The sequence below is a fragment of the Amphritea pacifica genome (genome assembly GCF_016924145.1).
Classification (GTDB): domain Bacteria; phylum Pseudomonadota; class Gammaproteobacteria; order Pseudomonadales; family Balneatricaceae; genus Amphritea; species Amphritea pacifica.
This window is the reverse complement of sequence record NZ_JAFFZO010000035.1, coordinates 7927-54238: the sequence shown is the minus strand read 5'-3', so window position 1 is coordinate 54238 and position 46312 is coordinate 7927. Positions and strand designations below refer to the sequence as shown.

General features: G+C 52.5%; 44 protein-coding genes, 1 tRNA gene and 1 rRNA gene. 29 read left to right on the top strand and 17 right to left on the bottom strand.

The window, feature by feature from the left end; all coding sequences use genetic code 11:
* The 3 genes from rrf to JW499_RS22875 form a co-directional block, all read left to right on the top strand.
* Nucleotides 1-98: ribosomal RNA gene (gene rrf, locus JW499_RS17910) — 5S ribosomal RNA — on the top strand; the annotation flags it as partial.
* A gap of 612 nt (nt 99-710) precedes the next feature.
* Nucleotides 711-971 (top strand): FAD assembly factor SdhE, encoded by a 261-nt coding sequence (locus JW499_RS17905; RefSeq protein ID WP_205211869.1) that lies wholly within the window; start codon nt 711-713, stop codon nt 969-971.
* The gene (locus JW499_RS22875) at nt 949-1401 is read left to right on the top strand and encodes a protein YgfX (protein WP_332874032.1); all 453 of its coding nucleotides are present in this window, start codon (nt 949-951) and stop codon (nt 1399-1401) included. The genes JW499_RS17905 and JW499_RS22875 overlap by 23 nt, the downstream gene beginning before the upstream one ends.
* Here JW499_RS22875 and nadB read toward each other — a convergent pair.
* Nucleotides 1382-2977 (bottom strand): L-aspartate oxidase, encoded by a 1596-nt coding sequence (gene nadB, locus JW499_RS17895; RefSeq protein ID WP_205211867.1) that lies wholly within the window; start codon nt 2975-2977, stop codon nt 1382-1384. The genes JW499_RS22875 and nadB overlap by 20 nt on opposite strands.
* 251 nt (nt 2978-3228) lie before the next feature.
* Between nadB and rpoE the strand changes: the two genes are divergently transcribed.
* The 14 genes from rpoE to JW499_RS17825 all read left to right on the top strand — a co-directional run bounded on the left by rpoE (nt 3229) and on the right by JW499_RS17825 (nt 15242).
* Nucleotides 3229-3813, top strand: a complete 585-nt coding sequence (gene rpoE / locus JW499_RS17890; RefSeq protein WP_205211866.1) for an RNA polymerase sigma factor RpoE — start codon at nt 3229-3231, stop codon at nt 3811-3813.
* 119 nt (nt 3814-3932) lie between these two features.
* Complete coding sequence (locus JW499_RS17885) at nt 3933-4784, top strand: MucB/RseB C-terminal domain-containing protein (RefSeq protein ID WP_205211865.1); 852 nt, start codon at nt 3933-3935, stop codon at nt 4782-4784.
* A gap of 6 nt (nt 4785-4790) precedes the next feature.
* Nucleotides 4791-5225, top strand: coding sequence for a SoxR reducing system RseC family protein (locus JW499_RS17880; protein WP_205211864.1), 435 nt, complete (start codon nt 4791-4793; stop codon nt 5223-5225).
* 38 nt (nt 5226-5263) lie between these two features.
* Nucleotides 5264-6667, top strand: coding sequence for a DegQ family serine endoprotease (locus JW499_RS17875; RefSeq protein ID WP_205211863.1), 1404 nt, complete (start codon nt 5264-5266; stop codon nt 6665-6667).
* A gap of 159 nt (nt 6668-6826) precedes the next feature.
* On the top strand, nt 6827-8626 hold the full coding sequence (gene lepA / locus JW499_RS17870; RefSeq protein WP_205211862.1) for a translation elongation factor 4: 1800 nt from the start codon (nt 6827-6829) through the stop codon (nt 8624-8626).
* Nucleotides 8627-8637: 11 nt separating this feature from the next.
* Entirely contained in the window at nt 8638-9447 is an 810-nt protein-coding gene (gene lepB, locus JW499_RS17865; protein ID WP_205211861.1) for a signal peptidase I, read from the top strand.
* Nucleotides 9448-9468: 21 nt separating this feature from the next.
* Nucleotides 9469-9843, top strand: a complete 375-nt coding sequence (locus JW499_RS17860) for a DUF4845 domain-containing protein (RefSeq protein WP_205211860.1) — start codon at nt 9469-9471, stop codon at nt 9841-9843.
* On the top strand, nt 9843-10526 hold the full coding sequence (gene rnc, locus JW499_RS17855) for a ribonuclease III (RefSeq protein ID WP_205211870.1): 684 nt from the start codon (nt 9843-9845) through the stop codon (nt 10524-10526). The genes JW499_RS17860 and rnc overlap by 1 nt, the downstream gene beginning before the upstream one ends.
* Nucleotides 10523-11458 (top strand): GTPase Era, encoded by a 936-nt coding sequence (gene era, locus JW499_RS17850; protein ID WP_205211859.1) that lies wholly within the window; start codon nt 10523-10525, stop codon nt 11456-11458. The genes rnc and era overlap by 4 nt, the downstream gene beginning before the upstream one ends.
* Before the next feature lie 13 nt (nt 11459-11471).
* Nucleotides 11472-12188: a DNA repair protein RecO gene (gene recO / locus JW499_RS17845; protein ID WP_205211858.1), complete on the top strand. Its 717-nt coding sequence runs from the start codon at nt 11472-11474 to the stop codon at nt 12186-12188.
* Nucleotides 12189-12302: 114 nt separating this feature from the next.
* Nucleotides 12303-13076 carry a pyridoxine 5'-phosphate synthase gene (gene pdxJ / locus JW499_RS17840; RefSeq protein ID WP_205211857.1) on the top strand — a complete coding sequence of 258 codons (774 nt, stop codon included), beginning with the start codon at nt 12303-12305 and terminating at the stop codon, nt 13074-13076.
* Entirely contained in the window at nt 13073-13447 is a 375-nt protein-coding gene (gene acpS / locus JW499_RS17835) for a holo-ACP synthase (protein WP_205211856.1), read from the top strand. Before pdxJ ends, acpS begins: the two co-directional genes overlap by 4 nt.
* 151 nt (nt 13448-13598) lie before the next feature.
* Nucleotides 13599-14495, top strand: a complete 897-nt coding sequence (gene cysM / locus JW499_RS17830) for a cysteine synthase CysM (protein WP_205211855.1) — start codon at nt 13599-13601, stop codon at nt 14493-14495.
* Nucleotides 14496-14648: 153 nt separating this feature from the next.
* Complete coding sequence (locus tag JW499_RS17825; protein ID WP_091357828.1) at nt 14649-15242, top strand: hypothetical protein; 594 nt, start codon at nt 14649-14651, stop codon at nt 15240-15242.
* 64 nt (nt 15243-15306) lie between these two features.
* Here the strand turns inward: JW499_RS17825 and bioA are convergent, their stop codons facing one another.
* From bioA to JW499_RS17800, 5 genes are all read right to left on the bottom strand, one after another.
* Nucleotides 15307-16599, bottom strand: a complete 1293-nt coding sequence (gene bioA, locus JW499_RS17820; protein ID WP_205211854.1) for an adenosylmethionine--8-amino-7-oxononanoate transaminase — start codon at nt 16597-16599, stop codon at nt 15307-15309.
* Between the two features lie 87 nt (nt 16600-16686).
* Entirely contained in the window at nt 16687-17661 is a 975-nt protein-coding gene (locus JW499_RS17815) for an SLAC1 anion channel family protein (RefSeq protein WP_205211853.1), read from the bottom strand.
* Nucleotides 17662-17881: 220 nt separating this feature from the next.
* The gene (gene tsaA, locus JW499_RS17810) at nt 17882-18601 is read right to left on the bottom strand and encodes a tRNA (N6-threonylcarbamoyladenosine(37)-N6)-methyltransferase TrmO (protein WP_205211852.1); all 720 of its coding nucleotides are present in this window, start codon (nt 18599-18601) and stop codon (nt 17882-17884) included.
* A gap of 88 nt (nt 18602-18689) precedes the next feature.
* Nucleotides 18690-20426: a Na/Pi cotransporter family protein gene (locus JW499_RS17805; RefSeq protein ID WP_205211851.1), complete on the bottom strand. Its 1737-nt coding sequence runs from the start codon at nt 20424-20426 to the stop codon at nt 18690-18692.
* A gap of 108 nt (nt 20427-20534) precedes the next feature.
* Nucleotides 20535-21251, bottom strand: coding sequence for a ComF family protein (locus tag JW499_RS17800; RefSeq protein ID WP_269814587.1), 717 nt, complete (start codon nt 21249-21251; stop codon nt 20535-20537).
* Between the two features lie 88 nt (nt 21252-21339).
* Here JW499_RS17800 and bioB point away from each other — a divergent pair, with 88 nt between their 5' ends.
* From bioB to JW499_RS17760, 8 genes are all read left to right on the top strand, one after another.
* A complete protein-coding gene (bioB, locus tag JW499_RS17795) occupies nt 21340-22386 on the top strand; it encodes a biotin synthase BioB (protein ID WP_205211849.1) in 1047 nt (348 codons plus the stop codon).
* Between the two features lie 49 nt (nt 22387-22435).
* A complete protein-coding gene (bioF, locus tag JW499_RS17790; protein WP_205211848.1) occupies nt 22436-23605 on the top strand; it encodes an 8-amino-7-oxononanoate synthase in 1170 nt (389 codons plus the stop codon).
* A complete protein-coding gene (locus JW499_RS17785) occupies nt 23605-24369 on the top strand; it encodes an alpha/beta fold hydrolase (protein ID WP_232846499.1) in 765 nt (254 codons plus the stop codon). Before bioF ends, JW499_RS17785 begins: the two co-directional genes overlap by 1 nt.
* The gene (bioC, locus tag JW499_RS17780; protein ID WP_205211846.1) at nt 24366-25151 is read left to right on the top strand and encodes a malonyl-ACP O-methyltransferase BioC; all 786 of its coding nucleotides are present in this window, start codon (nt 24366-24368) and stop codon (nt 25149-25151) included. The genes JW499_RS17785 and bioC overlap by 4 nt, the downstream gene beginning before the upstream one ends.
* A 5-nt stretch (nt 25152-25156) precedes the next feature.
* The gene (bioD, locus tag JW499_RS17775) at nt 25157-25849 is read left to right on the top strand and encodes a dethiobiotin synthase (protein WP_091357796.1); all 693 of its coding nucleotides are present in this window, start codon (nt 25157-25159) and stop codon (nt 25847-25849) included.
* Between the two features lie 117 nt (nt 25850-25966).
* Nucleotides 25967-26212, top strand: a complete 246-nt coding sequence (locus JW499_RS17770) for a hypothetical protein (protein WP_091357793.1) — start codon at nt 25967-25969, stop codon at nt 26210-26212.
* Nucleotides 26213-26303: 91 nt separating this feature from the next.
* On the top strand, nt 26304-27170 hold the full coding sequence (locus JW499_RS17765; protein WP_205211845.1) for a putative metalloprotease CJM1_0395 family protein: 867 nt from the start codon (nt 26304-26306) through the stop codon (nt 27168-27170).
* Nucleotides 27171-27377: 207 nt separating this feature from the next.
* Nucleotides 27378-27983 (top strand): glutathione S-transferase family protein, encoded by a 606-nt coding sequence (locus JW499_RS17760; RefSeq protein WP_205211844.1) that lies wholly within the window; start codon nt 27378-27380, stop codon nt 27981-27983.
* Nucleotides 27984-28141: 158 nt separating this feature from the next.
* Here JW499_RS17760 and JW499_RS17755 read toward each other — a convergent pair whose 3' ends face one another.
* Complete coding sequence (locus JW499_RS17755) at nt 28142-30295, bottom strand: glutamine synthetase III family protein (RefSeq protein ID WP_205211843.1); 2154 nt, start codon at nt 30293-30295, stop codon at nt 28142-28144.
* The gene (locus tag JW499_RS17750; RefSeq protein ID WP_205211842.1) at nt 30282-30587 is read right to left on the bottom strand and encodes a hypothetical protein; all 306 of its coding nucleotides are present in this window, start codon (nt 30585-30587) and stop codon (nt 30282-30284) included. Before JW499_RS17750 ends, JW499_RS17755 begins: the two co-directional genes overlap by 14 nt.
* A 16-nt stretch (nt 30588-30603) precedes the next feature.
* Here JW499_RS17750 and JW499_RS17745 point away from each other — a divergent pair, with 16 nt between their 5' ends.
* Complete coding sequence (locus tag JW499_RS17745) at nt 30604-31215, top strand: EF-hand domain-containing protein (RefSeq protein WP_205211841.1); 612 nt, start codon at nt 30604-30606, stop codon at nt 31213-31215.
* Nucleotides 31216-31438: 223 nt separating this feature from the next.
* Here the strand turns inward: JW499_RS17745 and JW499_RS17740 are convergent, their stop codons facing one another.
* Nucleotides 31439-32215, bottom strand: a complete 777-nt coding sequence (locus JW499_RS17740; protein ID WP_205211840.1) for a hypothetical protein — start codon at nt 32213-32215, stop codon at nt 31439-31441.
* Between the two features lie 350 nt (nt 32216-32565).
* Here JW499_RS17740 and JW499_RS17735 point away from each other — a divergent pair, with 350 nt between their 5' ends.
* The gene (locus JW499_RS17735; protein WP_205211839.1) at nt 32566-33222 is read left to right on the top strand and encodes a response regulator; all 657 of its coding nucleotides are present in this window, start codon (nt 32566-32568) and stop codon (nt 33220-33222) included.
* A 4-nt stretch (nt 33223-33226) separates the two neighbouring features.
* Nucleotides 33227-34564, top strand: a complete 1338-nt coding sequence (locus JW499_RS17730; RefSeq protein WP_205211838.1) for an ATP-binding protein — start codon at nt 33227-33229, stop codon at nt 34562-34564.
* Nucleotides 34565-34713: 149 nt separating this feature from the next.
* Here JW499_RS17730 and JW499_RS17725 read toward each other — a convergent pair whose 3' ends face one another.
* The 8 genes from JW499_RS17725 to JW499_RS17690 form a co-directional block, all read right to left on the bottom strand.
* Nucleotides 34714-35382: a tetratricopeptide repeat protein gene (locus JW499_RS17725; protein WP_205211837.1), complete on the bottom strand. Its 669-nt coding sequence runs from the start codon at nt 35380-35382 to the stop codon at nt 34714-34716.
* A gap of 72 nt (nt 35383-35454) precedes the next feature.
* Nucleotides 35455-36222, bottom strand: a complete 768-nt coding sequence (locus JW499_RS17720) for an SDR family NAD(P)-dependent oxidoreductase (protein ID WP_205211836.1) — start codon at nt 36220-36222, stop codon at nt 35455-35457.
* Nucleotides 36212-36880, bottom strand: coding sequence for a TenA family transcriptional regulator (locus JW499_RS17715; RefSeq protein ID WP_091357773.1), 669 nt, complete (start codon nt 36878-36880; stop codon nt 36212-36214). Before JW499_RS17715 ends, JW499_RS17720 begins: the two co-directional genes overlap by 11 nt.
* An 80-nt stretch (nt 36881-36960) precedes the next feature.
* Entirely contained in the window at nt 36961-38289 is a 1329-nt protein-coding gene (locus JW499_RS17710) for an AMP-binding protein (RefSeq protein WP_205211835.1), read from the bottom strand.
* A gap of 3 nt (nt 38290-38292) precedes the next feature.
* Entirely contained in the window at nt 38293-38991 is a 699-nt protein-coding gene (locus JW499_RS17705) for a thermostable hemolysin (protein WP_091357768.1), read from the bottom strand.
* Between the two features lie 200 nt (nt 38992-39191).
* Nucleotides 39192-40604, bottom strand: coding sequence for a sodium-dependent transporter (locus JW499_RS17700; RefSeq protein WP_205211834.1), 1413 nt, complete (start codon nt 40602-40604; stop codon nt 39192-39194).
* Between the two features lie 76 nt (nt 40605-40680).
* The gene (locus JW499_RS17695; protein ID WP_205211833.1) at nt 40681-41748 is read right to left on the bottom strand and encodes a Glu/Leu/Phe/Val dehydrogenase dimerization domain-containing protein; all 1068 of its coding nucleotides are present in this window, start codon (nt 41746-41748) and stop codon (nt 40681-40683) included.
* 33 nt (nt 41749-41781) lie between these two features.
* The gene (locus JW499_RS17690) at nt 41782-45258 is read right to left on the bottom strand and encodes an indolepyruvate ferredoxin oxidoreductase family protein (protein ID WP_205211832.1); all 3477 of its coding nucleotides are present in this window, start codon (nt 45256-45258) and stop codon (nt 41782-41784) included.
* Nucleotides 45259-46000: 742 nt separating this feature from the next.
* Between JW499_RS17690 and JW499_RS17685 the strand changes: the two genes are divergently transcribed.
* A tRNA-Met gene (locus JW499_RS17685) sits at nt 46001-46077 on the top strand.
* The last annotated feature ends 235 nt before the right edge of the window (nt 46078-46312 follow it).

Genomic DNA, 46312 nt, shown 5'->3' with positions numbered 1-46312 from the left:
ATGGAACCACCCGATCCCTTCCCGAACTCGGAAGTGAAACGTCTTAGCGCCGATGGTAGTGTGGAGCTTCTCCATGCGAGAGTAGGTCATCGCCAAGCACCTAATACGAAACAGCCCCGATCATTGAGATGATCGGGGCTTTTTTCGTTCAGACGCCGCTACGCGGCTTGCCTCCCATAATCCCACAAGGGTGGATGATTGTTGTAGGAACTGCTCCAGCCGCGAGTGCTTATCGCCCCTGGAAGGGGCTCCTGCACTATCTGAAGACGCTAAGGCCCTGTGGGAGCGACGCCCCCGTCGCGATGAACCCCTGGGTATCGCCGCGAGGTACCCAAAGGGCATACCCGCGCGCCTCCCACAATCCCACAAGGTAGGTGGTTTTGTAGGAGCTGCTTCCTGCAGCGAGTGCTTATCGCCCCTGGAAGAGGCTCCTATACTATCTGAAGAAGCTAAGCCCCTGTGGGAGCGACGCCCCCGTCGCGATAGCTTTTTCTGGCAGGAGCCGAAGGTTCCGTTCTGGCAAGTGGTGCAGCCACGTCTAGCAACAGCTTTTATGCTACTGCTCTTATATGACTCTCGTCATTATTTATCTGCCCCATTTGCTGTTTGGCTTGCTAGGTGGGGGGATTGTTTTATATATTGCGTACCTCGCAATTCAGGCTTGGTGCGATAACCGCGAGAACTACTCTCCATAAATAAGCAGGTAGATAATGTACACCGAAGAAGATATTCGCCGTTTACGCTGGCAAAGCCGAAGAGGTATGCTGGAACTTGATGTGTTGTTTGTTCCTTTTGTTGACGAAGCTTTTCAGGATCTGGACCCTGAAGATCAGGATCGTTTTGTTAAGTTGCTTGCCTGTGAGGACACTGAGCTGTTTGTCTGGCTGATGGAGCGGGAAGAGGCAGAAGATCCCGATATTCAACGTATCGTGCGGATTATTCTGGATCGTGTTCAGCCCCCTGCAAGTTGAAATACATCCTTCCGTTACTGCGCGGTATCTGTTTCTGCTGCTTGCTGCGCTATCGGTTTTTTCGGTATGGCTCTCAGGTCTTAGTTTTACCTTTAAGCTCGTTCTATCTCTGGCCTGTTGCTGTTATCTGATCTATTGTTGGCCTCGTATAATTATGCTGACAGATGCAGGTTCAGTATCCGGTATTCGCTGGCTTGCGGAACGCAAAGCAGTGGTTGTCTGTTTGCGGGGAAGTGGCTGGGTGGAGGTTGAAGCAATACAGCAGCGACTGATTTCGCCTCTGCTGTTGGGGCTTAAGCTCAAAGTTCGCGACCAGCAGGGCTCAGTATCAGTGCTAATCTGGCGGGACAGCGTTACTGCAGCTCAATTCAGAAAACTGCAGGTTTTACTCAGGTTTGCACCGCCACCGGTCAGCGCCAGTCATAGTTAACCGGTGTCAGGATGGTATCTCTTGCTTCAGCCCCGCTCTTCGGATAATCAAGTGTATAGTGCAGGCCCCGACTCTCCTGGCGTTGCATCGCTGAACGTATAATCAGATCGGCAACGACAGCCAGGTTTCGCAGCTCCAGCAGATCCCGGCTAACCTTATAGTTACTGTAATATTCACTGATCTCCTGTTGTAACAGGTCAACCCGGTGTTTAGCGCGCTGCAGGCGTTTGTTTGTTCGTACAATGCCGACGTAATCCCACATAAAGCGACGCAGCTCGTCCCAGTTGTGGGCGATAATGACGTCTTCATCGGAGTTGGTTACCTGACTTTCATCCCAGGCGGGAATCTCTGGCAACTCTCCAAGAGGGTGGTTGTGACTGGTGATATGCCGGGCAGCGGATGAGGCGTAAACGATGCATTCAAGCAGTGAGTTGCTGGCGAGCCGGTTGGCGCCATGCAGGCCGGTAAATGAGGTCTCTCCGATAGCGTATAACCCTTCTACATCACTCATACCGTGCTGATTGGTCATGATGCCACCGCAGGTATAGTGGGCCGCCGGAACCACTGGAATCGCTTCCCGGGTGATATCGATGCCATACTTGAGGCAGCGCTCATAGATTGTTGGGAAATGCTGTTTAATAAACTCGGCCGGTTTATGAGATATATCGAGAAAAACGCAGTCACAACCCAGGCGTTTCATCTCGTGGTCGATCGCTCTGGCGACGATATCGCGGGGGGCAAGTTCGCCGCGTTCGTCAAACTTATCCATAAAACGGCTACCATCCGGTAGTCGCAGTTTGCCGCCTTCGCCTCGCACTGCCTCAGAGATCAGAAACGATTTTGCTTGTGGGTGATAGAGGCAGGTCGGGTGAAACTGATTAAACTCAAGATTACCAACCCGGCAACCTGCCCGCCAGGCCATCGCAATACCGTCTCCTGAGGCACCGTCGGGGTTGCTGGTATAGAGATAGGCTTTGCTCACACCTCCGGTCGCCAAAACGGTTGAGCCTGCTTTAAACACATCTACATGGCCGGTGTTGTGGTTAAGGACGTATGCGCCGATACAGCGATTATCAGGCAGGTTAAGTTTATGTCGGGTGATGAGGTCTACTGCAATGCGGTCTTCAAACAGGTCGATGTTGCTGCAGGCCTTCGCCCGTTCAATCAGCGTCTGCTGAATGGCCTGACCTGTGGCGTCGGCAGAGTGAATGATGCGGCGGTGACTGTGTCCACCCTCTTTGGTCAGGTGGTATTCATTACCTTCCTGGGTAAATGGAACACCTTGCTGGATCAGCCAGTCGATACTTTCTTTGCCATGCTCGACGGTAAATTTAACGGCGTCTTTGCGGCTGAGGTTTGCCCCGGCAGTGATGGTATCCTGGATATGTGCCTGAGTACTGTCAGTATCATCCAGTACCGCGGCGACCCCCCCCTGAGCCTGATAGGTAGAGCCGCTGGTCAGGCTGGCCTTGCTGAGTACAGCAATTCTGAAGGTGTCAGGCAGTTGGAGGGCAAGTCCGAGTCCGGAAGCGCCACTACCAATTATCAGGACATCATACTGAAACTCATCACTCATTGCTGACTCTCTACTGCTATCGATATAAGTGGCTAATTATTGCCCGAACCGGTGACGGGGGCCAGTGTGGGGGTGAAAATATTGAATTTTTTTTCAACATAATGGAACTTAGTTACGCTACAGGGCTCTTACGATATAACTTAAGTTCAGCTCTGGTAAAGGGTTGCATAAAACAGGGGGTGGCATTCATACTTCCTTGAGGCTGTAAGCAGCTACATTAGTTTGGAACTGTTCATACAATAAGGAATCGAATGTCCAGCGAAAGCCAAACATCGATAGATCATAAGCTGGTCAGGCGTGTTCAGGAAGGTGATAAAACCGCCTTTGATCTGTTGGTAAAAAAATACCAGCATAAAATTATTGGCCTGATTGGGCGGTATGTGTACGACCATCATGAAGCGATGGATGTGTCACAGGAAGCGTTTATTAAAGCCTACCGGGCGCTGCCGAATTTTCGTGGTGACAGTGCTTTCTATACATGGCTTTACCGGATTGCGATCAATACCGCTAAAAATCATCTGGTGGCAAAGGGGCGGAGACCGCCGGATATGGATGTCGATGTTGATGATGCGCACCATATAGAAGGTGATAGCGGGCTAAAAGATATTGAGACCCCGGAGAACAGTTTGTATCGGGATGAACTGGCCAGAGTGGTCAGGGATGCGATGGATAAACTTCCACAGGATCTCAGAGCGGCGTTGTCACTGCGCGAGTTTGACGGGCTGAGTTATGAAGATATTGCTCAGATTATGGATTGTCCGGTGGGTACCGTGCGCTCACGAATCTTCCGGGCCCGGGAGGCGATTGATAAGGAGATCGCCCCCTTATTGAATTAAAGCAATGGTTTTTATTGTAGTACCGGACCGTTGAATTGAATTGTTTAACAGAGTGAACTGGGTGTAATGACCTCACCGGACACTGTTAAGCAGATACTTAATCCGTTAGGAGTTGGCTAATGAGCGAACAACCCAGAGAAGCGCTTTCTGCATTGATGGACAATGAAGTGGGTGACTTTGAGTTACGCAGCCTGTTAAAGCAGAGTGCTGACAATAAAGAGTTGTCCGGACAGTGGCAGCGTTATCATCTGGCCAGTTCACTACTGAAGAATGAACAGTTGGGTGCCGGTGATATCAGTGCCGCAGTAATGGATGCTGTTGAGTCTGAGCCCACGTTTAGTAAGACAACGGCTGACTCTCCGGTGAACACTGGTATTTCGGGTAAGAGCTTCTTTAAACCGCTGATTAGTATGGCTGTTGCCGCATCGGTTACTGCGGTGGTTATTCTGGGAGGGCAGAATTTCGGTGTTAATTCGCCATCTCCTGTGGACAGCGGCCTGGCTCAGGCGCCTGAGCCCAGTACGGCTACTGTGAAGCCGAGCTTTGCTCCCTCCCGCGATCTGATGCGTGCTCAGTTTGGAGCCCCTCGCCTATCGCATCAGAGTGGTAACAGTGATGACAATATCATCCGTTTTAATGCCGGGTTAAACAGTTATATCCGCCAGCATAATGTGTTGCGCGAGGGAAAACTGGTGAGCTCTTCTCCAGGCTGGATTCCGGAGGGGTATACCCCGGTTAAAAATGCCATGGCTCCGGGGGCTGAACTGACCGTATTCAGTAATGGGGTTAACTCTTTTACCCTGAGTATTGAAAGGACGGGTGATGCGGCTGTTCCTGAAGGCGCGACACAGCTGGGTAATATGGTTGCGATCGGGAAGAAAGTGGATGATCAGTTCTTCGTCACCGTCGTGGGCGATGTGCCTCTGATGGTTGCCGACCGTGTGGTTAACTCTATTGAGAAGATACAGTAATTCACCATGCTTGAAGAAAATGGCCGTGTAGTGCGTCTTGAAGACGGGACGGTATGGGTTGAAACGATTAAGCAAAGTGCCTGTTCCAGCTGTAGCGCTCAGAAGGGGTGTGGGCAGAGTTTATTAGCCAGAATAGGTGATGGTAAACGGCTGGAGATTCAGGTTGATAACCCTCAGCATCTCGAGGTCTGCGTGAATGATGAAGTGACCTTGGGCGTGGGGGAACGATCTTTTCTCACCGCATCCTTGCTGGTTTATCTGCTGCCCCTGTTGGCGATGTTTATCACAGCAGTGGCAGCGCAGCGTTACGGCCTTTCCGAACCCGGTGTTATTTTAAGCGCTGGCTTCGGTCTGGCGGGTGGATTTGTCATAACACGATTTATCTCCGGCCGAATAAGCCGGAACTGCAGTTACCGGCCGGTGCTGCTTCGCAGAGTCTGATTTACATAGAGTAATAACTGATATACAGGATAAACGATATGAAACTAGTCAGAGCGACTTTTAGTCTGGTTCTTTTCTGTTTGTGTGTGAGCAGTGTGCATGCTGCGCTGCCAGAATTTAAGGATCTGGTTAAGCAGGCTTCCCCTGCTGTAGTTAATATTAGTACGGTCCAGCAGATCTCCAGCCAGGTTCAGGGGATGCCGGATATGCAGCTCCCGGATGGTCAGGATATTCCGGATATCTTCCGTCATTTCTTCCGCATCCCTGAGGGCTATGGCAATGCGCCGCGGCATAAAGCTCCTCAGTCTCTCGGGTCGGGCTTTATCATCTCTGAGGATGGTTACATTCTGACCAATCACCATGTGGTGGCAGATGCGGATAAAGTGATCGTTCGTCTGAGCGACCGGCGGGAACTCGAAGCTAAGATAATCGGTTCTGATAAGCGTTCAGATGTGGCGCTGTTGAAGATTGATGCAACGGATCTTCCAGTGGTAAAAATTGGTGATTCAGACAAAGCTGAAGTAGGTGAGTGGGTACTTGCTATCGGTTCGCCATTTGGGTTTGACCACTCCGTTACCGCAGGCATTATCAGCGCTACAGACCGCAGTCTGGCAAATGAAACCTATGTGCCATTTATACAGACTGATGTTGCGATTAATCCGGGTAACTCCGGTGGTCCCCTGTTTAATATGCAGGGCGAGGTGATCGGCATCAACTCTCAGATCTATACCCGTTCTGGCGGCTTTATGGGGCTGTCTTTCTCCATCCCGATGAATGTTGCGATGGAGGTGGTCGATCAGCTCAAAGATAAAGGTAAGGTAAGCCGGGGCTGGCTGGGTGTTATCATTCAGGAGGTGAATCGCGATCTGGCTGAGTCTTTTGGACTGGATAAGCCCGGTGGTGCGCTGGTTGCCAAAGTTCTGCCCGACAGCCCGGCAGAAGCTGCAGGTATTCAGGAAGGCGATATTATCTACAGTTTCAATGGCAACATGATCGATCGTTCCGGTGATCTGCCACACCAGGTTGGACGCATTCCACCTGAGACTGATGCCCGGGTTGGGGTTGTCCGGGATGGTAAGAAACAGACTATTACTGTGACCATCGGTCTGTTGCCCTCACAGGGTGAGGAGCTGAAAACAGCAGGTCAGATGGAAGAAAAAGCATCGGCCAACCGTTTGAATATTCAGGTCAGTGAGCTGGATGATCAACTGCGCGAACGCCTTAGTGTGACAGAGGGGGTTGTGGTTCGTCAGGTCGCGAATGGCGCCGGTGCAGATTCTGGTCTGATGGTGGGTGATGTGATCACCATGCTCAATGGTGAAGAGATCGATTCAGTCGATACCTTTGCCGGTGTTGTTGAAGCATTGCCGGATAATAAAGCGGTGCCGATGCGCATAGTACGCCGTGGCAGTCCCATGTTTATCCCCCTGAAACTCAAATAGACCACAGTGATTCAGAGGGGCTTCAGGCCCCTCTGTTTATTTTCCGATCTGTTTCTCTTTGATGGTCGTTACAGCTGAAATACGGTACACTTGCCCGCTTCAGAATTGCGCCCTGACGATGGGGTTGCATGGTTAAATTTATTAGCTGGTGATTCCGTAGTGAGTAAGCTCGAACACATCCGTAACTTTTCCATTATTGCCCATATTGACCATGGTAAATCTACCCTGGCCGATCGCTTTATTCAGACCTGTGGCGGGCTGTCAGAGCGTGAGATGGCGCAGCAGGTCCTTGACTCTATGGACCTGGAACGTGAGCGCGGAATCACGATTAAAGCCCAGAGTGTAACGCTAAACTACACCGCTGAGGATGGCAAAATCTATCAGCTCAACTTTATCGACACCCCCGGACACGTTGACTTCAGCTACGAGGTGTCCCGTTCTCTGGCCGCCTGTGAAGGGGCATTGCTGGTTGTGGATGCAGCGCAGGGGGTTGAAGCTCAATCGGTTGCCAACTGTTACACCGCCCTCGAGCAGGGACTGGAGGTATTGCCCATTCTGAATAAGATGGACCTCCCCCAGGCAGAACCTGAGCGGGTACGGACAGAGATTGAGGAAGTGATCGGTATTGAGGCCGACAATGCGGTTGCCTGTAGCGCCAAAAGTGGCATGGGTATCAATGATGTTCTCGAAGCTCTGGTCAAGTACATCCCTGCGCCGGAAGGTGACCCTGAAGCGCCTTTGCAGGCACTGATTATCGACTCATGGTTTGATAACTACCTGGGCGTGGTCTCGCTGGTGCGGGTAAAGCAGGGCACTCTGCGTAAGAAAGATAAAATTCTGATTAAATCCAACCGCCAGGTTCAACCGGTCGATGGCGTAGGTATCTTTACCCCCAAGCGCACCGAAACCGGTGTACTCCGGGCCGGTGAAGTGGGGTATGTGGTTGCGGGCATCAAAGATATTCACGGTGCGCCGGTGGGCGATACCATCACCCATGCCAAAACCCCCGATGTTGCATCCCTGCCGGGCTTTAAACGGGTTCAGCCGCAGGTATACGCGGGGCTTTTCCCAACCAGTTCCGATGATTATGAAGATTTCCGTGAGGCGCTGGATAAACTGACGCTGAATGATGCTTCATTATTCTTCGAACCCGAATCCTCCGATGCGCTGGGCTTTGGTTTTCGCTGTGGTTTCCTGGGCATGCTGCATATGGAGATTATTCAGGAACGACTGGAACGGGAATACGACCTGGATCTGGTCACCACTGCCCCAACGGTAGTGTATGAACTGCTTCTGACCAATGGTGACGTGGTTAAGATTGATAGCCCCTCCAAATTACCGGATCCGGGCTCAATCAAAGAGATGCGTGAGCCTATTGTTGAAGCCAATATTCTGGTACCACAGGAATACCTGGGACAGGTTATCGGTCTCTGCGTGGAAAAGCGTGGCATACAGAAAAATATGAATTTTGTTGGCAATCAGGTTCAGGTCTCTTATGAACTGCCGATGGCAGAAGTGGTGCTGGACTTTTTTGACCGGCTGAAGTCTGTCAGTCGGGGGTATGCGTCACTGGAGTATAACTTTGTTCGCTTTGAGGCAGCCCAACTGGTACGCCTGGATATTCTGATCAATGGCGAAAAAGTCGATGCTCTGGCAGTTATTCTGCATAAAGATAATGCGCCTTACCGTGGGCGTCTGCTGTGTGAAAAGATGAAAGAGCTGATCCCCCGGCAGATGTTCGATGTTGCCATACAGGCAGCTATCGGCGGCAAGATTATCTCCCGCACCAACGTCAAGGCGTTGCGCAAGAACGTTATCGCCAAGTGTTACGGTGGTGACGTGAGCCGTAAGAAAAAGCTGTTGCAGAAACAGAAAGAAGGTAAGAAACGAATGAAGCAGGTGGGCAGGGTTGAGATTCCTCAGGATGCCTTCCTTGCAGTTTTGAAAGTTGATAGCTAGGACGTAATTGCATGGATTTTGATTTTGCACTGATATTGGTCGTACTGACCTTTCTGGCCGCATTGGGGTGGGTGTATGACCGGGTGGCGCTGGCCGGGCCGCGTAAAGCCCGTATCTCCGCTGCTCAAAGTGCCGGAGGGGGCATACCTGAGGCGACATTGGAGCAACTGAGTAAAGAGAATGGTGTAGTCGATCTGTGTCGTTCACTGTTTCCTGTGCTACTGGTTGTTCTGATTCTTCGCTCATTCATTGTTGAACCGTTTCAGATCCCTTCCGGATCGATGAAACCGACGCTTAAAATTGGTGACTTCATTCTGGTTAACAAGTGGCATTATGGTTTCCGTCTGCCGGTGCTGGGTACTAAGGTGATACCGATGAACACACCACAGCGGGGTGATGTGGTGGTATTTAAGTATCCCAATGACCCGAGTGTGAACTATATCAAACGGGTGGTAGGATTACCGGGTGATCGGGTTGGATATCAGAACAAAACGGTTTATATCAATGGTCAGCCACAATCTCAGACACTTCTGGAGCAACTGCCACCGCAGAACCCGCAATTGCTGCTGATGGATGAGACGCTGGGGAAGGTTTCTCATCAGATCTACCGTGATGTTGCTCCGCCCCGCAGGCCTGCTGAGTGGGTCGTGCCTGAAGGGCAGTACTTTGTGATGGGGGATAACCGGGATAACAGTAACGATAGCCGTTTCTGGGGCTTCGTCCCTGACGAGTTACTGGTCGGTAAGGCATTCGCCGTGTGGATGCACTGGCAGGGCTTCTTTACTCTGCCGGATTTCAGTGATGTACGAACTATCCATTAAAAAGGAAAATTGGGGTCAGTTATGTCAATGCGAAATAAACAGCGAGGCGTGTCATTTTTCTCTCTGATGATCATTCTGATCGTGGCGGGAATCTTTTTTGCAGTAGGGATGAAGCTGTTCCCGGTCTATTGGGATCACAGCCTGGTGACCTCGATGATGGAGGAGCTGGTTGACGAGCCGGAAACGAAGAAAGACTCTCCTACCGAGACCCGTATGAAAATTTCGAAGCGGTTACGTATCAATCAGGTTCATCTGCCGGTGCAGGATGCGATTACCATCGATGTGAAAGAGGGCATAAAGACGCTGACCCTGCAATACAGTGTAACAGTGCCTATGTTTTATAATGTAGATGCTGTGGTGAAATTTCATGAGCAATATGAAGTGATTGTCCGTTGATTATCAAGCCCGCTACCGACCTGGCTAAAAAGCTGGGTTATCAGTTTAAAGATGAGAGTATGATCGAACTGGCTCTCACCCACCGCAGTCACGGGAAACGCAATAATGAACGGCTGGAGTTCCTTGGCGACTCGATCCTTAATTTCGTGATTGCCGAGGCGCTGTATCGGCGTTTTCCCGAAGCCAAAGAGGGGCAGCTCAGCAGGCTGCGGGCGCAGCTGGTTAAAGGGGAAACCCTGGCCGAGCTGGCCCGCGAGATGAAGCTGGGTGATTATCTGCGGCTGGGTTCCGGAGAGCTGAAAAGCGGTGGATACCGACGGGATTCCATTCTTGCCGATGCTGTTGAAGCGATCATCGGTGCGATCTATCTGGACAGTGATATGGAGTGTTGCCGGCCCTATATTCTCAACTGGTATCAGTCACGTCTGGAGCAGACATCCCTGCTGGACACACAAAAAGATTCCAAAACCCGGTTGCAGGAGTTTCTGCAATCACGTCGTGCGCCATTGCCAGACTATGAGCTGTTATCTGTGAGCGGTGAAGCCCATAAACAGACTTTTGAAATTCGCTGTGCTGTGTCTCTGCTGGATCAGCCCACTGAGGGCAAGGGCAGCAGTCGCCGCCAGGCTGAACAGAACGCTGCTAAGAAGGCGCTCGATAAACTGAAGGTAGTGAAAGCATGAGTCGCGATCTGAGTTATCTGTTAGATCAGCCCAACGACAATCAGCGCTGCGGTTTTGTCGCCATTGTCGGTCGCCCGAATGTGGGCAAGTCGACGTTGATGAATAAAATTCTCGGTCAGAAACTGAGTATCACGTCGCGTAAACCTCAGACCACCCGGCATCAGATTGTGGGTATCAAAACCGAAGGTGACATGCAGGCGGTTTATGTCGATACCCCGGGGCTGCATAAAGATCAGGACAAAGCGATCAACCGTTATATGAACAAAGCAGCCAGCTCGGCGCTGCGCGATGTGGATGTCGTGGTGTTTATTATCGACCGGACCGCCTGGACAGATGAGGATGAGATCGTCTTCGAAAAGCTGGGCGGGATTAAGTGCCCGGTGATTCTGGTGATTAACAAAATCGATCAGCTGGATGATAAAGAGTCGCTGTTACCCCATCTGGAAGAGTTGTCCAGAAAGATGGAGTTTCTGGAGATCATTCCGATATCCGCAAGGAACGGCACCAGTGTTGATCGCCTCGAAGCAGTCATCAATGAACAACTGCCGAAAAGTATGCATTTTTACCCGGATGATCAGGTGACTGACCGTAGCTCCCGTTTTCTGGCTGCTGAGCTGGTGCGTGAGAAACTGATGCGCAATCTTGGCGATGAGGTGCCCTACGGAACGACGGTTGAGATTGAAGAGTTTAAGCGCAACGAGCGGGGAATTCTGATTATCAGTGCGTTGATTCTGGTCGAGCGGGAAGGTCAGAAACGGATCGTTATTGGTGATAAAGGCGATAAGATCAAAGGGATCGGCCGGGATGCCCGTTTGGATATGGAAAAGATGTTTGATTCCAGGGTGATGCTCAACCTCTGGGTAAAAGTGCGCAGCAACTGGTCCGATGACGAGCGGGCGCTGCGCAGCCTGGGATATAACGATATAGAGTGATTAAAGGCAGCCGATGAGTTATCAGGTTGAAGCTCAGGCTGCTTATGTCCTGCATACCCGCCCCTACCGCGAAACCAGCCTGCTGGTTGATCTTTTCACCCTGGAACAGGGCCGGGTCAGCGCGGTCGTCAAAGGTGGCCGTAGCCCCCGTTCCCGGATGCGGGCGATGATGCAGCCGTTTACGCCTTTACAGGTCAGCTGGCGTGGTCGCCATGAGCTGAAAACCCTGATTCAGGCAGAAGCGGTGGCGTCTCCCATGTTTCTTAAAGGCAGTGCGCTGATCTGCGGACTCTATGTCAATGAGTTGCTGGAGCGCCTTTTACAACCCTCCGATCCCCACCCCCGGCTCTATGTCTATTATCAGTATGTGTTGAACGAACTGCTGGCAGCCAGCGATATCGAGCTGGCGCTGCGTACGTTTGAACAACAACTGTTGCAACAGCTGGGGTATCAGTTCGATGTTCAGCAATGTATGCCTGAAGTGGTCTATCGCTATGAACCCTCTCAGGGGTTTATCGCTGTGGCTCAGATAACTGAAACACTCAAACCTTTCTGCTTTAGTGGTGAACAGCTGCTTGGCATTGTCGCTGAGCAGTACCATCGCCCAGAGATCCGCCGGGCAGCGAAACGATTGATGCGTCTGGCCCTGGAAACCCTGCTGGGACACAGGCCGTTGCGCAGCCGGGAACTGTTACAGGGATATACGCCAAAGAATCGAGAGCCCGAATGATAAGCATCGGAGATAGAGACTCTGAGAGGGTATCGCCAGACTATTTCTCCGTATGCGATTCTAGTAAGCTCTGTATCTCATAATGTCTGAATTCTTATCTTAAAGAGGTTAACCGTGGTCGAACCAAGTCGTTTACTACTGGGTGTTAATATTGATCATATCGCTACCCTGCGCCAAGCGCGGGGCACCCGTTATCCTGACCCGGTGCAAGCCGCTGCGCTCGCCGAAGAAGCCGGTGCCGATGGCATCACCGTTCATCTGCGGGAGGACCGTCGCCATATCCAGGATCGTGATATCTATCTGTTAGCAGAAACGCTGCAGACGCGGATGAATTTTGAGATGGCGGTGACCGATGAGATGATCGGTATCGCTGAAAAAGTACAGCCGGGGCATGCCTGTCTGGTACCGGAAAAACGTGAAGAGCTGACCACAGAGGGTGGTCTGGATGTGGTGGCGCAACTGACCCGGGTGAAATCGGCCTGTGACCGGCTGGCGGCTGCCGGCGTCGAGGTTTCCCTGTTTATCGATCCGGATAAGGCACAGATTGATGCTACGCTTGCGTGCGATGCACCGGTGATCGAACTGCATACCGGCGCCTATGCTGACGCTGAGAGTGCAGCGGAACAAAAAGCTGAACTGGCGCGAATCAGAGAAGCTGCTGCGTATGCTTTTAGTAAAGGGCTGATCGTCAATGCCGGTCATGGTCTCAATTACCATAATGTTGAGCAGATCGCAGAGATTCCAGAGATCAACGAACTGAATATCGGCCATGGCATTATCGCCCGGGCGGTGTTTGTTGGCCTGAAAGAGGCGATCGCGGAGATGCGTCGTCTGATGATGGAGACTCAGGTGCGGGTGCAATCCCTGCGGGACGCGGTGCGCCGATGATTATCGGCATAGGCACCGATCTGCTGGATATCCGCCGTATTGGCAAGGCGCTGGAACGAACTCCGCGACTTGCCGAGCGGATTCTGACACCACAGGAGCTGGAACAGTTTCACCGTGCCACCCAGCCAGTTAATTTTCTCGCCAAACGTTTTGCGGCCAAAGAGGCGGCGGTAAAAGCACTGGGAACCGGTATCGGCCGGGGTATCAGCTGGCAACATTTTAATATCGTCTACGATACATCAGGTCGTCCAATGCTGGAGCTGAATGGTGGTGCGCTGGAGAAGGCCGGATTGCTGGGTGTGCGACAGATTCACCTCTCTTACAGTGATGAAACCGATCATATCGTTGCGTTTGCGGTGGCCGAAGGCTGATCCCCTCTTTTTCTCTGGTATGCGTTTTGCAATATTGTGCTTTTCAGTAACTCATTTTACTATGCTTGTTATCAATATATGGAATATAAGATCGAATTTTAATATCCATAAATTATAAGCATATGCTGAAACAGGGCTAAAAGTGGAATATATGAAGTCAGATTTTCCAACCATCGAAGATTATGTCGGAAACACGCCATTAGTGCGCCTGCAGCGGCTCGACGCTGGCCGCGGCAATACGGTGCTCTGTAAGCTGGAAGGAAATAACCCAGCGGGTTCGGTCAAAGACCGTCCGGCGCTGAGCATGATTCAACTGGCTGAACAGCGGGGCCTGATAAAGCCCGGTGATACCCTGATCGAAGCAACCTCCGGAAATACTGGCATCGCTCTGGCGATGGCGGCGGCGATCAAGGGCTACAAGATGATACTGATCATGCCGGATAACAGCAGTGAGGAGCGCAAAACCTCGATGACTGCTTATGGTGCAGAGCTGATTCCGGTGACCAAAGAGCAGGGGATGGAGGGCGCCCGTGATCTGGCGCTGCAGATGCAGGCCGAAGGCAAAGGGGTTGTGCTTGATCAGTTTGCCAATCAGGATAATCCTGAAGCGCACTATCGTGGAACCGGGCCGGAGTTGTGGCAGCAGACCGATGGACGGATTACCCATTTTGTCAGCTCTATGGGTACCACAGGAACGATTATGGGCACCTCCCGTTATCTCAAAGAGCAAAATCCGGCGATTCAGATTGTTGGTTTACAGCCAGCCGAAGGGGCGGCAATACCCGGTATCCGGCGCTGGCCAGAGGCGTATCTGCCAAAGATCTTTGATGCCTCCCGGGTGGATCGGGTGATCGATATCACTCAGGATGAAGCCGAACAAACGATGCGCGCCCTGGCCCGTGAGGAAGGTATCTTCTGCGGTGTTTCTTCCGGTGGTGCAGTTGCCGGGGCGTTACGCTTAGCCCGGGAAGTGGAAAACGCCATCATCGTGTGTATTATCTGTGACCGGGGTGATCGCTACCTGTCTACCGGTGTATTCAGCGGTTAACCCTATTGTTTGTTATCGGCAGTGACTCTGAGAAGCTCTGGCAATTGCCGGAGCTTTTTTATTGGCTGGCAAGTTTGTCAGAGGCGTCTAGACTTTGCTGGTATAAATTCGTTTTGTAAATGCCTATATAACAGTCAGATAAGCGATTTCAATATGAGCACCATAGCGCGTCAGGAATACCTGCAGCAGATTACCCAGCGACTGGTTCTGTTTACCGGCGTTGTGCTGACTATTTTATCCCTTACCCTGTATGGTTTTATCCGGCGTTCCTCCTGTGAGTTGCCGGATAGCTGCGAGCCGAGGTCTTATCTGGTGGTGCTGGTATTTGTAACCGGTCTGTTGGGTGGTTTTGTCAGCATTCAACAGCGTTTACCCTCTATCGCCCTCGATGAGCTGAAAGTACTGGCGGGTTCCTGGATATCGATCACACTGATACCGATAAACGGGGGGATCTTTGCCATCGTACTGATGCTGATGTTTGTCGGCCATATTGTTCAGGGGGCGCTTTTTCCGGCCTATCCCGCGCCGGGAGACTTTGTGATCAATGACGCGGAATCGTTCAATCGCTGGATAACCGGCGCTTACCCGGTGGATGGGGTGGAGGTGGCCAAGCTGCTGTTCTGGTCGTTTGTTGCAGGTTTCAGTGAGCGTCTGGTGCCGCAGATCATCAGACGCACATCGGATGAGTTAATGGCTGAGAAGAGGGAGGGCGAAAAAGAGGTTAATAAGCCCGAAAAAGAGCAGTAAAACCCGTTAATCAATACTCAGTGATTCCCGGGTTTATCACATTGCTCAGGTAGAGGGGGGTGTTTTACTTTTCAGAATATTCCCTGATGACATCACACATGCCAGACGTCAGTGTCTGCAGATCCTCATCGGACATCACATAGGGTGGCATGACATAAACCAGCTTACCAAACGGACGTATCCAGATCCCCCGGGCAACAAACAGTGGCTGAATATCCGCAGTCACGACTGGTTGCTTCATCTCTACGACACCGATCGCCCCAAGACAACGGACTTCAGCCACAGAGTCCAGTTCAGCCAGGGGGGCCAGACCCTGTTTCAGTTGTTGTTCGATCCGGGCAATATTGCTTTGCCAGTCCGATTCGCGCAACAGTTTCAGGCTGGCGTTAGCCACCGCACAGGCCAGCGGATTGCCCATGAATGTCGGGCCATGCATAAAGCAGCCGGCACCACCGGCAGAGATGGTTTCGCCAATCCGGGTGGTGGTCAGGGTGGCGGCCAGGGTCATGTAGCCACCGGTAATCGCTTTGCCGAGACAGAGGATATCCGGTGAAATCCCTGCATGGTCACAGGCAAACAGCTTACCGCTGCGGCCAAAACCGGTGGCAATTTCGTCGGCGATCAGCAGCAGATCATAATCATCACAGAGCTGGCGTGCTTTTTTCAGATACTCGGGATGGTAAAAACTCATCCCCCCAGCGCCCTGAACAATCGGTTCCAGGATCAGTGCGGCGATCTCGCCATGATGTTTAACAATCAGTCCTTCCAGTTCAGCGCAATCATTTTCATCCCAGGTCTGGCTATACCTGACTTGAGGGGCTGGGGCGAAAAACTGCTGCGGTAGCACGCCGCTGAATATCTCATGCATTCCGGTGACCGGATCACACACGGACATCGCGCCGAAAGTATCGCCATGATAACCGTTGCGAATAGTGAGCAGCTTATGTTTTTCAGGTTTGCCTTTGGCGTGCCAGTACTGAATCGCCATCTTCAGGGCAACTTCAACGGCAACCGAGCCGGAATCGGCCAGAAAAGCTTTTTGCAGCGGTTCAGCCGTCATCTCCACTAACTGACGGCAGAGCTCTATCGCCGGCTCATGGGTCAGTCCACCAAACATCACATGGGATACCTTGTCGATCTGAGCATGAGCCGCTGCATTCAGGGTTGGGTTGCTATAGCCATGAATCACCGACCACCAGGAGGCCATACCATCGATCAGCTGTGTGCCATCGGCCAGTGTCAGCCGGACGCCCTCAGCAGAGATCACGGGATACGCAGCCGGAGGGTTGATCATCGACGAGTAGGGATGCCAGATATGTTGCTGGTCAAAAAGGATCTGCTCACTGGATATACTCATATGGATGTCCTGAAAAAGAAAGTTGTGGCCTGAATCAAAAACCGGGCTATTACAGCCCGGTTTTAAGCAGAATGCAAACCCGCCTGCTTATTCCGGCAGGCAGATCTCGTGACGAATCACCGCCAGTAGTGTACGCAGGAATAGCAGGACGATAATCACAGTGGCAAGACTCACCAGTAGCAGCGCCAGGTAGTAGTAAAAAGGTTGCCCCAGTGTGACATACATCAGCTGTGCAGCAATAGCGGATGCTGCCAGTGGGAAAGAGTAGGCCCACCATGAGAGAAAGAACCTGATTCGCGTGAAGCGGGGCAGTTGGCTGAGCAGTAGGACAATCAGAAACATAGCTGCATAGAACAGGATGCGGGCAAAATTATCCAGTTCCCCGTTGAGTTTCATATAGGAGACAAACCCGACAGCGGGGGGGGCTATCAGTATAAACATTGTGGGCAGTAATTTTTCCGGCATCGGATCATGGAACATCATCCGGTTCAGCACCAGAGTCTTCAGTACAATCCAGTAGAGGATACCGATCGAGAAAAAGAACCAGCTAAGTTCGGTATAGCCATGTTCGACGCCAGCAATCGGCACCAGAATGTTACCGACAATGGGAATGAACCAGGACGGTGTCATATGGATCACCTGGAACTTGATGTGGTGAATCCACTGGTTCAATACATAAACGGTCAGAATCAGTTGCAGGGCTGCGCCGGTACTCCAGAGTACAAATGACAGGTCCTCAGATATGCCCAGCGTTGCTATACTCAGCAGAATCATATTGATACTGAATGCAGGAAAAAAACTGAGCTTGATCGGATGCTGAAACTCTTCGATGACTGCCGGTGTTTTCAGTATGATTTTCATCAGATAGATCAATGTCAGAATCAGAAACAGACAGGCTGTCAGGGTCAGTAGAAGTTGGCCGATGATGGCAGGAGCTGCAAACACCGTACTTGCTTTTTCCCACACCAGTGTCAGTCCGGTCATACCCATAATCATTGCAAAGAAGGTGATAGGAAAGTGCTTCAGCTTTGATGCTGAAGTCTGCTCTGGCATGTTGTTCATATAATGAAGTCTCGATGACGGGCTTAAAATTAGAAGTTTCTAATATATTAAGTTATTCAAAATCCAAAATCGAATTAATTTTTTTCTGTCTTTCAGTCCTGTTTCAGATTGCAATCTTATAGAGGGTATAACTTCAAAGGGGCTCTCGGGTAGGTTTATTTTGTACCCTTTTTTAGCAGCGCTTAGCGCTGCTTTTTTCGTCTTTCATCTGAGCGGAGTGTTAAGACTGATCAATGGAGATGTCACTCACCTGAACCTCAGCGTCACTGATTGTCCAGCGAATATTAAGGTCATGCAGACGGATGCCATACTCCCGTTGTTGCGGGTTGTTTTTGTGATAAGCGGGGCGGGGGTCACACAACAACACCTCTTCAATCTGTTGTTGCAGCGGCTGCTTTAACCGGGCGCTATGTTGCTCCAGCGCGATACTGGCTGGCAGGGAATATGTGACCGGAAGATCCAGCGTTTCGATCTGGCTGGCCAGCTCGAAACTGGCATCCCCGATGATGTCGGCATAGGGCAGATAGGGCTTAATATCAATGATCGGTGTCTGATCCAGCAGATCCGCACCACTGACATCGATAAACACGCTGGTCTCTTCAATGCGTATTCCATCTAATTTCACCGGCGATAAGCCCACCGGGTTGGGCCGGAAAGGGGATCTGGAGGCCAGCACCCCCAGCTTTTCGTTGCCGCCGAGTCTCGGCGGACGTACCAGCGGTGACCAGCCTTTTCCCACGCAGGCGCTGAATATAAACAGCAACCAGATATGGCTGCATTGTTCCAGACCGCGCACCGCATCGGCGCTGTTGTAGGGGGGCAGTAGCTCAATCGTGGCGCGCATCGAACTGGCCAGACCGGGCTGTCGGGGAATACCAAATTTTTCTTTATAGCCGCTGTGGATAACCGCTATCGGTTCGAACGTAATGGTGGAGTTCATTTTCAGAAATCATCTGCCGGTGGAAAACGGTTGCCCGATCAATGCTGTGATCGGGCATGGGTGTATAACGGTTATTGTGCCCGCTATTCTAACTGGCTGTCACCGGTTGATCTGCAGACTTGCTGGTTTTTTTATCCTCTGGCTCTGCTTCAGTGATCGAAGTGTCCGATCCCTCTGCAGGTTCTGACTCTTCTGCATGGTGGATGATCGGCGAGCGGTGTTCAACCGGGCTCAGACTGCTCCAGTAACGGGAACTTTTCTCTGCCTGCAGTCCGAGCCGGTGGATATGGCTGAGTGAATCCAGCAGATTAGTGCCTTCGTCAGGACTGAGGCGTCCCTCGATCATCGCTTCAAGAATATGTTGTTTGATCTTTTGATATTTCTTTTCCAGTTTGAACAGAACTTTACGGGTATCGGCGGAGGATTGGTATGCCTCATCGTCAATCACCGCCGCATCCAGCATCTTATTGGTGATCTTCTTCAGCTCATAGATATCTTTCTGAGTGTTGCTGTCACTGATCAGATCAAAGCGTTCGCTGTATTCAACAATCAGCCCGGAAAGTCGGGCCATCTCATTAAAATAGCGGGCGACCCGCATCGCGCTGGGCAAGATTTGTGAGATCTCTTCACTGAGCGGCTGTTGCCCCAGTTTCTGACTGAATGTACCGATTTCGATAATCAGCTTATTGATAATCAGCGACTGCGATCTGATATGCGGACTATCCGATAGCTCTGCGCTAAGGGACTGCTTTGCAAGGGTGGATGCCATACGGCTGACACGGCTTAACTCCCGGGTCATCGCTTCAATGGCCAGGGGCGGGGTTTCGAGTATATTTTTATCCAGAAAGCGGGCTTTGGCCTGGTCTTCATCGCCACGGCGGAAACGGGTCTCCAGAAACGCCACCATCGGCGTGGTGACAGGCCACATAATGATCACCCCAACCACATTGAACAGGGTGTGAAACAGCGCCAGCAGGATCACCATATCGACAGTCTGGTTGAGGTTTGAACGGTTGATAACCCCCGCCAGACTGATCAGTAGCAGCAGGCCAACCGCGCCGGTTATCAGGTTGAAGAAAACATGGGCACAGGCGATCCGTTTGGCGTTGGAGGTTGCACCGATAACGGAGAGCGCTGCGGTGGACGTGGTTCCCAGGTTTGCTCCGATCACCAAAGCGCCTGCGGCGGCCAGAGGAATAGCCCCCGTTGATGCCATGGAAAGTGTGATTGCCATCGCCGCACTGGATGACTGAATCAGCACGGTCATAACAAAGCCCGCCAGAACAAACAGCGCCAGTCCATAACTGGTCGCACCGATCGCTTCAAAAGGGATGCTGTTTTCCAGTCCATGAAAGGTGCCTTTGAGAAACGAGAGACCAATAAAAAACAGTCCAAATCCCGTCAGGCTGGTGCCCATATGCGCATAGCGTTTTTCGCCGCCGATGAGTGACATCACCACCCCAAGACCGATCATTGGCAGGGCAAAAGCGCTGATTTTAAAATTAAAACCGATGGTGGCAACCAGCCAGCCGGTCATGGTGGTGCCGATATTACAGCCATAGATGACGGCCACGGATTGGCCCAGATTCAATAAGCCTGCGTTGACAAAACCGATGGTGGCAACGGTTACTGCGCTGGATGACTGCACCAGCGCGGTAATTGCAGTACCGGATATCAGCCCCCGGATTCGTGATCGGGTAGCCGCTTCAAGGGCTTTACGAAGTGTCTGGCCGGCGGCTCGTTTAAGACCGTTGGTCATCAGTTGCATACCGAGCAGAAAGAGGCCCAGGCCTCCGATCAGGTCACCAATATTGCTCAGATCCATTGCGGACTCCTTACGGCAGCATAACCGGCAAGGTTGTTATTTTTTTAATGTTATAACTGGAAACAGATAAACATAAGGTTTTGATTAAGCAATAATAAAAGCCCTATTTCAGTATAAATGCAACTCTTTTGCGGTGCGCGCGATGATCCAGATATATACCCGCTGGCAACCTGCCGCTTTGAGTTCCCGACTAATCTCAGCGGCTGTTGTACCAGTGGTCATCACATCGTCGACGATTGCGATAGAGGAGGGGGGCGAGCCACAGCACTGAAAGCTGTTGCGCAGGTTTTTCCGGCGGGCTTTACGATCCAGTTCAGCCTGATGTGGCGTGTTTTCTGTCTTGATCAGCAGGCGGTTGCTAAAGGGAATGTCCAGATTTCGGGCGATTTTCTTAGCCAGCAGCGCTGCCTGATTATACTGTCTTTGCTGTAACCGTTTGGGGTGCAGGGGGACCGGAATAACCAGTTCTGGCAGGGGCGTGTTCTGCAGCTGCAGACTGAGCAATTCAGCCAATGGGTTCAGCAGATGAGGCTGATGATTGAACTTAGCCAGTTGAATCAGCTGATCAATAGGAAAACGGTATTCAAAGGGGGTTATCACCTGTTCAAACGGTGGCGGTTTTTTCTGGCATTGAGCACAGATGAGATGCGGCAGCTGTGCGTTGCTAAGCGGATTGGCGCAACGCTGACAGGCATTGCCGATCCAGGGGAGGTCAGTCAGGCAGTCATCGCAGATGCGGGTTTGCGAAATGGTCTGCTGACGACACAAGATACAATGTCTGGTTAGGTTGAATTTTAACCAGTTGTTTTTCGATTTTGCAAACATAGGTTGACAGATCCTTCTGTCAGATTAAAATTAGCCTTTCATTAAATCCCTTTCTTTGCGATCTAATCAATACAGGATATACACGGCGATGCAACAACACCAGACAGAGATCCGACACGACTGGAGCGAGCAGGAAGTACAGGCGCTGTTCGATCTGCCATTCAACGACCTGTTGTTTCAGGCTCAACTGGTGCATCGTCAGAACTTCAATCCCAATGAAGTGCAGGTGAGCACTCTGCTGTCGATTAAAACGGGCGCCTGCCCTGAAGACTGTAAGTACTGCCCGCAGAGTGGCCACTACAATACCGGTCTTGAGAAAGAGCGACTGATGCAGGTTGAAGTGGTGCTGGAAAAGGCGAAGAAAGCTAAAGAAACCGGTTCAACCCGCTTCTGTATGGGGGCTGCCTGGAAACATCCGGCCGATAAAGATATGCCCTATGTGATCGAGATGGTTAAAGGGGTGAAAGCGCTGGGACTGGAAACCTGTATGACCCTGGGGATGCTGGATGAAGATAAGGCCGGTCAACTGGCGGAAGCCGGGCTGGATTACTACAACCATAACCTGGATACGTCGCCAGAGTTTTACGACAAAATCATTACCACCCGCACCTATCAGGACCGCCTTGATACCCTGCACCATGTGCGCGAGTCCGGTATGAAAATCTGTTCCGGTGGTATTCTGGGGATGGGTGAAACGGCCAATGATCGCATCGGTCTGTTGCGCCAGTTGGCGAATTTGCCAACTCAGCCGGAAAGTGTGCCGATCAATATGCTGGTAAAAGTTAAAGGCACACCGCTGGAAAATGCGGATGATCTGGATAATCTGGACTTTATCCGTACCATTGCCGTGGCCCGTATCATGATGCCCAAGTCCCATGTTCGTCTGTCTGCCGGGCGTGAAAGCATGAGTGATGAGATGCAGGCGATGACCTTTATGGCCGGTGCCAACTCGATCTTCTATGGTGAATGTCTGCTGACCACGCCGAATCCGGAAACCCATCGTGACCTGCAGCTGTTTAAACGCCTGGGGATCAACCCTGAACAACGGATTTCCGAAACGGATGAGACTCAGGAGCAGGCGATCATCAGCAATCTGCAAAAACAGAAAGATGAGTCGTTTTTCTACGAAGCCTGATTCTCTCTACCCGCCGGGCTGTCACTGACAGCCCAACAAGGATCTGACCATGTCTTTTGATCAGTTGGGCGCTGAACTGCAGGCGCGTAAAAAACAGTCTCTCTACCGTCAGCGTCGCATTCTACAAAGCCCTCAGGCTCCGGAATTGATTGTGGATGGCAAGGCCTGCCTGGCGTTCTGTTCCAACGACTATCTGGGGCTGGCAAACCACCCAGAGGTGATTGCCGCCCTGAAACAGGGGGCCGACCTCTATGGTGTTGGCGGGGGCGCTTCCCATCTGGTGAATGGTCACAGCCAGGCGCATCATGCGCTGGAAGAGGAGCTGGCCGAGTTTACCGGGCGTCCCCGTGCATTGCTGTTCTCGACCGGTTATATGGCTAATATCGGGGCGGTTAACGCGCTGCTGGATAAACGGGATGCGGTGTTTCAGGACCGGATCAATCATGCTTCGTTGCTGGATGCAGGACTGCTCAGCGGCGCCCGTTTTCAGCGTTTTCTGCATAACGATGCCGATAATCTCGATAACCGCCTGCAACGGACCGAAGCCCGCCGCAAACTGGTAGTCTGTGATGGTGTCTTCAGTATGGATGGTGATCTGGCCGAGCTGCCGGCGATCTGTCAAACCTCCGCTGCCCATAATGCCTGGGTAATGGTCGATGATGCCCACGGTTTTGGCTGTGTCGGTCAACAGGGGCGCGGTACGGTCGATCACTTTGATCTTGGCAGTGATCAGGTACAGGTATTAGTCGGCACACTGGGCAAAGCCTTCGGAACCTCCGGAGCCTTTGTCGCCGGGTCTGAAGAGCTGATAGAAACCCTGATTCAGCATGCCCGCACCTATATCTATACCACCAGTATGTCACCGGCGATCGCCTCGGCAACCCGTGCCAGTCTGAAGCTGCTGCAACAGGACGAGTGGCGTCGGGAAAAACTCAACCACCTGATTCAGCGCTTCCGCAGTGGTTGTGAGCAACTGGGGCTGCCGCTGATGGCCTCGCCGACGCCGATTCAGCCGATTCTGGTGGGTGAGGCTGACCGGGCGATGGCGATCAGTGCGGCACTGGAAGCGAAAGGGATCTTTATCGGCGCTATCCGACCGCCAACGGTGCCTCAGGGGGCCGCCCGGTTAAGGGTCACCCTCAGCGCCAGCCATACCGATGAGCAACTGGACCGGCTGCTGGATGCCCTGTCTGACGTGATGGCCGGATTGGAGGTGTGATGCTTTTTTGTCAACAGCATGGCAATCCTCAGGGGCAACCACTGGTGCTGCTGCATGGCTGGGGGATGCACAGCGGTATCTGGCGGGCCTTGCTGCCGGAGCTTGAAGCAGATTACCAGATTACCGTGATTGACCTGCCGGGACTGGGGTACAGTAACGGTTGCTCACCATCGTCCTATCATCTGGATACGGTCACCGAGCTGTTGGCCGGGGTAGCCCCGGTCTCTGCTTACTGGCTGGGCTGGTCTCTGGGTGGCGTCATCGCTATGGCGTTTGCCCAGCGTTATCCTGAGCGGGTCAATGGGCTTATCACGCTGGGCAGCTGCCCCTGTTTTGTGGCACGTGACGACTGGCCTTTTGGCATGGATGAAGCCACCTATCGTCAGTTCGAACAGGATCTGGCCGCCAATCCGGTAAAAACCCTGCAACGCTTTAATATGCTCCAGGTGCAGGGCAGTAACACCGCCCGCAGCGACCTGAAAACTCTGAAGCAGGTAATCTCAGAGGTACAACCGGCAGCCCCGGCGCTGATCGATTCACTGGCGTTGCTGCGGCACGATTATCGGGATCTGTTTCGCAACACCCGTTTGCCGTTACTGCATCTGTTATGCCAGCTGGATACACTGGCCCCGGCAAGCATGTCTGATGCTCTCAGCGCACTGCAACCGGAGGCCAGAGTCGAAGTGCTGTCAGGATATTCCCATGTGGGGTTTCTATCTGCGCCCGGGCTGCTGGCTGAAAAGATCCGGACCCTGCTGGTATGAGCGCACAGTTTCTCAAGCCTCAGATTGCCGAATCATTCAGTCGGGCGGCGGTGAGTTATGACAGTGTTGCCCAGTTGCAACGACGGATCGGTAACCAGCTCCTGAACCAGATGACCTCAATCTCTGCGGATGTCGTCATGGATCTGGGGTGTGGCACTGGCTATTTTGCGCCGCTGCTGACAGAACTGCTCAGGCCGCAGCAACTGATCTGTCTCGATCTGGCCCAGGGGATGCTTGAATATGCCCGACAGACCCGGGTTACCCCCAACACCCTGTGGCTTTGTGGTGATGCGGAAAATCTGCCGTTGGCGGATAATTCGGTTGAGCTGATTTTTTCCTCTCTGGCGATTCAGTGGTGTGAGGACCTCCCTGCTTTATTCAGTGAGGTCGCCCGGGTGCTGAAGCCTGGCGGGCGCTTTCTGTTCAGTACGTTGGGACCGGATACTCTGTTTGAGTTGCGTGAAGCCTGGTCTGAGGTTGATCAGTATCAGCATGTTAACCGGTTTATCAGCTTTACCGATCTGCAGAGCAGTGCGGAGCCCTATCTGCAACAGCTGAGTCTCAAGGAGATGCAGGAGTTATTGCTGTATGACGAGTTGCGGGGACTGACCTCTGAGCTGAAAGGGATCGGCGCGCACAATATCAGTGCCGGGCGGCAGAGTGGTCTGACAGGAAAGGCACGTATCATGGCTTTTAAGCAGGCCTATGAACAGTTTCGCCGCGCGGACGGTCAGCTACCGGCGACTTATCAGGTGTTTTACGGCGATTTTATGAAGGGATAGGCGAAATGGCTAAACGTACGTTTTTTGTCGCAGGCACCGACACCGATGTAGGTAAAACGCTGATCTCAACCGGCTTGCTGGAAGCGGCTAATCAGCGCGGGCTGTCAACGGTCGCGGTGAAACCGATCGCGGCCGGTTGTGAGCAGACCGAAGCGGGGTTGCGTAACAGTGATGCCCTGCAGCTGCAGCAGGCGGCTTCGATTAAACTGAGCTACGAACAGGTTAACCCGATTTCGCTGGAGCCACCGATTGCACCCCATATTGCCGCCCAGCAAGCGGGACGACGACTGGATGCAGACCGGATTGCGGCGCTGTGTCGCGGTGTTATGATGCAGCCTGCTGATTTTATGGTTATTGAGGGGGCGGGTGGCTGGCGAGTACCGCTGAATCACCGCCAGACGCTCGCTGATGTTCCGAAACTATTGCATACTCCCGTGATTCTGGTCGTGGGGATGAAGCTGGGGTGTATCAGCCATACCCTGCTAACGGTGGAAGCGATTGTCAAAGATGGCTTACGGCTGGCAGGCTGGGTGGCCAACCGGGCAGAGCCGCAGATGAGCTGTTACAGTGAAAATCTGGAAACACTGAAGTCGATGCTGTCCGCCCCCCTCCTGGGCGAAGTACCTCATATTGAGGACATTACTGCTCAGAATGTGGCCAAATATATTGATTTGGCGCCTCTGCTTGCTGATCAATAAATGAACTATGGCGGAATCTGGTTTATACTAGCGCTAAGTGAAATTTTATGACGACAGAATCTGTCGGCCTGACTGAAAGGACGTCAGCAGACTGGCCAATTATTTAGCGGGTGTTTTATGAATGTTACTTCAGCATTGAGTACAGGTGTTCTGGGGATCAACCGGGGGCTTGATGGGGTTCAAAAAGCGGCATCTGATATTGCCGGTGCGGGAAAAACCAATACCCCTGAAGAGGCTACTGGCAAAGATCTCAACGAGTCTCTGGAAAATCTGGCCGTTGAGAAGAATGCCGTGGCGGCCTCCACTAAAGTCGTGCAGTCAGTGGATGAGACCCTGGGTACACTGATCGATATTCGTGCCTGACCGCTATATTGCGTTGCCGGGCTCCGTGTTATCAACAGAGCATTATTTCCAGTAGTAAGGAGTCGGAGATAAAGTACAGGAGGTGAGAGTGATGCAGTTGCAGATAACTGCGAATTCACTAACGCTGAATACAGATCAGTCACTGAGCCGTGCTGGCCGGAATCAATCTGCGGCCACGGGGACACTATTACCCGCCTCTTTATCTGCCACCGCGCCCCTCGAAACCTCACCAGTGTCACCCGTCATCCGATCTGTAGTACCGTCCACTGCCGGTGCCTCCGTCGACCGCGAAACCGCAGAGAAGCAGCCTCTGGGCAATAGATCTGAACCACGCGTTGAATCCGACTCCCCATCACAAACAGACTCGCAGAATGAAGAGCAACAACTGCTGCGTGAGCTGGCAGCCCGTGATCAGGAAGTGCGGCAGCATGAACTGAGTCATGCGGCTGCGGGTGGTCAGTATGCCGGTGCGCCAAGCTTTGAGTACCAACGGGGACCTGACGGCCGCCTCTATGCGGTGGGGGGGGAGGTTAGCATCGATACCTCTCCTGTGCCGAACGATCCTGAAGCGACCCTGGAAAAAGCACAAGTGATTCTCAGGGCGGCGTTGGCGGTGGCCGACCCTTCACCTCAGGATCGGGCAATTGCAGCCCGGGCGGCGGCGATGGCAAACGAAGCACGGGCAGAGCTGGCCAGACAGAATCAGCCATCGGACAACAGCAGTGACAGCCCTCGGGAGGCCGAGAAACTGCGTCAGGAACGCCGCTCTGAAGAGTTGCAGCAACGGATTAAAGATCAGCAGGAGCAGAGTGATACCCGAACCGAAACGCTGCAGGACTTCAGTAAGCAGCTTGAGGCGGTGAATCAGAAGTTTGCTGAAATTAACCAGCGGTTGATCGACGCCGGTGTATTTAAGAAACTCTTTGCCGAGGGGTTCATCTTTGATGAGCGGGCCTGAACAGGGCTGCGATTAAGATAAGTGAGCGTAGCTGTGTTATTTGAAGCACGCAGAGTTTCGTTTACTGTCTTCCCTGAACTTTGTTATCTCTTTTCCAGTCATACCAACAGGCCATCGGCGTTTGCGCTTCGTTAAACTATAAAATAGAGTCGGGCCTTACTGTTTTAAATCCCATCACTTATCTGTTACAGAGCAGGAAATGTATCCATGGCTAACATTAAGGTTACCTATTTTGATATCAATGGCGGCCGGGCAGAGCCCATTCGTCTGGCATTGCACTGCCTAGGGCAGGATTTTGAAGATCATCGCTTTCAGTTCAGCGAGTTTGCAGAGATACGCAAAGGCACGCCTTTTGGACAGGTGCCGGTTGTCGAACTGGATGGCGAGCAGATTACGCAGTCCAATGCGCTCTGCCGTTATTTTGGTAAGCAGGCGGGTCTCTATCCTGAGGATGATTATCAGGCGCTGTTGTGCGATGAAGTGATGGATGTGGTCGAGGATATCAGTCATAAATTATCAGCCACTATGACCATGACCGGAGAAGCGTTGAAAAGCGCGCGCGAGCAGTTAGTGGCACCGCTGACCACCTACCTTAAATGGCTGGCTGCGCGCCTTACAAAACAGGGCGGGGAATATTTTGCCGATAACCGGTTAACCATCGCTGATCTGAAAGTGTTTGTGATGGTTCAGTGGCTGGGGTCTGGCATGCTGGATCATATTCCTACAACACTGGTACAAGATACCGCCCCGGAACTACTTGCTCACCTTAATCGGGTAACCAGTAATTCGAAGATAAAATCCTATTATGGATAGAGCGGGTTCAGCCTGGCAGGAGTGATGCCGTGCCGTTCAAACGCTATTTGATACGGGTACGATAACCACCGCCTGCAACTGAAAATAAAAAAGCACTGGCCTTACGGTCAGTGCTTTTTTCATGCCCCGCGAAAGGGCCGATGAGATCTTTAACGCGGTTATTTAATAAACAGCATCTCACGGTATTTAGGCAGAGGCCACAGGTCATCTGCAACCAGCGTTTCCAGTTTGTCAGCTGCTGTACGTACCTCATCCATCAGACCACGGACTTCGTCAGCCAGGAAGCTCATATGTGTTTCTGTGCTATCAAAGTGTTCTGACTCCAGTGCGGCGTTGAGCTTTTCAACGGAAGCCATCATCGCCGACGCGGTCTCAGCCACGGCACCGGCTGGTGAGTAGTCCAGCTGAATACCGGCAGAGGCGATCTGTGACAGGTATTTGATTGCCGCAGGATAGATCATAGTGGTGGCCATCTCCGCAACCAGCTTGGCTTCAACCTCAATCGACAGCACATACTGCTCAGCATAGACTTCAAAACGACTGGCCAGCTCTACCGGTGTTAATACGCCGGTTTTGGAGAACAGTTCAATCACTTCCGGTGACTTAAATGCTGGCAGTGCGTCAGCTGTGGTCGGAATATTTTGCAAACCGCGTTCTTCTACCGCAGCTTTGTGCCACTCAGCAGAGTAACCGTCACCACCGAATACGACATTACCGTGCAACTCCATCAGCTCTTTCAGAACAGCAAAAACCGCCACCGCTTTGTCTGAGGTTTTACTCAGTTCGGTTTCAAGCTTTTCTGCAATCCACTCCAGAGAGTCAGCCAGCATAGTATTCATTGCGACCAGCGGGCCGGAAACCGACTGAGATGAACCAACCGCGCGGAACTCAAAGCGGTTACCGGTAAAGGCGAAAGGTGAGGTACGGTTACGGTCGCCCGGATCACGTTCAAACTTCAGAATTTGTGATAGTCCCAGATCCATCTGGCCGCCAGTGGTCGGTACATGCAGCTCGCCTGTTTTAATGTTGTCAAACACCTTCTCCAGCTGACTACCGAGATAGACAGACAGGATAGCTGGAGGCGCTTCGTTGGCACCTAAACGGTGATCGTTGGCTGCTGAGGCGATCGCGGCGCGCAGAAGTGGTCCAAATTTGTGCACGCCGCGAATCACTGCACCACAAAAGAGCAAAAAGTTAAGGTTCTCATTAGGCGTGCTGCCTGGGTCAAGCAGGTTACCCTGTGTGGCGTTACCAACAGACCAGTTAACATGCTTACCAGAACCGTTCACACCAGCGAAAGGTTTTTCATGCAGAAGACAGGTAAAGCCATGTTCTTTAGCGGTTTTTTTCAAAAGCGTCATCAGAAGCTGCTGGTGGTCAGAGGCAACATTGGCGGCTTCAAAGTAGGGGGCAATCTCAAACTGTCCGGGTGCAACTTCGTTATGATGAGTCTTGGCCGGAATACCCAAACGGTAGAGTTTATCCTCTAAATCCTGCATAAAGACCTGAACGCGCTCTGGAATTGCACCAAAATAGTGATCATCGAACTGCTGGCCTTTTGCCGGGGGAGCACCGAACAGTGTTCTGCCTGCTAACAGCAGGTCGGGGCGGGCGTTAGCAAACAGCTCGTCGACCAGGAAATATTCCTGCTCGGCACCACAGCTGGAGTTCAGCGGGGCAATCTCAGTTTCGCCCATCAGTGTAAGGACTTTTTTGGCTGCCTTATCCATCGCTGCATTGGCGCGCAGCAGTGGGATCTTCTTATCCAGTGCTTCGCCAGTCCATGACATGAATACGCTTGGGATCATCAGCACAGCGCCGTTTGCGGTATGCATAATATAGGCAGGGCTGGTTGGGTCCCAGGCCGTATAGCCGCGGGCAGCGTTGGTCATACGCAGGCTGCCATTCGGGAAAGAAGAGCCGTCTGGCTCGCCTTTGATCAGTAAACTGCCGGTAAATTCGGTGATTGCGCCGCCATCTGAGTTGGTTACAACAAAACCGTCGTGTTTCTCTGCAGTCGCATTGGTCATTGGATAGAAGATGTGAGAGAAGAACTTGGCGCCTTTAGACATCGCCCAGTCTTTCATCGCAGCAGCAACAACGTCAGCAACGGCAGGGTCCAGCTCGGCACCGGTTTGTACCGTTTTCTTAATCGCTTTAAAGGCAGATTTTGAAAGGGATTCTTCCATCTGCTGTAAGCCAAATACATCGCACGCCCAGATCTCTTTTAGTGGAGCTGTCATTTCAGCTGCAAAAGGGTTGGCTCTGGTGATTTCATAGACTGCTTTAACGCGAGATTCATTTCCGCTCATTTACTACCCCTGGATATCCAAAATATTCTGGTGGACTATGGTTACTGCGGTCATGGAAACCCGGGTCACCAATAGCTGACAAGCTATTGGTTTTTATTACAGCAATAATCGAACCAGTTTTATCCGTATTGGCTAATTTATACTGCGGCAGGGAGTAAAAATTATAATCGTCTGTTTCTTGATCTGTTGCGGTTCGTTTGTCGCTCAAAGAGAGTAGATTTAAGAGGTGGTAAAAACTGATCGGCGTTGTATGAGAATGCAGCGTAGAGCAGTTATTCGAAACATAATTCATACTGTAGAGGCTTATCATGAAAACACGACTCAGAGTCAGGTTATCCCCGATCTCAGCCCTACTGTCGATCTCTGCTGGTTGTATGATGATATTGGTGGCTCAGGCTGCGGATATTCCGGCACGAGGGCCTATCCCCTTTGCTGTTTATGACCAGGATGGAAACGGCGTTATTAGTCAGGAAGAGTTTGATGATATCCGTAACCAGCGCAGGCAGCGCAATGTAGCAGCCGGTGCTCCGATGCGGGGGATGGCGAATGCACCGATGTTCCGGGATTTTGACAGGGATGGCGATGGTCAGATCAGCGCCGCTGAACTGCAGGCCGGGCAGACCGCTCAGCGAAACCTGAAGGGCCAGAACCAACCGATGGGTGCCGGCAAAAACGGCATGATGGGCGCTGGCCGCAATCAGCCATCCTTCAGTGATGTTGATCAGAACGGTGATGGTTTCATCAGCCAGGAGGAGATGAATACCTTCCGCAATGCGCGCATTACTGAGCGGGCTCAGGCGGGGTATCCTATGCGCAATCTCGCCAATATGAAATCATTTGAGGAGATGGATAGCAATCATGATCAGATGCTGGATGCCGACGAGTTTAGTCAGCATCAGATGCAGCAGCGCAATCCATAGTCTCACTGAGGAGTCAAACCGGGTTGCAAGGGGGAGGGCTCAAACAGAACTGCAGTCATCCCCGGGTTCTGGCTTCCGGTCAGCAGATCAGTGTTGATGGCGGTCAGATTTTGCCCGAGTCTCCCGAGGCAATTGCAGAGCTCTGAATGGCTGCGGCTAAGCGCAAAGGGGTATCTGAGGATACCCCTTTTCTGTGTTATCCGAACATTCTTAATCGTTTCCGTTAAACCGCCCCGGTTTGCTGCAAATTTTGCAGAAACCCCTCAAAGAACCGTTTGTCACGGTTATACTGGTCACTACTCATCTGTAGTTTGAAATCTTCCAGATAACGCAGCCAGTCGGTTGACCACTGCTTATAGGAAAAATCCGCAGAGGCTAATGGATTAACATAGCCGGGTTCGCCTGGCTCGTGACGAGCCACAAACCGGCCATTTTCATCCACCTCAATATTCGCCATGATCAGCGAACTCATCAGATGACCCTCTGCCATCATCTTGTCCTTAAAGCTCATTCCGTCAGTGGTTTTATGCCAGGCTTCAGCGACCTCTGGTGGCGTATTGGAGTTGGGGAACATGAAGGTTTTACCAATCCCGATATCGGTAAAACCATCGTTGTCCGAATCCAGTCCTGTGTGGGGCAGGCGGAGCAGATTATTTGCCCCTTCGCTGCTCATCTGATCGATCTTGCTGTCATCGATAAAGTCAGCCAGGCTATGCACCTCTCTGAGAACTTCCCGGTCTTCATAACTGAGGCTCTTCAGAAATGTTTTACTATTGATAGGTTGCTGTTGCGATGCCATCTCTGCCAGTTGTATAAAGCGTTCCTGGTTTTTAAACAGACGACTGACAAGATCATCACTGGCACCGCGCTGCATTGCATCGCTGATGACTTTATCAAAGCCTCCGGACAGGTCGGTCTGAACCAGACTGAAAGGGGAGCTGGCTGGCTGTGCGGCGTGTTGAGCCGTCACTGGAAATGGGGTAACTGAGCTGGTCTGCATAGGTTTCTCCCGGGCAATCCCTTGGGTGTTTGCAAAACACCGGTTTGTTAAACAGGCTGATAGATCTACCAAGCGGATTTCGTGCCATTAACGGTGATGGAATTTAAAGTCATAAAAAACAATAGCTTGATTTATTCTTAATCAGAGTGATGATGTTGTGATGGGCAACCCTTTGCCGCTGGCTGGGCTGCGGAATTCCGTTTCAGGTGCCATTTTGCCAGTCAGAGCAGCTGTGTTTAACGCGGTTTTCAATTAGTGTAAGGGAAGCTGAGTGTCCACCGCTGGCAGTGACTGTTCAGGTTGCTGTCAGGTTTATGTTTTTTAATGGAGGAAAGCTGTGGAGATTGCGGGTGCGTATTTTACTGGTTGAAGATGAGAAGGGTTTAGGGGGGGCGATACGGGAACATATCGCCAGTGAAGGGCACGCGGTGGACTGGTTTGAGACCCTCTCTGATGCATCAGCCAGTCTGACGACCACCAATTATGATCTGATTCTGCTTGATCTTCTTCTGCCTGATGGTCATGGGCTGGATCTTCTGGCCCGGATCCGGTCAGCTAAAAACAGTGTGGCGGTGATTATCCTGACCGCGCTTGATCAAATATCGGACCGGATTAAAGGGCTGAATGCCGGTGCCGACGACTATCTGGTTAAACCGTTTGATCTGGGGGAGCTATCGGCGCGAATTATCGCTATTCAGCGGCGTCTCTATGCTGATGGTACCGGTATGCTGACACTGGGGAACCTGAGCATTGATCTGACCAATAAGATCATCCTTAATGAAGGTGAGCCTGCAAACCTGAGCTCCCGTGAGTGGGCGGTACTGGAGCGGCTGTTGCGGCATAAAAACTCAATTGTCGCCAAGTCGGTGATCGAGGATGCGTTGTACGAGTATGGCGCAGAGGTTGAAAGTAATACCGTCGAGGTCTATATCAGCCGGCTACGGAAAAAAATTGGCAAAACCAGTATCGAAACCATCCGTGGTATCGGTTATAGAATGAAGGTTTAAGCCGATGAAACATCGCAGTATTAAACGCCGGCTGGTGGTTTCGATTGTCTCTATTGTAACGCTGATCTGGCTGGCTTCCAGCGGCTATTCAGCCTATGTCTTCAATGATGAAATTAATGAAGTGCTGGATGACGCGCTGGTGCAGAATGCCAAACGTCTGATCCCTCTGGCGGTACAGGATGACAGCGATGGTGATGAAGCGAAAAAAAATGATCAGACCCCTCCGGTTGCCGAGGCTGAAAATGAAAGCTATTTTCTCTATCAGATCCGCGCTAAAGATGGCCATGTAACCCATTTTTCCCATGATATCGTTAAACGTCCTTTCAGTGAGCTATTGGTGGATGGTTTTCAGGATCTTGAAGGCTTTCGGGTGTATACCGAGAGCATCCACAACGGTGATTTTTTTGTCCAGGTCGCAGAACCGCTCGATCACCGCGAAGAAGCGGTAATGGAGAGCCTGTGGGGATTTCTGATTCCGTTACTGCTGGTGATACCGGTGACCGGCTTTATGGTCTGGTGGCTGGTGGGCAACTCTCTGATGCCCCTGTTCAGGCTGAATCGCGATATCAGCAAACGGGGTAGCGATAACCTGACCCTGTTCGAGCATCGTCATCAGCCGCAGGAGCTGCTGCCAATCACCGCGTCGCTGAATGGTCTGATGCAGAAGATATCCCAGGCGATCTATGCCGAGCGGGAGTTTGCCTCCAATAGTGCCCACGAGCTGCGCACGCCCGTGGCTTCCTTGCTGGCGCAGACCCAGCGCCTGATCGCCGTCTCTGAGGATAACGATACCCGGCAGCGGGCGGCAGAGCTGGAACAGGGCTTAAAACGGTTACAACGGTTGTCGGAAAAACTGCTACAACTGTCCCGGGCGGATGCGTCCGTACTCCGCAGCGGCGAAACTTCCAGTGTGTTGACGCTGCTCTCCTTTCTGATAGAGGAGTATCAGCGGGGCACTCAGACCGACCAGACGATAATCTGTGATGAAGCCAGCCTGCACTCTCTTGAGTGGCCGGTGGATATGGATGCGGCCGCCATTATCCTGCGCAACCTGCTCGAAAATGCATTGCGTTATGGCTCGCCACAGCAACCGGTTGAGATCTTCAGTGATAGCGATCATGCCCTGCATGTGGTCAACAGTTGCGACATCTTGCCTAAGGATCAGTTACAGCGTCTGACCAACCGTTTTGAGCGCGGTAGTTATCAGTCTGAAGGCACCGGGCTGGGGTTGGCAATTGTCGATACCTTTGTCAAACACGGCTCGGGAACTCTGGAATTTTACTCCCCCGCTCGTCATCGTAGCGATGGTTTTGAAGTGGTGATTCAGTTCCCTTCAGCGTGAAGGCCGGGTCATCAGGAGCATCGGAGACAGGCGTGGGCCAGATTGGATGAAGCTATAAAAAACTATGAAAAGAGCTATGAAAATCCCGGCGCTATTGGCCGGGATTTTTGGGTTTATCATGGGGAAATGATAAATAGCAGAGAGGAGGACTATTTTTTCAGTCCGGCGAGTTTTGCCATGGCCAGTTCGATCTCATGCCGACGCCCGGCATCAGCCACCGGACGGTCGGCGCGGGGTTTGGCTGAGAGAGCCTTCTCAAAATAGTGTCTGGCTTCATCATAGCGTTTGTTTTCCATCAGGAAGTCAGCGTAAAAATAGTTGGCATCGATACCATCGGGGTTCACTTCAAGGGCCGCCTTAAGATGCTGCTCCGCTTTGTCGTCGCTACCGAAGGCGATGGGCCAGCCGGGCACCTGATAGTAAAGTGAACCCAGCGACGTGTGAGCTGAAGCGTTCAGTGCTGTTGGATTCTGCTCCAGAGAGGCTTCAAACAGTTTTTTAGCTTCTTTTACTTTTCCCAGTGCAGACAAGCCCTTCACGATACCCGCATCGGTGGAGAGAATAATACCCTGCCAGATTTTGGGTTCGGCAAAGTCAGCATATTTGGCTGAGGTCTGTTCAGCCTGCTGCTCCAGCTTCTCGATCGCAGAGAGCTGGAGTTTTTCATCGTTTACCTGGTATTTGATTCTGGCCCATTCAGATTGCAGTGCTGCCACATCCTGCATCATCTCTTGCTGGCCCGCCTGAGCGGCAAACGAGGTAGAGAGAGGCAGGTAGAGGCTCATTACCGCAACCGATATCAGGAGTTTATGTTTCATCATGTTGACCTCAAAGGTTATCTGTCTGGACTATCGGGCTGCACCTCTGTTGCGCTAACCCAACAGATACAGTCAGGTTGCGTTATTTAACTCAGGTGATAGTTTTTTTGCTGATTCAGTCCTGTGGTGTTCAAAAATCGCCTCGCCAACCCTGACGTTCTTGCGTAATCCCTTATCCACAACCGAAGGGAAGTTGGCATTCATAAAGGCGAAGAAACGTTCAGGCTTGCCAAAGCGGACCTCTTTTTCGCCAAGCAGGATGGCGTTGAAAATCCGCTGAGCCACTTCCTCCGGTTGATCATAGGCGGTGCCGGTCTGGTGGTTAATCTCGTTACTGATCCCCTGATTCATTCTGGTTTGCACCGCCCGTGGGGCGATCAGCGTCACCCTGATTCCGGTATCACACAGTTCTCGCCGCAGGCAATCGGAAAACGCCTTAATACCTGCTTTTGCGGCTACATAGCCGGAATAATAGGGCAGGGGAATAATGCCCATCATTGATCCCACATTGATGATCTGCCCGGTGTTGCGCTGTTTCATTGCCGGCAGCACTGCCTGTGACAGACGCATCGGCACGGTCAGGTTCAGGGCGATAAGTTTGCTCAGATGCTGATCTTCGCAATGAGCGCATTCATTGTAGCCTGCCATATTGATCAGAATATCCGGCGCCAGATGGGACAGGGTGTGGCAGATACTGTCGATATTGTCACTCAGATCGCCAGACTCCTGGCGGCTGAATACAATGACATCACCGCCCGCATCCCGCAGTAGTTTAACCAGGGGAGCACCGATGCCTCCGGTACCCCCGGTAATAAAGATACTTTTCCCTTTAAGCGACATCTTTCACCCCCTCAGCCGGGATAGTGCGCAGCACATTAGCAAACAGGCGGAAGGTGTTTCTGGCCACTTCGATGATGGCTGCCTGGTCTTTCGGATCGGTTATTTTTTCCAGCGTTTTTTCAAAGAACTGCATATGACTGATATCCAGATCACCGTGGGAATGAAGATAGGAGAACGCCTGCTCCGGCAGATCCAGTGACTGTTTAACCGCATCCGCACCTTTGTTGGCGATGGCGATTGAGGTGCTTTCCAGCATGAACACCATACCCAGAAAACCAACCGGATTTTTGCGGTTGATATAATCGTAGTTGTAAGCGATCAGTACCTGTGTTTCCAGTGCCGGGGTGCTGTTGCGAACCGCCTCCCGGTCGCCGCCGACCGCTTCAATATCGTTGAGAATCCACTCTTCGTGGCCGATCTCCTCTTCGATATATTCGGCAATCACTTTTTGCAGGAAGAGTTTGTTGGCGGGCAGTTTAGCGCCCATCGACATCAGAAATGGCACCGTATGAGACACATGATGAAAGGCTTCGGTCAGGTAAGCCAGGTAGGCTTCGTGGGTGATCTTACCTTGCAGAGCGTTGGCCAGCTGGGGTACCTGATAGAGCTCTGCGCGTTCGGCTTCGGTTTCCTGAATCAGCAGGTCAAAAAAAGTCATGATGTATCTCCTTGTACGTTTTTGAGTACGAAAGTTTTTGCGAGAATAGGTTTCTGTGCGCATAAGTTAATGATGTGAAATTAGAGTTGGTTAAGCCGTTCTAATATTTTTGCCCGCCGGGGGCGGCCAGTGCCGGTCAGCAGGCCGTTAGCAAGGGTGAACGGCTCCGCCAGACTGTAATCCCTGATCTGTGCATATTCCGGTAGCCCGGCATTGGCTTTCAGAATGACCTGCTGGATATCGGCATTTGCCGACACCGGCACGATCAGCGCACTCAGATGCGGTTGCGCATCGCCATAGACAACCGTCTGGGCGATCTCCGGCTGGCACAGCAGGGAGGCTTCTACCCACTCAGGGGAGATATTGCGGCCATAGGAGGTGATCAGAACGTTCTTTTTACGTCCGGTAATGGAGAGAAAACCGTCTGCATCCAGTGCGCCCAGGTCTTCAGTGTTGAAGCTGCCTGTCGTGCTCTGACCGATGTAACCGAGAAAACCGGGGTTATGAATTCTGATCTCTCCCGCTTCAACGCTAGCTGCTACATGGGGGAGTAGTTTGCCCACGCTGCCTGGCCGGTCGTCGTCCGGTGTATTCAGTGACACCACCGAAGCGCACTCTGACAGGCCGTAGCCCTCATACACCGGTAGTCCCATCTGACGCGCCATCCGAATCAGATTGGCATCGGTTTTTGAACCGCCGACGGCGATAAACTTCAGTGATGACAGGGGGCCTTGCTGAGCCACCTGAGCCAGCAGGATACGCAGTACTTCAGGTACCAGAATGATCGATGTCGCTGCCGTTTCGACAACTTGCTGATGCAGGCAGTCATAGTTCTGGCCAAACGCAGTGAGGGATGGCAGGCGGATGGTACAGCCGGCGATCAGCGCGGCATACACCCCGGCAACATTTTCCAGTAATACCGCCAGCGGCAGACTGCACAGATGGGTGCCAACAAAGTCCTGCCCCAGCACCTGCCCGATACTGCGGGCAACATTTTCCATCGCCCGCTGCGGCAGGCAAACCCCTTTAGGCTGTCCGGTGGTACCCGAGGTAAAGGTGACTTTGGCTGTCGTTTCGGGCAACGCAACTGTGTGCTGTATTCCGGTTGCCACCAGACCATCAGGTGAAATAATGTGAGATACCGCCGCCTGGGAGAGTGTATGGTCTCTCTGCTCCGGGCTGAAGAACGGTGGAATCGGTACACAGACGACCCCGACACTGAGGGCTGCGAGATCCCAGAGCACCCAGTCAACGCTGTTATCCAGAGCGATGGCCAGAGTCGATACCTGGCTAAGCTGTTTTGCCCGGTCGGCAATCTCTGCTTCCAGGTCACGGTAATACACCGTTTGCTGCTCGTCCTGCAGGGCGATTTTGCCCGGTGCATGTTGGTTGATGCTATTGAATATCATGGTTTAGTGTTCCGCTTTGAAGTGGAGACGGGGAAATAAACGTGGCCGGCACTCCCGGAAATCAGCACCGAACAGTGCTTTCAGGCGTGCGACACCGGTATCAACATTGCCCACCAGTACCCGGGGCTCAGTGTCGTAGTAGGTGCCCCAGTCGGTATCCTGTTCACTGATATTGTTTAAGTGGGCGCGGCATAGTTCTTTGGGATTCAGTCCGGTACGTTTGAAATAACGGTGCAGGAACTGTGTTCCGGTAATGGTGGCGTAGCGGATTTTCTGGTTTTCCAGATAGGACGCCAGCGCGGCAAACAGGAAGGCCGATGCGCCTTTACCGGCGGATGCCAGATTGCCTATCTCGATGATTTGCGCACGCTCGCAGTCCAGCACGGTCTCAATCGGCTGGTCCAGATACTGTTCCAGAAACAACGCTTCTTTATCGGCATAACGGACACCGACAGCCGCCAGAATCTCATCATCCGCATTGCGCACCGACATAATCATCGGGTAGGTAACGTTGATATCGGCGTTATAACTCTGCTTGTAGATATTCTTTATAAAATCAACGACCCGCTGACGCTCAGGTTCAAAGGCACCGGTGATGCTGATAACTGAGGGATTCAGCGAACTGATCTTTGAGATCAGGCCCTGATTGAGATACAGATTCGCTGTATTCAGATCGTTTTCCTGGTAGCGCAAGATATACATTTGCTGTCCCCTGTTTAAGTGTCAGGGACATTCTTGCTGACAAAGCTGACATGAATCTGAACGGGATAAAATAATTCAATATTTTTTTTATGGTTATTTGTCAGGCCCGGAATAAATGGGGGTGAGATGTGTGAAGAAAATTGAGGTATGAACAAAAAAGCCCTGCGTTGGCAGGGCTTTTGGCGGTGATAGCGGGATTATCAACTCAGGTTGTAGATAAACACCACCAGTACTGCTGCCGGCGTGATAAAACGGATAACAAACATAAAACTTTGGTAAGCCAGGCTGTTGCCCATATCAAATTCGTTTTCGGCGGCCGGTTTTGCCATAAACCAGCCGACAAACAGCGCGGTTGCCAGGCCGACTAACGGCATAATCAGGTTGGCGGTGGCGTAGTCGAACAGATCGAAGAAGGTCTTTTCGGCAAAGCGTTCAAACGTGCCCAGTGGGTGAACGTCGGCCCAGACATTCAGCGACAGAATAGTCAGAATTCCCAGCGCCCAGATACTGATGCCGCCCATCAGGGTGGCGCTCAGACGGCTGATCCCCTTTTGTTCTTCAAACCACTCCACCAGAGGTTCCAGCAGCGAGATTGCCGAGGTAATGGCTGCGACAACCAACAGGATAAAGAACAGACTGCCAAACAATATGCCGCCACTCATCTGGCCAAACGCAATCGGCAGGGTCTGGAAGATCAGTCCCGGGCCTGCACCCGCTTCAAGACCGTTGGCAAACACCAGCGGAAAGATCGCCAGACCTGCCAGCAAGGCCACCAGGGTATCGACAACGGAGACGGTGACTGCTGTTTTCACAATGGAAACCTGTTTCGGCAGGTAGGAGCCATAGGCCATCATTACCCCCATCCCCAGGCTGAGAGTAAAGAACGCGTGTCCCAGTGCCGTGAGCACACCGGCGGTGGTCAGTTTGGAAAAGTCTGGCTGAAACAGAAATGCAAAGCCCTCGGCAAAGCTGTTGGTGCTCATGGCATAACCCACCATCACCAGCAGCAGAACAAACAGCAGCGGCATGAGGATATTGATCGCTCTCTCCATACCAGAGCTGAGACCGCGGGCGACGATCATAATGACCAGCAGCATAAACACCGAATGCCATAACAGCAGAGTGTAGGGATCGGCCAGCAGGCTGCTGAACATCGTGCCAATCGCTGCGGTGCTGGCCCCGACAAACAGGCCGTTGGCGGAGTTGCCAATATAGGCCAGCGCCCAGCCACCGATCACCGAGTAAAAAGACAGGATCAGAATCGAGGCCAGCATCCCCATGCCCCCGATCCAGACCCAGCGGCTGGAGAGTCCATCCCGCCGGGTCAGGTTGCGCATGCTGTTGATCGGGCTGCGACCGCCACGGCGACCGATCATCACCTCCGCAATCATAATCGGAATACCGATCAGGGCGATGCACAGCAGGTAAACCAGAACGAATGCTCCGCCACCATTTTCACCGGTGATATAGGGGAATTTCCAGATATTTCCCAGCCCTACGGCCGAGCCGCTGGCCGCCAGGATAAAGGCCATGCGGGAGGACCACATCGGGTGGTCTTTACGGGTGTTGTCGGCAGAGGCATCCAGTGCCGGGTTCTGAACCAGTTCAGTCATTGATTTTCTCCAGATCTTATTTTTATGTCAGAGATAGAGTCAGCCCACCGGTGATGGGCTGAGTTGTTTTTACAGGTTATTGTGCCGCGCGTGGCTGGTTAATGCGCTCTTCGGCCAGCTCATTGGCGATCTCCCCGGTTGGACGGTCCTGGGCATCGGCCCGACGAAATATCTCGCACAGGGTGTCGGCGATGGTCTCGATATGGGCGCGCACCTGAGTGTGTTGATGACCGATACGTTCATAGAAAATATCGATAATGCCGCCTGCGTTAAGGACGTAATCCGGGGCATAGAGAATGCCGCGTTCGCGCAGCATCAGATCATGGCGCTGCGACGCCAACTGATTATTGGCCGCTCCGGCAATCACTTTTGCTTTGATCAGCGGAATAGACTCATCATTGAGTACCGCGCCCAGTGCGCAGGGGGCGATGACATCCACATCCAGTGACAGAATCTCATTCTGGCTGACCGCTGTGGCCCCCAGTGTCCTCACTGCCAGATCTACCTGTTGCTGATGGATATCAGTAACAAACAGCTGCGCGCCCGCCTGATGCAGGTGCTCGGCCAACCGGTAGCCGACATTACCCACCCCCTGAATCGCCACTTTAAGCCCCTTCAGATCGGTGCGGTCCAGTTGGTACTGCACCGCCGTTTTCAGGCCGATAAAGGTGCCATACGCGGTAGCCGGGGAGGGATCGCCATTGCAGGGCAGACCATCAATGCCAGTCCGTTCGGTGATGCCGGCCACATTGTCGGTGTGTTGTGCCATCACCTGCAGATCGGGTACTGAGGTGCCGGAGTCCTCAGCGGCGATATAGCGGTTGCCGGTGTGTTCCAGAAAACGCCCCATCGCCGCCAGCAGCTCCGGGGTTTTATGTTGGCGCGGGTCGCCGATGATCACCGATTTACCGCCGCCCAGGTCGAGATTGGCCAGGGCCGACTTATAGGTCATCCCTTTGGACAGGCGCAGCACATCGTTGAGGGCTTCCTCATCGCTGACATAGTGCCACATCCGACAGCCCCCCAATGCCGGGCCGCGGTTAGTGTTATGGATGGCGATGATGGCTTTCAGGCCAGTGATCTCATCGTGACAGAAGACAACCTGCTCATGGTTATCAAATTCGGCATGACTAAAAACGGACATAACGTATGTTCCTGAAAATTTTATGGTTGTTATTTAAACGGTTGCCTGTGACCGGGCATCTTCCGGTTCAAGGATGCGTTCCAGTAATTGCTGACGCTGGCGTTGAGCTTTTTCATAGGCCTGCTCTTTTACCGGCCCGTAGCCGCGAATCCCCGAGGGTAGCCGGGCCAGCTCAGTCGCATCCTGCAGGTTATCCACACTGAGATTCTGCAGTAGCGCCTGAATATCCTGCTCGTATTCGCGGATCAGCCGACGTTCGAGACGGCGATCAGCACTGTAACCAAACAGATCCAGGGGGGTGCCCCGCAGAGGTCTGAGGCTGGCCAGCAGACGAAACAGCGGCATGATTCTGTCACTAAAGCGGCGTTTCACCGGCCGGCCGGTGGCGCTGTTGATCCGCGAGATCAGCGGCGGGGCGAGATTGAATTCGAGTTCAAAGTCACCTTCAAACTGCTGGTTAAGTTGCTCCCGGAAACTGACTGATGTTAGTTGCCGGGCCACTTCATACTCGTCCTTATAGGCCAGCACCTTGCTGTAGTTTTCCGCAACCGCCAGGCTCAGGGCGCTTCCCCGGCCCAGCTGTTTTTCCGTGTCAGCGACGTTACGCACCAGCGACTGATAGCGATGCGCCAGGGCGGCCCCCTGATATTGGCTAAGGTGCTGCATCTCCCGGTGAATTACTTCATCCAGTCCGGGCATTAGTCGTACCGCCTGAATATCACTGTCCGGGGAGGTGATCCGTTCAACCTGTTGCAGGTTGTGCGCTGCACGGCGTCCCCAGAGGAACGCTTCTTTGTTAGCCGCAACCGCTACACCATTGAGTTCGATCGCCTGCTCGATTGAATCCATCTCAAGGGGAATCAGTCCTTTCTGCCAGGCATAGCCGATGCAGAACAGATTAACCGCCATACCATCACCGAGTAGCTGCGTGGCCAGGGTGGTGGCATCGAGACAGAAACTGCTCTGCGGTTTGGCGCTGTCACGGATCACTTGCTCCATCTCTGCGGTGGGTACCTGCAGATCGGGGTCTCGGGTGAACGCCGCGGGCATGGTTTCATGGTTATTGATCACCACCTGGCTGCGCTGCCGATCCAGCTTGCCCAGCGCCTCTTCGCTGGCTCCCACCATCAGGTCAAAGCCGATCATCAGATCGGTTTCACCCGCCGGAATACGTACCGTATGGATCTGTTCCTGAGACTCGGCGATGCGGATATGGCTCATCACCGCGCCAAATTTCTGTGCCAGGCCTATCTGATCGAGCACCCCGGTACCTTTACCTTCGATATGCGCCGCCATCCCCAGCAGGGCGCTGACGGTCACCACCCCGGTGCCACCGACACCGGTCAGCAGGATGTTGTAAGGTGTGCTACAACCGGGTAGCTGCGGCATCGGCAGTTCTGGAAACTGACTGGCTTTCCCCAGCGGTTCGGGTTTACGCAGTTTGCCCCCTTTGACGGTGACAAAGCTGGGACAGAAGCCACGGATGCAGCTGAAGTCTTTATTACAGGCGGACTGATCGATAGCGCGTTTGCGGCCACGGTCGGTCTCTTTGGGCAGCAGCGACAAACAGTTGGATTGCACGCCGCAGTCACCGCAGCCTTCGCAGATCTCCGGATGAATAACCACCCGTTTTTGCGGGTCGGTCATCTCACTGCGTTTGCGCCGACGCCGCTTCTCCGCTGCACAGGTCTGGTCAAATACCATCGCCGTGCAGCCGGGGATCTCCCGCAGCTCCATCTGCACCGCTTGCAGATCATCCCGGTGGTGGAAGGTGACGCCGTCAGCAAATTCAGAACGGCTGGGATATTTATCCGGCTCATCGCTGACCACGGCGATACGGTGGACACCTTCACCATAGAGTTGGTGGGTAATCTGCTGTACTGTCAGTTGGCCATCAATGGGCTGACCGCCGGTCATGGCGACGGCATCGTTATACAGCACTTTATAGGTGATGTTGGTGCCGGAGGCGATCGCCGCACGAATCGCCAGCAGACCCGAGTGAAAGTAGGTGCCATCGCCGAGATTCTGGAACACATGGTTGTTATCAGTGAAGGGTGCCTGACCGATCCAGGTTGCGCCTTCGCCGCCCATCTGGGTAAAGGTGTCGGTGCCACGGTCCATCCAGGTGGCCATATAGTGACAACCGATTCCGCCCAATGCCCGACTGCCTTCCGGGACTACGGTAGAGGTGTTGTGGGGACAGCCGGAGCAGAAGTGGGGAGTACGCTCTAACAGTGAACGGGGCTGCGCCAGTTCGTATTCTTTTTCGCTGAGGAAGGCGAGCCGCTCGCTGATCTTCTGACTGCTGTGAAAGGGTGCAATGCGTGCGGCAATTGTCCGGGCGATCATCGCCGGTGTCAGTTCACTCAGACTGGTCAACAGCTCATTGCCCAACTGATCTTTCTTACCCACCACCCGGGGACGAGCACTCTGATGCCGGTCCTGCCAGCTGTAGAGTTGCTCCTTCAGCTGATCTTCGATCAGACCGCGTTTCTCTTCGATAACCAGAATCTCTTGCAGATCTTCAGCAAACTCATAGATCCCTTCCGGTTCCAGTGGCCAGGGCATCGCGACTTTGTATAGCCGGATTCCCAACTCAGCGGCCTGCGCATGGCTGATACCCAGATCTTCCAGCGCCTGCAGGACATCAAGATAAGACTTGCCGGTGGTGACAATACCCAGGCGCGGCTGAGCGGTATCGATAACGATTTTATCCAGTCGGTTGTGGCGGCAGAACGCCTGTGCTGCGGCGATTTTGTAGCGGTGCAGTCGCGCTTCCTGTTGCAGTGGTTTATCCGGCCAGCGGGCATTCAGGCCATCGGCGGGGCGCTCGAAGTGTTCGGGGAGGCTGATCTCCAGTCGCTGATGATCAAGATTGGCTGAGATGGCTGAATCCATTACCTCGGCCAGCGCTTTCAGTCCCACCCAGCAGCCGCTGAAGCGGGACATTGCCCAGCCATACAGGCCATAATCCAGCATCTCCTGAATCCCGGACGGATAGAGCACCGGAATCATCGCATCCATAAAGGCGTAATCGCTCTGATGGGGGAGGGTAGAGGATTTGCTGGCATGGTCATCACCGGCAACCGCCAGTACTCCACCATACTCTGAGGTACCGAAAGCGTTGGCATGCTTCAGTACATCACCGGTACGGTCAACCCCCGGACCTTTGCCATACCAGAGGCCGAAAACACCATCGTAGCGGGCACCTTCAAATACGTTGACCTGTTGTGATCCCCACACGGCGGTTGCCCCCAGATCTTCATTAACGCCGGGTTGGAAGACGATATTGCTCTGTTTCAGATAATCGCGGATCTGCCACAGGGTTTTGTCAAAGTTGCCCAGAGGTGAGCCCCGATAGCCCGAGATGAACCCGGCTGTATTCAGTCCCGCCTGTTTATCCCGTGCGGCCTGAAGCATCGGCAGGCGAGCCAGCGCCTGACTACCGGTCAGGTAGACCCGTCCGCTCTGTTTTTCCCACTTATCCTGCAGTGAAACGGCATTTTTCATGTTGATAGCTCCCGGTTCTGAACGGCAACAGTTATGCGCTCCGGTTCAGAACGAATCAGAAAATGGATGGACAGAAAACGGTGAATCAGACGCCGGGGGGCGAAATATTCCTGAGTTGGTCTTTCGGTCTTTGGATGATGGAGCGTAGGAATACAACTGAACTGTCAGCAGGCAGCAGGTCTGTGAGATCGGGATGGCACAACGGTGTGTGCCGCAGAAAAAAGCGGTAGGTCATGGTTATTACCCTTTACCTTAGCCGGATCACAGCCAGGTTTGAATATTGTTGTTATTGTGCCGGCGGATAGGCCGGTTTCTGTTGCAGCGATACCTTTTTGGGGTGCGCTGGCGACCAACATTAATCCGGGAGGATAGCGTAAGTCAACCAAGGAAAGTGATGCGGATGCGTAAGAAATAGATATTATTTATGGTAATATGCTTAATTGGCAGATTATTTTTCTGTTATATTTTTATAGGTAAATACCCGTATTTCTTTTAAATTCAACAGGCATCGGACATCAACAGGCGATTTAATCGTCAGCAATTTCAACTGAAGTTTTTTTGATTGCAGAGGATATTCATTTTTAGCACGTGGTCCGTGCATTTCAGGAATACGCCAGGCAAAGATCGGGCCGTGCTAACGGTCGGTTTTTTGTAAAAACAGCGGTTTGCTACGTTGTTTAAATTATTTAGTTAAACCATTTGCCAAGCGGGTGACTCATCTGTAATATACGCCCCACGTTGATGCGGGGTGGAGCAGCCTGGTAGCTCGTCGGGCTCATAACCCGAAGGTCGTCAGTTCAAATCTGGCCCCCGCTACCACAACGGAAAAACAAGACTAGCCGCATGGTTGGTCTTTTTTTTTGCCTGAAATTCAGTTTGTAGATTGGTATAGAAAGCGTCGGGCTCGGCTCTCTATAAAAGCCTGGGAAGGTCGTCAGTTCAAATCTGGCCCCCGCTACCACAACGGAAAAACAAGACTAGCCGCATGGTTGGTCTTTTTTTTTGCCTGAAATTCAGTTTGTAGATTGGTATAGAAAGCGTCGGGCTCGGCTCT

What these genes read in the sequence shown, in the direction of transcription:
- JW499_RS17730 (WP_205211838.1), top strand. Translation starts at nt 33,227, where the DNA reads ATGAAACATCGCAGTATTAAACGCCGGCTGGTGGTTTCGATTGTCTCT.
- JW499_RS17905 (WP_205211869.1), top strand. Translation starts at nt 711, where the DNA reads ATGTACACCGAAGAAGATATTCGCCGTTTACGCTGGCAAAGCCGAAGA.
- JW499_RS17760 (WP_205211844.1), top strand. Translation starts at nt 27,378, where the DNA reads ATGGCTAACATTAAGGTTACCTATTTTGATATCAATGGCGGCCGGGCA.
- JW499_RS17745 (WP_205211841.1), top strand. Translation starts at nt 30,604, where the DNA reads ATGAAAACACGACTCAGAGTCAGGTTATCCCCGATCTCAGCCCTACTG.
- JW499_RS17740 (WP_205211840.1), bottom strand. Translation starts at nt 32,215, where the DNA reads ATGCAGACCAGCTCAGTTACCCCATTTCCAGTGACGGCTCAACACGCC.
- JW499_RS17720 (WP_205211836.1), bottom strand. Translation starts at nt 36,222, where the DNA reads ATGTCGCTTAAAGGGAAAAGTATCTTTATTACCGGGGGTACCGGAGGC.
- rpoE (WP_205211866.1), top strand. Translation starts at nt 3,229, where the DNA reads ATGTCCAGCGAAAGCCAAACATCGATAGATCATAAGCTGGTCAGGCGT.
- JW499_RS17765 (WP_205211845.1), top strand. Translation starts at nt 26,304, where the DNA reads ATGCAGTTGCAGATAACTGCGAATTCACTAACGCTGAATACAGATCAG.
- bioB (WP_205211849.1), top strand. Translation starts at nt 21,340, where the DNA reads ATGCAACAACACCAGACAGAGATCCGACACGACTGGAGCGAGCAGGAA.
- cysM (WP_205211855.1), top strand. Translation starts at nt 13,599, where the DNA reads ATGAAGTCAGATTTTCCAACCATCGAAGATTATGTCGGAAACACGCCA.
- bioC (WP_205211846.1), top strand. Translation starts at nt 24,366, where the DNA reads ATGAGCGCACAGTTTCTCAAGCCTCAGATTGCCGAATCATTCAGTCGG.
- JW499_RS17805 (WP_205211851.1), bottom strand. Translation starts at nt 20,426, where the DNA reads ATGGATCTGAGCAATATTGGTGACCTGATCGGAGGCCTGGGCCTCTTT.
- JW499_RS17700 (WP_205211834.1), bottom strand. Translation starts at nt 40,604, where the DNA reads ATGACTGAACTGGTTCAGAACCCGGCACTGGATGCCTCTGCCGACAAC.
- JW499_RS17825 (WP_091357828.1), top strand. Translation starts at nt 14,649, where the DNA reads ATGAGCACCATAGCGCGTCAGGAATACCTGCAGCAGATTACCCAGCGA.
- acpS (WP_205211856.1), top strand. Translation starts at nt 13,073, where the DNA reads ATGATTATCGGCATAGGCACCGATCTGCTGGATATCCGCCGTATTGGC.
- lepB (WP_205211861.1), top strand. Translation starts at nt 8,638, where the DNA reads ATGGATTTTGATTTTGCACTGATATTGGTCGTACTGACCTTTCTGGCC.
- JW499_RS17770 (WP_091357793.1), top strand. Translation starts at nt 25,967, where the DNA reads ATGAATGTTACTTCAGCATTGAGTACAGGTGTTCTGGGGATCAACCGG.
- JW499_RS17695 (WP_205211833.1), bottom strand. Translation starts at nt 41,748, where the DNA reads ATGTCCGTTTTTAGTCATGCCGAATTTGATAACCATGAGCAGGTTGTC.
- JW499_RS17800 (WP_269814587.1), bottom strand. Translation starts at nt 21,251, where the DNA reads ATGTTTGCAAAATCGAAAAACAACTGGTTAAAATTCAACCTAACCAGA.
- tsaA (WP_205211852.1), bottom strand. Translation starts at nt 18,601, where the DNA reads ATGAACTCCACCATTACGTTCGAACCGATAGCGGTTATCCACAGCGGC.
- JW499_RS17785 (WP_232846499.1), top strand. Translation starts at nt 23,605, where the DNA reads ATGCTTTTTTGTCAACAGCATGGCAATCCTCAGGGGCAACCACTGGTG.
- JW499_RS17705 (WP_091357768.1), bottom strand. Translation starts at nt 38,991, where the DNA reads ATGTATATCTTGCGCTACCAGGAAAACGATCTGAATACAGCGAATCTG.
- JW499_RS17725 (WP_205211837.1), bottom strand. Translation starts at nt 35,382, where the DNA reads ATGAAACATAAACTCCTGATATCGGTTGCGGTAATGAGCCTCTACCTG.
- nadB (WP_205211867.1), bottom strand. Translation starts at nt 2,977, where the DNA reads ATGAGTGATGAGTTTCAGTATGATGTCCTGATAATTGGTAGTGGCGCT.
- bioF (WP_205211848.1), top strand. Translation starts at nt 22,436, where the DNA reads ATGTCTTTTGATCAGTTGGGCGCTGAACTGCAGGCGCGTAAAAAACAG.
- bioA (WP_205211854.1), bottom strand. Translation starts at nt 16,599, where the DNA reads ATGAGTATATCCAGTGAGCAGATCCTTTTTGACCAGCAACATATCTGG.
- JW499_RS17690 (WP_205211832.1), bottom strand. Translation starts at nt 45,258, where the DNA reads ATGAAAAATGCCGTTTCACTGCAGGATAAGTGGGAAAAACAGAGCGGA.
- JW499_RS17885 (WP_205211865.1), top strand. Translation starts at nt 3,933, where the DNA reads ATGAGCGAACAACCCAGAGAAGCGCTTTCTGCATTGATGGACAATGAA.
- era (WP_205211859.1), top strand. Translation starts at nt 10,523, where the DNA reads ATGAGTCGCGATCTGAGTTATCTGTTAGATCAGCCCAACGACAATCAG.
- bioD (WP_091357796.1), top strand. Translation starts at nt 25,157, where the DNA reads ATGGCTAAACGTACGTTTTTTGTCGCAGGCACCGACACCGATGTAGGT.
- JW499_RS17710 (WP_205211835.1), bottom strand. Translation starts at nt 38,289, where the DNA reads ATGATATTCAATAGCATCAACCAACATGCACCGGGCAAAATCGCCCTG.
- JW499_RS17860 (WP_205211860.1), top strand. Translation starts at nt 9,469, where the DNA reads ATGTCAATGCGAAATAAACAGCGAGGCGTGTCATTTTTCTCTCTGATG.
- recO (WP_205211858.1), top strand. Translation starts at nt 11,472, where the DNA reads ATGAGTTATCAGGTTGAAGCTCAGGCTGCTTATGTCCTGCATACCCGC.
- JW499_RS17880 (WP_205211864.1), top strand. Translation starts at nt 4,791, where the DNA reads ATGCTTGAAGAAAATGGCCGTGTAGTGCGTCTTGAAGACGGGACGGTA.
- JW499_RS17715 (WP_091357773.1), bottom strand. Translation starts at nt 36,880, where the DNA reads ATGACTTTTTTTGACCTGCTGATTCAGGAAACCGAAGCCGAACGCGCA.
- JW499_RS17750 (WP_205211842.1), bottom strand. Translation starts at nt 30,587, where the DNA reads ATGAATTATGTTTCGAATAACTGCTCTACGCTGCATTCTCATACAACG.
- JW499_RS17755 (WP_205211843.1), bottom strand. Translation starts at nt 30,295, where the DNA reads ATGAGCGGAAATGAATCTCGCGTTAAAGCAGTCTATGAAATCACCAGA.
- JW499_RS17875 (WP_205211863.1), top strand. Translation starts at nt 5,264, where the DNA reads ATGAAACTAGTCAGAGCGACTTTTAGTCTGGTTCTTTTCTGTTTGTGT.
- JW499_RS17815 (WP_205211853.1), bottom strand. Translation starts at nt 17,661, where the DNA reads ATGAACAACATGCCAGAGCAGACTTCAGCATCAAAGCTGAAGCACTTT.